48 protein-coding genes (1 of these 48 cut by a window edge) are annotated in these 57,529 nt (G+C 65.0%); 29 read left to right on the top strand and 19 right to left on the bottom strand.

Going from position 1 to position 57,529, the window contains the following annotated elements:
* Positions 1 to 151: 151 nt before the first annotated feature.
* The 6 genes from H582_RS31625 to H582_RS26225 all read right to left on the bottom strand — a co-directional run bounded on the left by H582_RS31625 (position 152) and on the right by H582_RS26225 (position 7,059).
* A complete protein-coding gene (locus H582_RS31625; protein WP_043110998.1) occupies positions 152 to 1,045 on the bottom strand; it encodes an ABC transporter permease in 894 nt (297 codons plus the stop codon).
* 11 nt (positions 1,046 to 1,056) lie between these two features.
* Positions 1,057 to 2,061 carry an ABC transporter permease gene (locus tag H582_RS31630; RefSeq protein ID WP_028597848.1) on the bottom strand — a complete coding sequence of 335 codons (1,005 nt, stop codon included), beginning with the start codon at positions 2,059 to 2,061 and terminating at the stop codon, positions 1,057 to 1,059.
* Between the two features lie 6 nt (positions 2,062 to 2,067).
* Positions 2,068 to 3,708, bottom strand: a complete 1,641-nt coding sequence (locus H582_RS0106205) for an ABC transporter substrate-binding protein (RefSeq protein WP_052333030.1) — start codon at positions 3,706 to 3,708, stop codon at positions 2,068 to 2,070.
* Between the two features lie 126 nt (positions 3,709 to 3,834).
* Positions 3,835 to 4,836: an ABC transporter ATP-binding protein gene (locus H582_RS0106210; RefSeq protein WP_240478957.1), complete on the bottom strand. Its 1,002-nt coding sequence runs from the start codon at positions 4,834 to 4,836 to the stop codon at positions 3,835 to 3,837.
* Entirely contained in the window at positions 4,833 to 5,822 is a 990-nt protein-coding gene (locus tag H582_RS0106215; RefSeq protein ID WP_028597851.1) for an ABC transporter ATP-binding protein, read from the bottom strand. The genes H582_RS0106210 and H582_RS0106215 overlap by 4 nt, the downstream gene beginning before the upstream one ends.
* A 586-nt stretch (positions 5,823 to 6,408) precedes the next feature.
* Complete coding sequence (locus H582_RS26225; RefSeq protein ID WP_043110999.1) at positions 6,409 to 7,059, bottom strand: DUF2306 domain-containing protein; 651 nt, start codon at positions 7,057 to 7,059, stop codon at positions 6,409 to 6,411.
* A 133-nt stretch (positions 7,060 to 7,192) separates the two neighbouring features.
* Between H582_RS26225 and H582_RS26230 the strand changes: the two genes are divergently transcribed.
* The 7 genes from H582_RS26230 to H582_RS0106255 all read left to right on the top strand — a co-directional run bounded on the left by H582_RS26230 (position 7,193) and on the right by H582_RS0106255 (position 14,729).
* The gene (locus H582_RS26230; protein ID WP_052333011.1) at positions 7,193 to 7,702 is read left to right on the top strand and encodes a MarR family winged helix-turn-helix transcriptional regulator; all 510 of its coding nucleotides are present in this window, start codon (positions 7,193 to 7,195) and stop codon (positions 7,700 to 7,702) included.
* Entirely contained in the window at positions 7,692 to 8,942 is a 1,251-nt protein-coding gene (locus tag H582_RS26235; protein WP_043111000.1) for an MFS transporter, read from the top strand. The genes H582_RS26230 and H582_RS26235 overlap by 11 nt, the downstream gene beginning before the upstream one ends.
* Before the next feature lie 834 nt (positions 8,943 to 9,776).
* Positions 9,777 to 10,505 carry a (Fe-S)-binding protein gene (locus tag H582_RS0106235; protein WP_028597852.1) on the top strand — a complete coding sequence of 243 codons (729 nt, stop codon included), beginning with the start codon at positions 9,777 to 9,779 and terminating at the stop codon, positions 10,503 to 10,505.
* Positions 10,502 to 12,028, top strand: coding sequence for a LutB/LldF family L-lactate oxidation iron-sulfur protein (locus H582_RS0106240; protein WP_052333012.1), 1,527 nt, complete (start codon positions 10,502 to 10,504; stop codon positions 12,026 to 12,028). The genes H582_RS0106235 and H582_RS0106240 overlap by 4 nt, the downstream gene beginning before the upstream one ends.
* A gap of 223 nt (positions 12,029 to 12,251) precedes the next feature.
* Positions 12,252 to 12,965, top strand: coding sequence for a LutC/YkgG family protein (locus H582_RS0106245; RefSeq protein ID WP_028597854.1), 714 nt, complete (start codon positions 12,252 to 12,254; stop codon positions 12,963 to 12,965).
* Between the two features lie 27 nt (positions 12,966 to 12,992).
* Positions 12,993 to 13,703, top strand: coding sequence for a FadR/GntR family transcriptional regulator (locus tag H582_RS0106250; protein WP_028597855.1), 711 nt, complete (start codon positions 12,993 to 12,995; stop codon positions 13,701 to 13,703).
* A gap of 45 nt (positions 13,704 to 13,748) precedes the next feature.
* A complete protein-coding gene (locus tag H582_RS0106255) occupies positions 13,749 to 14,729 on the top strand; it encodes a Gfo/Idh/MocA family protein (RefSeq protein ID WP_028597856.1) in 981 nt (326 codons plus the stop codon).
* Between the two features lie 127 nt (positions 14,730 to 14,856).
* Here the strand turns inward: H582_RS0106255 and H582_RS0106260 are convergent, their stop codons facing one another.
* The 3 genes from H582_RS0106260 to acnA all read right to left on the bottom strand — a co-directional run bounded on the left by H582_RS0106260 (position 14,857) and on the right by acnA (position 20,861).
* Positions 14,857 to 15,804, bottom strand: coding sequence for a catalase (locus H582_RS0106260; RefSeq protein ID WP_084136725.1), 948 nt, complete (start codon positions 15,802 to 15,804; stop codon positions 14,857 to 14,859).
* Between the two features lie 172 nt (positions 15,805 to 15,976).
* Positions 15,977 to 17,563, bottom strand: coding sequence for a M4 family metallopeptidase (locus H582_RS0106265; RefSeq protein ID WP_028597858.1), 1,587 nt, complete (start codon positions 17,561 to 17,563; stop codon positions 15,977 to 15,979).
* A 583-nt stretch (positions 17,564 to 18,146) separates the two neighbouring features.
* The gene (gene acnA / locus H582_RS0106275) at positions 18,147 to 20,861 is read right to left on the bottom strand and encodes an aconitate hydratase AcnA (RefSeq protein ID WP_028597860.1); all 2,715 of its coding nucleotides are present in this window, start codon (positions 20,859 to 20,861) and stop codon (positions 18,147 to 18,149) included.
* Between the two features lie 369 nt (positions 20,862 to 21,230).
* Here acnA and H582_RS26240 point away from each other — a divergent pair, with 369 nt between their 5' ends.
* Complete coding sequence (locus H582_RS26240; protein ID WP_280522977.1) at positions 21,231 to 22,433, top strand: AI-2E family transporter; 1,203 nt, start codon at positions 21,231 to 21,233, stop codon at positions 22,431 to 22,433.
* A gap of 77 nt (positions 22,434 to 22,510) precedes the next feature.
* Here H582_RS26240 and H582_RS0106285 read toward each other — a convergent pair whose 3' ends face one another.
* The gene (locus H582_RS0106285) at positions 22,511 to 22,858 is read right to left on the bottom strand and encodes a hypothetical protein (protein ID WP_028597861.1); all 348 of its coding nucleotides are present in this window, start codon (positions 22,856 to 22,858) and stop codon (positions 22,511 to 22,513) included.
* A gap of 171 nt (positions 22,859 to 23,029) precedes the next feature.
* On the opposite strand from H582_RS0106285, the gene H582_RS29845 reads away from it, so the two are divergent.
* Positions 23,030 to 24,706: an ATP-binding protein gene (locus tag H582_RS29845; protein ID WP_052333013.1), complete on the top strand. Its 1,677-nt coding sequence runs from the start codon at positions 23,030 to 23,032 to the stop codon at positions 24,704 to 24,706.
* Between the two features lie 91 nt (positions 24,707 to 24,797).
* Here H582_RS29845 and H582_RS0106295 read toward each other — a convergent pair whose 3' ends face one another.
* Positions 24,798 to 25,655 (bottom strand): sugar phosphate isomerase/epimerase family protein, encoded by an 858-nt coding sequence (locus tag H582_RS0106295; RefSeq protein WP_028597862.1) that lies wholly within the window; start codon positions 25,653 to 25,655, stop codon positions 24,798 to 24,800.
* Positions 25,652 to 26,710, bottom strand: coding sequence for a Gfo/Idh/MocA family protein (locus H582_RS0106300; protein ID WP_028597863.1), 1,059 nt, complete (start codon positions 26,708 to 26,710; stop codon positions 25,652 to 25,654). Before H582_RS0106300 ends, H582_RS0106295 begins: the two co-directional genes overlap by 4 nt.
* 146 nt (positions 26,711 to 26,856) lie before the next feature.
* Between H582_RS0106300 and H582_RS26250 the strand changes: the two genes are divergently transcribed.
* Complete coding sequence (locus tag H582_RS26250; protein WP_052333014.1) at positions 26,857 to 27,765, top strand: AraC family transcriptional regulator; 909 nt, start codon at positions 26,857 to 26,859, stop codon at positions 27,763 to 27,765.
* Positions 27,766 to 27,827: 62 nt separating this feature from the next.
* Here the strand turns inward: H582_RS26250 and H582_RS0106310 are convergent, their stop codons facing one another.
* Complete coding sequence (locus H582_RS0106310; RefSeq protein ID WP_028597864.1) at positions 27,828 to 28,517, bottom strand: AIM24 family protein; 690 nt, start codon at positions 28,515 to 28,517, stop codon at positions 27,828 to 27,830.
* Complete coding sequence (locus H582_RS0106315; RefSeq protein WP_028597865.1) at positions 28,514 to 29,017, bottom strand: SH3 domain-containing protein; 504 nt, start codon at positions 29,015 to 29,017, stop codon at positions 28,514 to 28,516. Before H582_RS0106315 ends, H582_RS0106310 begins: the two co-directional genes overlap by 4 nt.
* Positions 29,018 to 29,281: 264 nt before the next feature.
* On the opposite strand from H582_RS0106315, the gene H582_RS0106320 reads away from it, so the two are divergent.
* Together H582_RS0106320 and H582_RS0106325 are read left to right on the top strand one after the other, a co-directional pair.
* Complete coding sequence (locus tag H582_RS0106320; protein ID WP_043111001.1) at positions 29,282 to 30,355, top strand: lactonase family protein; 1,074 nt, start codon at positions 29,282 to 29,284, stop codon at positions 30,353 to 30,355.
* Between the two features lie 39 nt (positions 30,356 to 30,394).
* The gene (locus tag H582_RS0106325) at positions 30,395 to 31,630 is read left to right on the top strand and encodes an MFS transporter (RefSeq protein ID WP_028597867.1); all 1,236 of its coding nucleotides are present in this window, start codon (positions 30,395 to 30,397) and stop codon (positions 31,628 to 31,630) included.
* A 121-nt stretch (positions 31,631 to 31,751) separates the two neighbouring features.
* On the opposite strand, the gene H582_RS0106330 is transcribed toward H582_RS0106325, so the two are convergent.
* A complete protein-coding gene (locus tag H582_RS0106330) occupies positions 31,752 to 32,981 on the bottom strand; it encodes an MFS transporter (RefSeq protein ID WP_028597868.1) in 1,230 nt (409 codons plus the stop codon).
* Positions 32,982 to 33,157: 176 nt separating this feature from the next.
* Positions 33,158 to 33,775 (bottom strand): NUDIX hydrolase, encoded by a 618-nt coding sequence (locus H582_RS0106335; RefSeq protein ID WP_028597869.1) that lies wholly within the window; start codon positions 33,773 to 33,775, stop codon positions 33,158 to 33,160.
* Between the two features lie 251 nt (positions 33,776 to 34,026).
* Here H582_RS0106335 and H582_RS0106340 point away from each other — a divergent pair, with 251 nt between their 5' ends.
* The 3 genes from H582_RS0106340 (at position 34,027) to H582_RS0106350 (ending at position 39,167) form a co-directional block, all read left to right on the top strand.
* A complete protein-coding gene (locus tag H582_RS0106340; protein ID WP_043111002.1) occupies positions 34,027 to 36,246 on the top strand; it encodes an alpha-galactosidase in 2,220 nt (739 codons plus the stop codon).
* 409 nt (positions 36,247 to 36,655) lie between these two features.
* Positions 36,656 to 37,432 (top strand): ThuA domain-containing protein, encoded by a 777-nt coding sequence (locus H582_RS0106345; RefSeq protein WP_084136731.1) that lies wholly within the window; start codon positions 36,656 to 36,658, stop codon positions 37,430 to 37,432.
* 175 nt (positions 37,433 to 37,607) lie between these two features.
* Positions 37,608 to 39,167 carry a methyl-accepting chemotaxis protein gene (locus H582_RS0106350; protein WP_028597872.1) on the top strand — a complete coding sequence of 520 codons (1,560 nt, stop codon included), beginning with the start codon at positions 37,608 to 37,610 and terminating at the stop codon, positions 39,165 to 39,167.
* Between the two features lie 524 nt (positions 39,168 to 39,691).
* On the opposite strand, the gene H582_RS0106355 is transcribed toward H582_RS0106350, so the two are convergent.
* Positions 39,692 to 41,281, bottom strand: coding sequence for a catalase (locus H582_RS0106355; RefSeq protein WP_028597873.1), 1,590 nt, complete (start codon positions 41,279 to 41,281; stop codon positions 39,692 to 39,694).
* Positions 41,282 to 41,451: 170 nt separating this feature from the next.
* Between H582_RS0106355 and H582_RS0106360 the strand changes: the two genes are divergently transcribed.
* The gene (locus H582_RS0106360; RefSeq protein WP_052333015.1) at positions 41,452 to 42,813 is read left to right on the top strand and encodes a sodium-dependent transporter; all 1,362 of its coding nucleotides are present in this window, start codon (positions 41,452 to 41,454) and stop codon (positions 42,811 to 42,813) included.
* 123 nt (positions 42,814 to 42,936) lie between these two features.
* Here the strand turns inward: H582_RS0106360 and H582_RS0106365 are convergent, their stop codons facing one another.
* Positions 42,937 to 44,106, bottom strand: a complete 1,170-nt coding sequence (locus H582_RS0106365; protein WP_028597875.1) for an ROK family transcriptional regulator — start codon at positions 44,104 to 44,106, stop codon at positions 42,937 to 42,939.
* 195 nt (positions 44,107 to 44,301) lie between these two features.
* Here H582_RS0106365 and xylA point away from each other — a divergent pair, with 195 nt between their 5' ends.
* The 3 genes from xylA (at position 44,302) to H582_RS29850 (ending at position 48,359) form a co-directional block, all read left to right on the top strand.
* The gene (gene xylA / locus H582_RS0106370) at positions 44,302 to 45,615 is read left to right on the top strand and encodes a xylose isomerase (RefSeq protein ID WP_028597876.1); all 1,314 of its coding nucleotides are present in this window, start codon (positions 44,302 to 44,304) and stop codon (positions 45,613 to 45,615) included.
* Positions 45,608 to 47,122, top strand: a complete 1,515-nt coding sequence (xylB, locus tag H582_RS0106375) for a xylulokinase (RefSeq protein WP_028597877.1) — start codon at positions 45,608 to 45,610, stop codon at positions 47,120 to 47,122. Before xylA ends, xylB begins: the two co-directional genes overlap by 8 nt.
* An 829-nt stretch (positions 47,123 to 47,951) precedes the next feature.
* Positions 47,952 to 48,359 (top strand): hypothetical protein, encoded by a 408-nt coding sequence (locus H582_RS29850; RefSeq protein ID WP_052333016.1) that lies wholly within the window; start codon positions 47,952 to 47,954, stop codon positions 48,357 to 48,359.
* A gap of 85 nt (positions 48,360 to 48,444) precedes the next feature.
* On the opposite strand, the gene H582_RS0106390 is transcribed toward H582_RS29850, so the two are convergent.
* Positions 48,445 to 49,755 carry a BaiN/RdsA family NAD(P)/FAD-dependent oxidoreductase gene (locus H582_RS0106390; protein ID WP_028597878.1) on the bottom strand — a complete coding sequence of 437 codons (1,311 nt, stop codon included), beginning with the start codon at positions 49,753 to 49,755 and terminating at the stop codon, positions 48,445 to 48,447.
* Between the two features lie 83 nt (positions 49,756 to 49,838).
* Between H582_RS0106390 and H582_RS26260 the strand changes: the two genes are divergently transcribed.
* From H582_RS26260 to trpB, 10 genes are all read left to right on the top strand, one after another.
* Positions 49,839 to 50,876, top strand: a complete 1,038-nt coding sequence (locus tag H582_RS26260) for an alpha/beta hydrolase (RefSeq protein WP_052333017.1) — start codon at positions 49,839 to 49,841, stop codon at positions 50,874 to 50,876.
* A gap of 75 nt (positions 50,877 to 50,951) precedes the next feature.
* Positions 50,952 to 52,649 (top strand): two-component system sensor histidine kinase NtrB, encoded by a 1,698-nt coding sequence (locus tag H582_RS26265; RefSeq protein WP_052333018.1) that lies wholly within the window; start codon positions 50,952 to 50,954, stop codon positions 52,647 to 52,649.
* 99 nt (positions 52,650 to 52,748) lie between these two features.
* Positions 52,749 to 52,877: a hypothetical protein gene (locus tag H582_RS33100; RefSeq protein ID WP_255309712.1), complete on the top strand. Its 129-nt coding sequence runs from the start codon at positions 52,749 to 52,751 to the stop codon at positions 52,875 to 52,877.
* Positions 52,877 to 53,212 carry a DUF3905 domain-containing protein gene (locus H582_RS26270; protein ID WP_043111004.1) on the top strand — a complete coding sequence of 112 codons (336 nt, stop codon included), beginning with the start codon at positions 52,877 to 52,879 and terminating at the stop codon, positions 53,210 to 53,212. The genes H582_RS33100 and H582_RS26270 overlap by 1 nt, the downstream gene beginning before the upstream one ends.
* Before the next feature lie 166 nt (positions 53,213 to 53,378).
* Positions 53,379 to 53,813, top strand: coding sequence for a BrxA/BrxB family bacilliredoxin (locus H582_RS0106415; RefSeq protein WP_028597879.1), 435 nt, complete (start codon positions 53,379 to 53,381; stop codon positions 53,811 to 53,813).
* A 34-nt stretch (positions 53,814 to 53,847) separates the two neighbouring features.
* Positions 53,848 to 54,657: an ammonia-dependent NAD(+) synthetase gene (nadE, locus tag H582_RS0106420; RefSeq protein WP_028597880.1), complete on the top strand. Its 810-nt coding sequence runs from the start codon at positions 53,848 to 53,850 to the stop codon at positions 54,655 to 54,657.
* Between the two features lie 10 nt (positions 54,658 to 54,667).
* Complete coding sequence (gene acpS / locus H582_RS0106425; RefSeq protein WP_028597881.1) at positions 54,668 to 55,054, top strand: holo-ACP synthase; 387 nt, start codon at positions 54,668 to 54,670, stop codon at positions 55,052 to 55,054.
* Positions 55,055 to 55,259: 205 nt separating this feature from the next.
* Positions 55,260 to 56,051: a helix-turn-helix transcriptional regulator gene (locus H582_RS0106435; RefSeq protein WP_084136739.1), complete on the top strand. Its 792-nt coding sequence runs from the start codon at positions 55,260 to 55,262 to the stop codon at positions 56,049 to 56,051.
* Between the two features lie 201 nt (positions 56,052 to 56,252).
* A complete protein-coding gene (gene trpC / locus H582_RS26275) occupies positions 56,253 to 57,095 on the top strand; it encodes an indole-3-glycerol phosphate synthase TrpC (RefSeq protein ID WP_084136741.1) in 843 nt (280 codons plus the stop codon).
* Positions 57,092 to 57,529: the start of a tryptophan synthase subunit beta gene (gene trpB, locus H582_RS0106445; RefSeq protein ID WP_028597883.1), read on the top strand. The gene runs 756 nt beyond the window's last position; 438 of the gene's 1,194 nt are visible here — the first part of the coding sequence; its start codon is at positions 57,092 to 57,094; its stop codon lies beyond the right edge, outside the window. The genes trpC and trpB overlap by 4 nt, the downstream gene beginning before the upstream one ends.

Consider the following 57,529-nt stretch of genomic DNA (forward strand, 5'->3'; position numbering starts at 1 on the left):
GGAAATCCAAGGCACAAATGTGCCTTGGATGGGCGGGTTAGGAGCGGCGGATGTATGGAGCGCAAAGGTCGCCGCGCGTCCCGCGCCCGGCTACCCGCGCAAGCTCCGCGCGCCTGCACGCCCGCGCTCAGCTAATCGCCCCGAACCCAGCTCAGCGCTTCATGCGCGGGTCGAGCACGTCGCGCAGGCCGTCGCCGATCAGGTTGAAGCCGAGCACGGTGAGCATGATCGCGAGGCCGGGGAAGAGCACCGTCCACGGCGCCTTTTGGATGAGCTGGCGCGAGTCGGACAGCATCTTGCCCCACTCCGGATCCGGCGGCTGCGCGCCGAGGCCGAGGAAGCCGAGCGCCGCGGCCTCGATGATCGCGGTCGCGATGCCGAGCGTGCCCTGCACGATGATCGGCCCGAGGCTGTTGGGCAGGATATGCTGCAGCAGGATGCGCGAGCTCTTCATGCCGAGCGAGCGCGCGGCGACGATGTACTCTTCCTCGCGCAGGCTGAGCACCTTCGCCCGCACGAGCCGGCCGAACACCGGCACGTTGACGATGGCGATCGCGAGCAGCGCGTTCTGCAGCGACGGCCCGAGCGCGGCGACGATGGCGATCGCCAGCAGGATGCCGGGGAACGCGAGCAGGATGTCGAACAGGCGCGAGATGATCGCGTCCCACCAGCGGCCGTAGTAGCCGGCAAGGATGCCGAGCATCGTGCCGGCGACGATCGAGCCGACCACCGACGAGACGCCGACCCACAGGGAGATGCGCGCGCCGTGGATGAGCCGGGAGAGGATGTCCCGCCCCAGGTCGTCGGTGCCGAGCCAGTGCTCCCCGCCCGGAGGCTGGAGCCGGTTCATCAGCTCCTGCTCCTTGTAGTCGTAGGGGGCGATCACCGGAGCGAGCGCGGCCACGAGGATGAAAAAGACAATGATGCCGAGCCCCGCCATCGCCATGCGATTGCGGCGGAAGCTGCGCCAGGCGTCCCGCCACGGGGACGACGCCTCTTCCGGCTTGGGCAGCGGGACGGGCAGGCGCACAGCCGGTTGCGACACGGATACCCCTCCTACTTGTAGCTGATGCGCGGATCGACTGCCGCGTAGAGCAGGTCGACCAGCAGATTGATGAGGACGAAGAGGAACGCGATGATCAGGATGCCGGACTGGATGACCGGATAGTCGCGCGCGCTGATCGCATCGAAGATGTAGCGTCCGATGCCGGGCCAGGCGAAGATCGTCTCGGTCAGCACCGCTCCGCCGAGCAGCAGGCCGAACTGCAGGCCGATGACCGTCAGCACCGGGATGAACGCGTTGCGCAGCGCATGCTTGTAGATGACGCCGAGCTGGGACAGCCCTTTGGCCTTGGCGGTGCGGATGTAGTCCGAGCGCAGCACCTCCAGCATGCTCGAGCGCGTCATGCGCGCGATGATCGCCATCGGGATCGTGCCGAGCGCGATGCCCGGCAGGACCAGATGCTTGAGCACGGTGCCGAACTGGTCGAACCGTCCGGCGACGAGCGTGTCGATCAGGTACAGGCCGGTGACGGCGTCGATCGGGTCGCGCGGATTCGCGCGGCCGATCGACGGCAGCCATTTGAGCTCGAGCGCGAAGATCCACTGCTCCATCAGGCCAAGCCAGAAGATCGGCATCGACACGCCGACGAGGGCGATCAGCATGCTGGCATAGTCGAACCAGGAGTTCTGACGCCAGGCGCTGACGATGCCGGCGTTGACGCCGACGACAATCGCGAACAGCATCGCGAACGCCGTCAGCTCCAGCGTCGCCGCCAGGTAGGGCCCGATCTCGGTGGCGATCGGCTCCTTGCTGCGAATCGACTTGCCGAGGTCGCCGCTCAGCAGCTTGCCGAGATAGTCGCCGTACTGGACGTACAGCGGCTCGTCGAGCTTCAGCTCCTGACGGAGCGCTTCCTTCGACTGCGGGCTGGCCTTTTCCCCGAGGATGACCTCAGCCGGATCGCCGGGGATGGCCCGGATGATCATGAACACGATGACCGTCATGCCGAGCAGCACGGGGACGAGCATCAGCAGGCGGCGAATCGCATAGTTCAGCATATCGGCCTACTCGAAATAGACTTCGCTGTACGGCTCCCCGCCGGTCGGCGACGGCACGTAGCCCTTGAGATTCGCCTTGCCCGCCAGCAGCGGCGTCGAGTGCACGAGCGGAATCCACGGCGCGTCCTGCTTGATCAGCACCTGCGCCTGCTTGTACAGCTCCTCGCGCTTGGCCGGATCCGTCTCGGACTGGCCTTCGCTCAGCAGCTTGTTCACTTCGTCGTTGGAGTAGAAGCTGTAGTTGTTGCTGCCGATCGTGTCCTTGTGCAGCAGCGTGAACAGGAAGTTGTCGGGGTCGCCGTTGTCGCCGTTCCAGCCGAGCATGAACAGGTCGTCCTTCTTGCCTTCCTTCGCGTCATCGAGGTAGGTCGCCCACTCCGGCGATTCGATGCGCGTCTTGACGCCGATCTTGGCGAAGTCGGCCTGGATCGCTTCGGCCACCTTCTTGCCGTCCGGCATGTACGGGCGCGCGACCGGCATGGCGTAGAACACCATCTCCTCCGGCAGGCCGTTCGGGTAGCCGGCGTCGGCGAGCAGCTGCTTCGCCTTTTCGAGATCGTACGGGTAATCCTTGATGTCCGCGTTCCAGCCGAGCGTGCTCGGCGGCATCGGGTTGACCGCCGCTTCGGCGAGGCCGGCGTAGAAGGCGCTGATGATGCCTTCCTTGTTGACGGCGTGGCTGAGTGCGACGCGCACCTTCGGATCGTCGAACGGCTTTTTCTTCAGGTTGAAGCCGACGTAGCCGACGTTGAACGATGGACGCTCGATCCTCTGCAGCTCGGCGTTGCTCTCCAGCGTGCCGAGGTCGTCCGGGTTGACGCCCTCCATCAGGTCGATCTCGCCGTTCTGCAGCGCCGTCAGGCGAGCCGAGTTGTCCGGGATGACGGTGATGATGACGCGCGCCAGCTTCGGCAGGCCGGACTGCCAGTAGTTCGGATTCTTCTCGACCGTGATCGACTCGCTGCGCTTCCACTCCTTGAAGACGAACGGCCCGGTGCCGACCGGCTCGCTCTTGAACTTGTCCTTCTTCTCCTCGACCGCCTTGGGCGACGCGATGCCGAACGACGGCATGGCGATGTTCTGCAGGAACGGCGCCTGCGGCTTGTTCAGCGTGAACTGCACGGTGGCCGGATCGATCGCCTTCACTTCCTTGATGACGCGCGACCCTTCCGGGCCGAACATCGAGTCGTAATAGTAGAACGAGTCGCCCTCGTACTTGTTCGGGCTATTCGGATCGCTCCAGCGGTTGAAGTTGAAGACGACGGCGTCGGCGTTGAAGTCGGTGCCGTCATGGAACTTGACGCCTTGGCGCAGCTTGAACGTGTAGGTGAGGCCGTCGTCCGACACCTCATAGCTCTCGGCGAGCGCAGGCTGGACCTCGGTCGTGCCCGATTTGTAGGACAGCAGCCCTTCGAAAATCTGCTCCGTCACCTTGGTCGATTCGCCGTCGGTGACGATGGCCGGATCGAGCGCGGCGGAGTCTCCGCCGCGAGCGACGATGAGCGTGTCCTGGGAGCTGGCCGCTCCATCGGACGGAGCCGTGCTCGTTGTCGGCGCCGGGCTGCCGGTCGCGCCGCCGTTTTGTGCCGCAGGCGCATTGCTGTTGCCGCTGCAGCCGGCGAAGGCGAGCGTCGCGGCGAGCAGCATCGCCGTGGTGGAAGTCCATTTGGTGCCTTTGATGATGGTCAAGATCGATTCCTCCCCTTGTCGTTGGTTGATGCCGAGTGTGGCCTATGCCTTGCTGTATGATGTTGAAATCTCTGCCTCCGAGCCTCAAGGATAGAGATGACAAGCCGTTCCATGTCCCTCGCCGTCGATCTTCAGCGGAGGCCGCTGCGAGCGGCAGACGTCCATCGCGACCGGGCAGCGCGTGTGGAACACGCAGCCCTCCGGCACGTTCGCGGGGCTGGGCACGTCGCCCTGCAGCACGATCCGCTCGGCGGCCGCGCCGGGCACCGGGCTGGGAGCCGCGGACAGCAGCGCCTTGGTATACGGATGTCGGGGCTCCCGGTATAGGCCGCGCTTGTCCGCAATCTCCACGACCCGGCCGAGGTACATGACCGCGACCCGGTCGCAAAAATGCTTCACGACGCTCAGGTCATGGGCGATGAACACGTACGTCAGCCCCATCTGCTCCCGCAGGTCCTGCATCAGGTTGAGGATCTGCGACTGGATCGACACGTCGAGCGCGGATACCGGCTCGTCGGCGACGATCAGCTTGGGCTCCAGCATGAGCGCCCGCGCGATCGCGACGCGCTGCCGCTGGCCGCCCGAGAACTGATGGGGATACCGGTCGAGCTGCCAGGCGCTGAGGCCGACCGTCTCCATCGTACGGGCGACCCGCTCGCGGCGCTCCGCCGCGCTGCCGATGCCGTGCACGATCAGCGGCTCCTCGAGGATCTTGCCGATGCGATGCCGCGGGTTGAGCGAGGCGAACGGATCCTGGAAAATCATCTGCATGTCCCGGCGCTTGCGCCGCAGCGCCTCGTCCTTCAAGGCAAGGACGTCTTCGCCGTCGAAACGGACCCGTCCGCTCGTCGGCTCCAGCAGCCGCAGCAGCGAGCGGCCGGTCGTCGACTTGCCGCAGCCGCTCTCCCCGACGATGCCGAACGATTCGCCGCGCCGGACCTGGAAGCTCACGCCGTCGACGGCCTTCACATGGCCGGATACCCGCTGGAGCAGGCCGCTGCGGATCGGGAAATGGGTGCGGAGCTCCTCGACTTCGAGCAGCGCCTCGGCCTGCGGGGGGTTTTCGATCTTCGACGCCGCGTTCAATTCGCCACCTCCTGGGCCGTGTTCAGCCAGCAGCGCGAGCGATGGGCCGGCCGGGCGCACGCGATCAGCTCCGGCAGCTGCTCGCCGCAGATCGGCATCGCATGCTCGCAGCGCGGGGCGAAGCGGCAGCCCTGGGCGATCGCGCCGGGCCGCGGAACCTGGCCGGGGATCGAGTACAGCCGCTCGCGCTCCTCGTCCAGACGCGGGATGGAGCGGATCAGTCCTTGCGTGTACGGATGGCGCGGGTCAGTCAGAATATCGTGGACGGAGCCTTCCTCGACGATCTTGCCGGCGTACATGACGACGACCCGCTCGCACAGCTCGGCGACGACGCCGAGATCGTGGGTGATCATCATGATCGCCGTGCCCGTCTCGCGATTGAGCGTTTTCATCAGGTCGAGGATCTGGGCCTGGATCGTCACGTCGAGCGCTGTCGTCGGCTCGTCGGCAATGAGCAGCTCCGGCTCGCAGCAAAGCGCGATGGCGATCATGACGCGCTGGCGCATGCCGCCGGACAGCTGATGCGGATAAGCTTTGGCGACGCCCTCGGCGCGGGGGATGCCGACCTTGCGCAGCATCTCGACCGCCTTCGCCGCGGCATCCTTGCGCCCTACCGGACGGTGGACGCGCAGCGTCTCGCCGATCTGCTCGCCGATCGTCAGCAGCGGGTTGAGCGAGGTCATCGGCTCCTGGAAAATCATCGAGATTTCGTTGCCGCGCACCTGCTTCATGCGCTTTTCCTTGGCGCGGAGCAGATCCTCGCCCTTGAAGCGGATCGATCCGCCCGCATAGCGGGCAAGCGGCTCGGGCAGCAGCCGCATGATCGACAGGGAGGTGACGCTTTTGCCGCAGCCGGATTCTCCGACGATGCCGACAATCTCGCCGGAGCGGATCGTCAGGTCGATCCCGTCCACGGCCGGCAGCTCTCCGCGATCGGTGGCGAAGTGCGTATGCAGGTCTGTCAATTCCAGCAGGCTCGGTGCCATGCCATCTCTCCCTCATGACGTTTTGGATGTTATTTACTTTAATGCGTTGATGCATCAGGAAAGCAATGCGTTGATTTAATTTCTTTTTTTTGAGAAATAAAGGAGGACAACGGCAAAGCTGCAAGAAAATACGTCATATTTCGTGACACTGATTGTAAATCAAAAGCTGTGTGTTCGTAAACAGTGAATAAATACTCATTATCACAGATATTTATTTGTTTTAATTGATATGGAAGCGCTTTATTTAAGCAAGAGGAAGAGGCTTTAGTCCCATTTATGGATGCCAATGCTAGATGGAGTTAGGTTTATTGACGTAGTTTAAAAGGGTAAAATATTCAAACTATTCAGTCGGATTTATGGATGAAAGATCGAGTTTACGTTAAAAAGGTTATTTTCTTATGCAAAATGAATCCTATTTTCGATGCAAAAGAGGTTGGCCGATCCTGGACTACCGGTTGAAACGGGAATAAGCTTCAGCTTTCGCTGAAGCTGAAGCGGATTCGGAGCGGGGCGGCCAAGTTCCAATTCTATTCCCGGTCGTCATTTCCCGGTCCGAAAAAGGGCCGCGCTTGCGGCTTCCTTTTTCTCAAGCGCCGCCTCCTTCGTCTCGGGGCACCCGCAGCATTCGGATAGCGAGCTCGCCTGCGAGCAGCAGGAAGGCGATGTTGGCGTAAAGCGCGGCCGCATAGCCGGCGGCATAGGGCAGTTCAAGCAAGCCCGTAAACAAGCCGGTGAACAGATGCAGCGTCATGTTGTTGAAGCAAAAGGCATAGCTGCGGATCATCAGCCGCTTGTGGGCGGCCAGCCGCCGCTTGCGGGCGCGAAGGATGGCGAGCAGCGTGATCGCCGGCCACAGCATGTTGAGCAGGTTGAACGGGACGCTGGCCCATTTGCCTCCGGTCGCATACGGCGCCATGTAGCCTGAAGTCAAGCAGACGAGGAAGACGCAGATGAAATAGAGATAGCCGTTCCAGCGGTGAAACGGCAAGCGTCGCGGCGTGCGGCGGCCGGCCGGAGCGAAGCCGAGCAGGCCGCAAGCGGTCGCCGCGCAGGCGGCGGCGATGTGGAGCTGCAGCACGGCCAGCCATGAGCCGAGCTTGTCCGGCCCTTGTCCGGGCGGCTTGAGCGCCAGAAAGCCGGCCGCCTGCGGGTCGGCCAGATAGGATTTGTAGAGCACATAGGCGACGGCGGCGGCAGCGGCTGCAGCCAGCCACCGGAGGGCGGCTTTCGAGGACATGGAAGGACTCGCTTTCTTGTCGTTATGATGGCCATTGTATCATGGCGCCATGCCCGCAGGTTGACCCTTTTCGTTCAAAGGCGTATAGTTGTTGTGACAACTAATGAACAGGACAGAAAGAAGGAAGGCCATCATGCATGAATCAGAAGACTTGACTCATCCTCGATCTGGTCCGGCGTCCGGCGCCGGTCTGGACGATTCGATCGGATTTTTGCTCGGAGCGGCTTACCGAAAGGTGAGCCTGACGCTGCTGCAGCAGCTGCGCGACTGGGATATTACGCCGGAACAGTGGTCGATGCTCGCACGGATCTGCGAGCGCGGAGGCCGGATCCAGAGGGAGCTTGGCGAGCTGACCGGAAAAGACAAGCCGACGACGACGCGCATTCTGGAGCTGCTTGAGGCAAAGGGACTGATCGTCAAGCAGCCCGATCCGAAGGACCGGCGCTCGCAGCGGATCCATGCGACGGCTCAGGGCGAGCGATTGCTGGCCGAGACCAGGCCGGTCGAGCGCAAGGCGCTCGACATCGGCCTCCGCGCGCTGACGGAGGAAGATCGGGCGCAGCTGCGGCAGCTACTGCAGCGCATCGTGCAGCCGCCGGCATCGTCCTTGGCTGAGGCGCAGGAGGAAGCCGATGAGCGCTGAGCCGCTGACGCTGCGCAAGGAGCCGTTATGGACACGCTCGTTCATCGTGCTGACGATCGGAGCGTTCCTCATGTTCCTTTGCCTGCAAATGCTCATGTCGCCGCTGCCCTCGTATGTCGAAGAGCGCTTCGCGCCGGGACCGTTCGTCATCAGCCTCGTGACGAGCCTGTTCGCGCTCGCGGCGATCGCCGCCCGCTTCGCGACGGCGTGGATGCTCGGCCGCATCTCGCGCAACATCGTGCTGTTCGCGGGATTGGCTGTATCCGCGCTGGCGACGCTCGGCTTTTCGGCCGTGTCGGGCATCGGAGCGCTATTGGCGCTGCGCGTGCTGTTCGGCATCGGCTTCGGCATGGCCAGCACCGTGCTGCCGACGCTGGTGACCGGCATCATTCCGCCGCGGCGGATGGGGGAGGGGGTCGGCTACTTCGGCCTTTCCAGCAGCATGGCCATGTCGCTCGGTCCGATGATCGGCCTGTCGATCATGGACGGCCTCGGCTTCCGCGCGCTGTCGCTGGCGGGAGCGGCGTCCTCGCTCGTCATCATTCCGCTGCTGCTCGTTTTTCGAGCTATCCCGCCGGTCCGGGTCAGAGTGCCTGCTGCGGCAATCGGAGGCACGGCCGCGGAGAGGGCGAGCGTCGGCTCGGCAGCGGCAGGAGCGCGCGAGGAGCTCGGGCGCAGCGAGGCGGGGCCAGCTTGGCTGCCCGCGCTGCTGAATACGCTGATGGCGGTTACCTATGGCGGCCTGCTGAGCTACCTGGTGCTGTTCGGACGGGAAATGGGCTTGCCGAACATCGGCCTTTTCTTTCTGCTGAACGCCGTCGCCATCCTGCTCGTGCGGCCGATCGCCGGCCGGCTGTTCGACCGCTTCGGGCATCTCGCGGTGCTGCCAGCGGCCTCGCTGCTGCTGATGGGCGGCCTGCTGCTGCTCAGCTGGTCCGATACGACCGGGCTGCTGCTGCTCTCGGCGCTGCTGTACGGACTCGGCTTCGGCTCGATTCAGCCGACCGCGCAGGCATGGATGCTGCGCAGCATGCCGGCTGCCCGCCAGGCGTCGGCGAACAGCCTGTTCTACAACTCGACCGACCTCGGCGTCGCGGCCGGCTCGATGCTGCTCGGCGCCGTCGCGGCCGCGACCGGTTATGCGGTCATGTACCGCTGGGCGGCGCTGTCGATGGCGCTGCTCCTCGCCGTTTATGGCGCGGGGCTGGCCTTGGGCCGCCGCCGGGCGCGCCGCGCTTAGCAGGAGGAGCCGGCGGAAGGCGGGGCTGGGTGAGCCGACGGAGGTACGCGGCAGGCGGAGCCGGATGAGCCGGTCGCAGGCACGGATCCTGAGTAGGCGATGCTAGGAGATGCGCTGCTCCGCTGGGTGTGCCACTGAGTGGCGGCTCAGCGTGGTGTTCTAGAAGGGAAGGGATGAGCTGAGCTATGCTCGGCTTCGTCCCTTTTTTGTTTTCCTGCAAGTTGCGCGGAAAAAACGAGCAACTGGGCTCGAACAGAGTGACCGGACGTGGGAGTAACGCGGAAAAACCGAGTAACTGGGCTTGAAGAGGGTGCGGAGCAGGGGAGTTGCGCGGAAAGACCGAGTAACTAGGCTCGAAGAGAGTGCGGAGCGGGGGAATAACGCGGAAAAACCGAGTAACTGGGCTCGAAGAGGGTGCGGAGCAGGGGAGTTGCGCGGAAAGACCGAGTAACTGGGCTCCGAAGTGAGCGATCAGTGGGCAATAATTCGAAAAAATCGGGTTACTGGGCACCGAGGTGAGCGTTCCGTCGGCGATAGCCCGAATAAATCGGGTTGCAGTCGCCCGAGAGAGCGAATCTAAGGCTGCAACCCGAAAAAGTCGGGTTCCAGGCGTGCGAGAGGGCGAATCTAAGGCTGCAACCCGAAAAAAATCGGGTTGCAGTCGCCCGAAGGAAGCTCGATCCGCAGCGCCGCCAGCGAGAGCGGACGAGGACGAGGGCTCTCCCGAAGCAGCCCCTCGGCGCAATTCGCTCTAGCGCGGCGAAGCAGGCTGGCGTATAATGGCATCAACTCAACTTGTCTGACAACCTGACCAATTGACGGAGAGGTGCACTCATGAAAGTTTCCCTGTTCATCACCTGCCTGAGCGATGCGATCTATCCCCGGGTCGGCGAAGCGATGGCGCGCATTCTGGCGCGGCAAGGCGTCAAGCTGGACTTTCCCAAAGTCCAGACCTGCTGCGGACAGCCGGCGTACAACAGCGGCTATTGGGACGAGGCGCGCAAGACCGCCCGCACGATCCTCGCCGCATTCCGGGACAGCGACTTCGTCGTCTCGCCGTCCGGCTCCTGCACGTACATGGTCCATCACTACGAGGAGCTGTTCAAGGACGAGCCGGAGGCGCTGCGCGAGGCGCGGGAGCTCCGCTCCAAAACATACGAGTTCACTCAGTTCCTCGTGCAGGTGCTCGGCGTGACCGACATCGGGGCGCGCTTCCCGCATAAGGTGACCTACCATCCGTCCTGCCACGGCAGCCGTCTGCTCGGCGTCAAGGAGGAGCCGCTCGAGCTGCTGCGCGGCGTCGATGGGCTGCAGCTCGTGCCGCTGCCTTTCGCCGAGGATTGCTGCGGGTTCGGCGGCACGTTCGCGGTCAAGATGGCGGATATCTCCGGCGCGATGGTGACGGAAAAGGCCGACCATGTGAAAGAGACGGAAGCCGAGGTGCTCGTCGGCCTCGACATGGCCTGCCTGATGAACATCGCCGGCAACCTGCGCCGCCGGGGCGAGCCGGTTCGCGTGCTGCATCTGGCGGAGCTGCTGGAGGAAGGAGCGAGAGTCGGATGATCAAGGAGCAGGCCAAGCCAGCGCAGCCGGACACGGTGCGCGAGCGGGCTGGACTGGCGCTGAACGACGAGTTCCTCCGCCAGGCGGTCAAGTTCACGACCGAGCGGCTGCGCTCGGGCAAAAAGGCGGCGTCCGAGGCGCATGGCCATTGGGACGAATGGCGCGAGCAAGGGCGGCAGATCCGGCTGCATACGATCGCGCATCTGGACTATTACTTGAACCTGTTCGCGGACAACGCGCGGGCGAACGGAGTCCAGGTGCATTTCGCGTCGACCGCCGAGGAGGCGGTGTCGCTGTCGCTCGCGATCGCGGAGTCGGCCGGAGCGCGCTCGGTCGTCAAGTCCAAGTCGATGGTCACCGAGGAGCTCCATCTCAACCATGCGCTGGAGTCGATCGGCGTCGAGGCGGTGGAGACGGACCTCGGCGAGTACATCATCCAGCTGGCGGGCGAGACGCCGTCGCATATCATCATCCCGGCGATCCACAAGAACCGCTACCAGATCGCCGAGCTGCTGTCGGCCGAGGCGGGCGAGACGCTGCCGCCGGATACGACGATCCTCGCGGGCTTCGTGCGGCGCAAGCTGCGCGAGAAGTTCCTCGAGGCGGACATCGGCATGACCGGCTGCAACTTCGCGATCGCGGAGACGGGGTCGATGGTGCTTTTTGAAAATGAAGGCAACGCCCGCATGGTGTCGACCGTGCCGAAAACGCAGATCACCCTCATGGGCATGGAGCGGATCATCCCCTCCTGGGAGGATCTCGAAACGATGGCGACGCTGCTGCCGCGCTCGGCCACCGGCCAGCGGCTGACCGTCTACATGTCGGGCATCACGGGGCCGAAGCGCGCGGACGACGCCGACGGTCCGGAGGAGATGCACCTCATCATCCTCGACAACGGGCGCTCCAACCAGCTCGGCGACCCGGAATTCCAGGAGCTGCTCAACTGCATCCGCTGCGGGGCTTGCCTGAACGCTTGCCCGGTGTACCGCCACATCGGCGGCCATGCCTACGGCGGCACGTACAGCGGACCGATCGGAGCGGTGCTGACGCCGGCGCTCAAGAGCAACGTCGCCGAGTGGGACGACATCGCGAGCGCATCGAGCCTGTGCGGCGCCTGCTATGAGGCGTGTCCGGTCAAGATCCCGCTGCATGACATGCTCGTGTCGCTGCGGCGGCGCAAGGTCGAGGCCGGCCGCGCCGATGCGCTTGAGACGCTGGGCATGAAAGGCTTCGGAGCGGTCGCCGGCCGCGCCGGCCTCATGGGCGCGGCGCTCGGAGCGGGACGGCTCGGCCAGCGGCTCGTCGCCCGCGGCGGGGAGATCCGGCTGCGGCTCGGGCCGCTGAAGGGCTGGAACAAGTATCGCGTGACGCCGACGCTGGCGAAGCAGCCTTTCCGCAAGCGGTGGAGCACGCTGGAGCAGGAGCTGACGGGGGAGCTGCGGGAGATGGACCCGGCGGTGAAAAACCGGCTGGAGGAGCTCGCGCGCCGGGGCGGGCGCAAAGGAGGAGACTCGCATGGGTGAGGACATGAAGCGGCAGCAAGCTAGCGCCGCAGGCGGCGAGGGCGTCGGAGCCGGCCGGGCGGTGGATTCGGCCGCTCAATCGACTGCGTCGACTCGCGAAAGCGCGGCGCCGCCGGAAGCGGCAACTCAAGCGGCCGCATCGGCTGGCCAGAGCGAGTCGGCGCAAGCCGAGCCGCCCGGCGGCACGGCGCCGCCGGAGTCGGCCGCGAGTCGGCGCGAATGGCTGAGCGAGCTGGAGGAGCAGTCCAAGCGGCGCCAGCAGGCGTTCATGGACGGCATCGCGGCCAAGCTCGGCCGGCCGCGGCAGCTGGAGCGGCCGGTGCAGCCGCGGCGCGGCGCGCCTGCGTTCTGGCGCGAGTTCCAGTGGAGCCCGGAGGAGCGGGCGGCCAAGCTGCGCGAGCATTTCGAGGCGGCGGGAGGCAAGCTCGCGGAGCTGCCGGACCTGGAGGCGGCGGGCCGCTTCATCGCCGAGCAGGCGCGGGAGATGAAGGCGCGGCGCATCCTGCGGCAGGACGAGGCGGAGCTCGCGCGGCTCGGCCTGGAGCCCGCGCTCGAGCCCGAAGGCTGCGAGGTGCGCGTCTGGAACGAGGACGGCGCAGGCCGCGAGAGCTGGCTGCCGCGGGCGGCGGAAGCCGACTTCGGCGTCGTGCTCGCCGACGGAGCGGCGGCGTACACCGGCTCGGTGTGCGTCCGCTCCGCTCCCCACAAGGGGCGCAGCGTCAGCCTGCTGCCGACGGCGCTGTTCGTCGTGCTGCCGCGCGAGCGGCTCGCCACCCGGCTCGGCGAGCTGCTGCTGCCGCTCGACGAGGCGGGACGGGAGGCGATGCCGGCGGGCGTGCATTTCATCTCCGGACCGAGCCGCTCGGCCGACATCGAGAACGACCTGACGATCGGCGTGCACGGCCCCGGCATTGTCACGATCCTGCTCATCGGGTAGCATGGAGGGCAAAGGGGGACGGCAGCCGTGGAGGTAAAGCCGCTGAACAAGCAAAATCACTATGAAGCGATCGCCGGGCAGCTGCGCCGGCTGATCGACGACGGCAGCGTCAAGCCGGGCGACAAGCTGCCCTCGGCCCGCGAGCTGTCGGAGCGCTTCGGCGTCGGGCGGTCGACGATGCGGGAGGCGCTGAGCGCGCTCAAGGCGATGGGCTACATCGACATCCGCCAGGGCGGCGGCAGCGTCGTGCGTCCGCCGGAAGAGCGGGCGGGCGGCCTGCCGCCGCTGCTCGCGGCCGCCGGCGCGACGCGCGAGGAGCTGCTGGAGCTGCTGGAGGCGAGGCGCTCGCTGGAGCTGGCGAACGTCGCGCTCGCGGCCCGCAAGCGCAGCGCGGACGACGTCGCCCGGCTGCGCGAGCTGGCCGAGGGCATGAGCGGCACGCTCGGCGACGACCTCGAGGGCGAGCGCTACGACATGGAGTTCCATCTGGCGCTGGCCCATGCGACCGGCAACCGCATGATGGCGCGGCTGTACGAGTCGCTGATGGCGCCGATCGAGCGGGCGATCCGCGCCGTGCGCCGGACGGAGCTGTATGCGAGCCGCGAGGTCGCAGGAAGGCTCGCCGACGCGCATGAGCGCATCCTGCTGGCGGTGGAGGCGGGCGACGAAGCGCTCGCCGCCGCCGAGATGCAGGCCCATCTGGAGCATGTGGAGCGGATCGTGATGAAGCATCTTTGATTTCGGGTAAGGAAAGGCAATCACTATCCGACAGGAGCTGAGCGCATGGAAGGCAAAAAGACGATCCGCTGGGGCATCATGGGGCCGGGCGGCATATCGGAAGGCTTCGCCAAGGACCTGGCGCACGCGCAAGGAGCGGAGCTCGCGGCCGTAGCCGGACGCGATCCGGACAAGACGGCGGCGTTCGCCGGCAAGTTCGGCATCGCAAAGACGCACGGCAGCATCGAGGAGCTGGCTGCCGATCCCGAGGTCGACATCGTCTACATCGGCACGGTCCATCCCGTGCACAAGGAGCATGCGCTCGCCGCTCTGGCGGCGGGCAAGCCGGTGCTGTGCGAGAAGCCGCTGGCGATGAACGCGGCCGAGGCGCGGGAGATCGCCGGCCTGGCCGAGTCCAAGGGCGTGTTCGTGATGGAGGCGATGTGGACGCGCTTCCTGCCGGCGATCCGCCAGGCGCGGCGTTGGCTGGACGAGGGAGCGATCGGCGAGGTGCGGCTGCTCAAGGCCGAGTTCGGCTTCGACGCCGGATGGAATCCGGACGGGCGGCTGCTGAACAAGGACCTCGGCGGCGGCACGCTGCTCGATGCCGGCATCTATCCCGTGTCGTTCGCCTCGTTCGTCTTCGGCGCGCAGCCAGAGCGGATCGAGAGCGTCGCGCGCATCGGCGAGACGGGCGTCGACGAGCAGTTCTCGCTGCTGCTCGGCTACGGCGACGGCCGCGCGGCCTCGCTGCACGGCTCGATCCGGCTGGAGATGGAGAACGACGCCTGGATCTACGGCACCAAGGGCCGCATCCGCATCCCCGGCTTCCTCTGGAGCCGCGGGGCGGAGCTGCGCGTGAAGGGCGAGGAGCCGGTCGTGTTCGAGGACGGCCGCGTCTGCAACGGCTATGCGTTCGAGGCGGAGGAGGCGATGGACGCCCTGCGCGAGGGCCGGACGTCCAGCGAGATCATGCCGATCGCCGAGAGCGTCCGCATCCTGGAGACGATGGATCGGATCCGCGCCCAGTGGGGACTGACCTACTAACGGCAGAGGAGCGGGTTTCGGACGCCGAGAGCAGCTTTTGCCATTCATTCCAAAATATCGGCATGCCAAAACCAAACAGCCTGCGGACCGATCGGTCCGCAGGCTGTTTTTTTGACATTTGCGCCGGCTAAATGCCCTTCATGCGGCGCTCATAGCTGACCGCGTACGCCTCGCGGCGGAAGCTCAGAATCGGATCGGGGGTAATCTCGATCCCTTGCCCGGTCGCGGTCGGGTCCATGAGCAGCCCTGCCGGCTCGTCCGTCAGCTCCGCAATCGACAGATGGCCGATATCGAGCGTCGGCCGATCGGCCGGCCAGCGCGCGCTGGAGTCGTCCACCGGATCCCACGGCTCGCCAAGCGCGATCCGCAGCGTGAAGCCGGCCGGCAGCTTCTCCAGCCGCTCGCGCAGCTCGTCCTCCAGGTAGTCCTTGCTTGCTGCCGCCGTCTTCAGCAGAGGCAGATAGGCCACCTCGGCATCCGGGATCCACTCGTACTTGACCGGCTGCTTGCGCCCCTCGCCGTCGACGAGGTAGAACGCATGGATCGAATGGTACGGCACGGAGGCGAAGCTCGCGGGCGGCTTCAGCTCGGAGAGGATCGTCAGCGCCTCGCCGGCATGGGGAAAGCTTCCGAGCAGCGACTTCAGCCGCTCCTTGACGGACAAGCCGTCGCGGGCCAGATCGCGAGCGGCGAGCATCATCTCGAGGAACGACTCCGGCGTACGGGCGACGAACACGGACGCGGTCACCGCCACGATGACCGGCTTTACGCCGGCGGAGTCGGGGCGCTGGAACTGCACGGCCATTCCTTTGGCGGGAGAGAGCAGGTCCCTCGTCGACGGGTCGGAGGCGCTATTGGAAAAGCGCACTACGACGTCGCTCGGCTCCCGCTGCAGATGCGCGGCGCCGGTCAGGCGGGCGGCCTCGCCGCTTGGCGTGAACACGCCGCGGGCGCAGATGCCGCGGGCATGCGCGCGGCGCTGGCCGGGGTGGCTCCCGGCCAGCTCCTCGATGGCGTCGACCGAGCGGGCCGGCAGCTCGGCGGGAGAGGGCATCGGTTCTTTCGGTGCGGTCATGGCGATTCTCCTTTGCGGACGGGATGGTCGGATCTTCTCCTTCTACCCGCTTCGCCGCAGCGTCCAATCGCCTCGCCGGTTTCTACAGGCCGACGGCGCGGAACGCTGCCGTCAACCCGTAGCGGAGCTAAAGGCCGACGGCGCGGAACGCTGCCGTCAATCCGTAGCGGAGCTAAAGGCCGACGGCGCGGAACGCATTAGTCACAGACGTCACATACGGAGAGCTCGTGCCGTACAGGTCCTTCGCCGCCTGGATGGAGGCGTTTTTGGCGGAAGCGAACGTCGACGTGGACGTCAGGTAGTAGGCGACCGTGTTGTAGAAGATGTTCACGGCGGCGTCGCGGCCGATGCCGGCGACGGTCACGCCGTTATGGGTGCCGCCTTGGGCGAGCAGGTAGAACGCTTTGTTCGTGATGCCGCTGTTCGTATGGACGCCGCCGTTGTCGGCCGTGCCGGTGTAGCGGTTGGCGTAATGGTCCGGCTGGCCGTACAGCGTCGGGTTGGACATCGAGCGCAGCGCGTCGCCGGCGACTCCAGGCGTGTAGATGTCGTCGCCGATCAGCCAGTTTTTCGCCTGGATGGAATTGCCGAGCACGTCCGCATAGGATTCGTTGAGGGCGCCGGATTCATTCAGGTAGCGCAGGTTCGACGTGTATTCGATGACGCCGTGGGACAGCTCGTGGCCGATGACGTCCAGGTCCCCGGACAGATAGGTGAATGTCGTTCCGTCGCCGTCGCCGAATACGATCTGCGAGCCGTTCCAGAAAGCGTTGTTGTACCTCGAGCTGTAGTGGACCGTAGAGCGGATCGCGAAGCCGTTGCCGTCGAGGCTGTTGCGGCCGAACTTGTTCTTGAAGAAGTCGTACACCTGGCCGGCGTACGCATGCGCGTCGACCGCCGCGCGGTCCGACCAGACGTTGTCGCTGTCGGTCAGCAGCGTGCCCGGCAAGGAGGTGCGGTTCGAAGCCGTATACGTCGAGATGCCGTTGCCGCGCGTCGTGTCCTTGAGCTGATACGTGCTTCCGGACAGCGTCGTCTGGAACGTCTTCGTATCGCCAGCGACGCCGGTGCCGGTGCCGGTCGCATGCTGCAGCAGGTCGTATTGCAGCACGATATGGCCGTCGACGGCATCGATCAGATAGCGGGTGCGGAGCGCTTCAGGCTCCAGCACGTTCACTTCCGTCTCGTACACCAGATTGTTCGCTCCGTTTTCGGCGTAGACGAACAGCTGAGCGGAAGGCGCCTTTTCCGAGGCTCCGAGGCTGCCGATCCGCGAGGCGGCTTCCGCGGTCGCGACGGCGATGGCGTCGGTCGGGCTGAGCTGCGGCTGGAGCGCCTTCGCGGCGAACTGCTCCTGCTTTTTGGAAGGAATGACGGCGCCGAGGAAGGAGGTCACTTTTCCGGTTTTGTTGTCGACATGGATCGTCTGATCGGCGCCGTAGACCGGGACGCCGTTCACGACCTGCTGGAGGCGGAAATGCTCGATGCCGGACCCCGCGTCCAGCTGCTTGTCCTTGATTTGGAAGGCGGTCTTGAGATCGGACGTCGTCAGGCCGAGCTTCGTCTGCTGGCTGCGCAGGAAAGCCCATACCTTATCCTCGGATGTGCCGCCAGCGGCAGCCGCATTCGTATCGCCGCCGATGAATTGAGGCGCGAGCGAATCCTCGGGAATGACGCTCATCGAAGGGGCGGCGTTAACCAAAGAAACGGAAGAAAGCAGCAAAATGCTTCCCAGCAGGGCCGAGACGGATCTTTTCATGAAATTAATTCACTCCAATTCGTTTTTTTAGTAAGTGCAGATTAAACAAAGCTAAACCGCATGAAAAGAGATTATTTATGCACCCCCATTAATTTATTCGGCAATAACCGATCTGATATTTCCAGATTGCAGCCGTGTGAATAAATCTATCACGGGAGAAATCGTTCGTAAATACAGAAAATTCTAAAAAGTAACAATTGATTCTTTAGAAGTGAAAGCTCAAGGAAAGCTCACGGCATCTCATCATTAAGTCCCGGGGAGGATGTGCCGGAGTAGGACTTCAGGTAGAATTAGGAAGGAATTGCTTTTTTCGGTTGAAGCGCTAAATCTGCTTCTTTGGATGCTTGCCAAGCGTTTTATGAAGTCGAATGCTGTCGAATGAAAGCAGGATATGTAGAGCTGAGAAGGGGTGAAGTTCAATGGGAGCAGAGGAAATTCGATCGAAGGAGGATGTCTTGGCGATGTTGGACGCTCTGCTGCAGGAGCGCTCGTCGTTCAGCTGGGACCATTTCTACTCGGATCGGGAGCGGAATACAAAAAAAGCGCCGGAAGCGGATGCTTCCGGCGCGGAAAGGGAAAAATCTTACTTCTGCTCGCTCAGCATCTGGCGCAGAACGGTCTGCAGGATGCCGCCGTTGCGGTAGTAGTCGACCTCCACGAGGGAGTCCAGACGTACCGTAACCTGGAACTGGAAGCTGCTGCCGTCTTCGCGGGTCGCGGTGACGGTCACTTGGTCGCCAGGCTTCACGTCGTTCGTGAGGCCTTCGATGTCGAAGGTCTCGCGGCCGGTGATGCCGAGCGTCTTCCAGCCTTGGCCTTCTTGGAAGCAGAGCGGCAGGACGCCCATGCCGACGAGGTTCGCGCGGTGGATCCGCTCGAAGCTCTCGGTGATGACGGCCTTCACGCCGAGCAGGAACGTGCCCTTGGCGGCCCAGTCGCGGGAGCTGCCGGTGCCGTATTCCTTGCCGCCGATGACGATCAGGTTCGTCTTGTCGGCCTGGTACTTCATCGAGGCTTCGTAGACGGACGTCACTTCGTCGGTCGGCAGGTAGGTCGTGAAGCTGCCCTCGGTGCCCGGAGCGACCTGGTTGCGGATGCGGATGTTCGCGAACGTACCGCGCACCATGACCTCATGATGGCCGCGACGGGAGCCGTAGGAGTTGAAGTCCTTCTTCTCGACGCCGTGCTCCAGGAGGTACTTGCCGCCCGGATAGTCGGCGCGGATGCTGCCGGCCGGGGAGATGTGGTCCGTCGTGACGGAATCGCCCATCAGGAGCAGCGTCTTGGCATGCTTGATGTCCGCGACGTCGCGGATGCCGTCCGCCAGGTTCTCGAAGAACGGCGGGTTGGCAATGTAGGTGGAGTCCTCATCCCACTCGTACAGCTCGCCTTCCGGCACCGGAATCTGGTTCCAGCGCTCGTTATGCGTGTAGACGTTGTCGTACTTGTCGCGGAACATCTGAGGCGTGATCGCCGAGCTGGCGGCATTGGCGATCTCCTCGGAGGAAGGCCAGATGTCGCGCAGGTAGACCGGCTCGCCTTGCTGATCGTGGCCGATCGGCTCGTTCGCGAAGTCGATGTTGACCGTGCCGGCCAGAGCATAGGCGACGACGAGCGGCGGGGACGCCAGGTAGTTCGCCTTGATCTGGGCATGGATGCGGCCCTCGAAGTTCCGGTTGCCGGACAGGACGGCCGCGACGGTCATGTCGTTGTCGGCGATCGCCTGGCTGACATCCTCCGGCAGCGGACCGGAGTTGCCGATGCACGTCGCGCAGCCGTAGCCGGCTACATGGAATCCGAGCTGCTCGAGGTACGGCAGCAGTCCAGCCTTCACGAGGTAGTCGGTGACGACGAGCGAGCCTGGCGTCAGCGAGCTTTTTACGTACTCCGGCTTCACGAGGCCTTTCTCGACGGCCTTTTTGGCGACGAGGCCGGCGCCGAGCATGACGCTCGGGTTGGACGTGTTCGTGCAGCTCGTGATGGCGGCGAGCACGACGGCGCCCGTTCCCATCTTGCTCACTTTGCCGTTCGCATGCTTGATCTCGACGACTTCCTCGATCTTGGCGTCGGACAGGCCGTAGCCGCCCTTGTCGACCGGCGTGCGCACGGTGCTGTTCCAAGCTTCCTTCATGGCGGTCAGCTCGATGCGGTCCTGCGGACGCTTCGGACCGGCCAGGGAAGGCACGATCGTGGACAGGTCAAGCTCGATGACGTCGGTGAACGTCGGGTCCGGCGTATCGTCGGTGCGGAACATGCCTTGCGCCTTGTAGTACGCTTCGACGAGCTCGATCTGCTCCTCGGTGCGGCCCGTCTGGCGGAGGAAGTTCAGCGTGATCGCATCGACCGGGAAGAAGCCGACCGTCGCGCCGTACTCCGGAGCCATGTTGGCGACCGTCGCGCGGTCCGGCAGGCTGATGTTGGACAGGCCGGGGCCGAAGAACTCGACGAACTTGCCGACGACGCCGCGCTTGCGGAGAATCTCGGTGACGGTCAGCGCCAGGTCGGTCGCGGTCGCGCCCTCGGCGAGCATGCCTGTCAGCTTGAAGCCGATGACTTCAGGCGCGACGAAGTAGAGCGGCTGGCCGAGCATGCCGGCTTCCGCCTCGATGCCGCCGACGCCCCAGCCGACGACGCCAAGGCCGTTGATCATCGTCGTGTGGGAGTCGGTGCCGACGAGGGAGTCCGGGAAGACGACGGTCTCGCCGTCAATGACCTTGGTCGCGGCTACAGAGGCGAGATACTCCAGGTTGACCTGGTGGACGATGCCCGTATCCGGCGGCACGGCCCGGAAGTTGTCGAACGCGGTCTGCGCCCAGCGGAAGAACTTGTAGCGCTCGGCGTTGCGCTCGAACTCGATGCGCTGGTTGATCTCAAGCGCGTCCGGCGAGCCGAACGCGTCGACCATGACGGAGTGGTCGATGACGAGGTCGACCGGCACGAGCGGATTGATCTTTTTCGGATCTCCGCCGTTTTTCTTGACGGTCTCGCGCATGGCGGCCAGGTCGACGACGACCGGCACGCCGGTCAGATCCTGCAGCACGATGCGGGCGGGGATGAACGGGATTTCCTTGTCCTCGCGCTTCTGAGCCCAGTTCATGAGCTGCGAGACGTGGTCGGCGGTAATGCCGCGTCCGTCGAACTGGCGGATGGCGCCCTCGAGCAGGACTTTAATGGAGACAGGCAGCTTGGAGATGGATCCGTGTCCCTTCTCTTCCAGGCCTTCCAGGCGGTAGTACGTGTACGACTTGCCGCCGACTTCCAGCGTGGAACGGACAGAATACTGGTTCTGCAATGGCATCAGGCTTATGCTCCCCTCAGGCGGATTTGCAATTGATGAAACGAAAGTGTGGCTGCGGGAGCGTCGGGTGGGCGACTCCAGGCAGGCGTGAAACGCGGCCGGCCGGACATGACGAAGCGCCGGGGGGCGGAACTTCCGGCAAACAGGCATCGGTCAGGCATGGTTTCACACAGTAAAACTTCATTTCAAAAACCGCTTTAACCTTATTATAAACGGAACGGTGCGGATTCGTAAAGGGATGAAAGCTGAATCCAGAAGGCTTTCCCACCCGTATAAGAGCGTCATGGCCCGCTTAGTATTTGCAGTCGCAGGGCCGGATGATTATGATGTGGGGAACAGCAATACTTGGCATAATTGGAGGGAAGCCTTTTGGACCAAATCCAGCAGGAGCGCCAGGAAGAAGCGCGCTTCAACCGATTCCGCACCTTTTTCATCAACAACAAGTTCGTCCTGTTTCTGCTCGTCCTGCTTCTGGTCAGCATCAACGTCTACGTCCTGGCGCATATCACGTTCATCTTCGCTCCGCTGATCGTCCTGGTGAAGACGGTGCTGCTGCCGCTCCTGCTGGCCGGAGTCGCCTATTATCTGCTCAATCCGCTCGTCGACTGGATGGAAAAGAGAGGCATGAAGCGAGGCTGGATCATCGCGGCGCTCTACGTCATCATCCTCGGCCTGCTGACGCTGCTCGTCACGATCGTCGTTCCCGTCGTCCGGGAGCAGATCCAAGGACTGATCGACAACGTGCCTGCCTATACGAAGTACGTGCAGGACACGTTCGCGCGCTATCTCGGCAACGATACCGTGACGGAGCTTCAACGGGAGTTCAACTTCGATCCGCAGCAGCTCGCCCGGGAGGTGTCCCAGCGCGCCGGCTCGATCGTGCAGACGACGCTGACCAACATCGGCGGCTTCCTTGGCACCGTGACGGAGTTCGTGCTCGCGCTCGTGACGCTGCCGTTCATCCTGTTCTACATGCTGAGGGACGGCCGCAGGCTGCCGGAGTTCATCCTCAAGCTGCTGCCGACGGGGCTGCGTCCGGAAACGCGCCGCGTGCTGAGCGAGTCCAATGACCAGATCAGCTCGTACATCCGCGGCCAGATCATCGTCAGCATCTGCATCGGCTGCCTGCTGTACGTCGGCTATCTCGTCATCGGGCTCGAGTACTCGCTCATCCTCGCCATCGTCGCCGCGTGCACGGCGGTCGTGCCGTACATCGGGCCGGCGATCGCGATCACGCCTGCGCTCGTCGTAGCGGCGTTCACCTCGCCGATCATGCTGCTCAAGATGATCGCCGTCTGGACGATCGTGCAGCTGATCGAGGGCAAGTTCATCTCGCCGCAGGTGATGGGCAAGTCGCTCAAGATCCATCCGATCACGATCATCTTCGTCATCCTGACGTCGGGCAAGCTGTTCGGCTTCCTCGGCATCATCCTGGCCGTGCCCGGCTATGCCGTGCTCAAGGTGTTCGTCACGCATCTGTTCCGCTGGTTCATGGTCAACTCCAAGCTGTACGGACCCGAGCCGGAGTACAAGATTCTAGGCGTCAAGCGCGATAGCGACCTGCTGCCGTGACGGCATGAAAAAAGACGCTCCGCCTGAATAGGCGGAACGTCTTTTTCTCATTCGCGCGGCCAGCGGCGGCGAGGCCGCTATTGCGCGGTAGGGCTATGCAGGCGGCTCAAATGGCTGCGCAGCAGGTAGGCTTTCCAGCGCGAGATCGGCACCCGCTTCGCCTCAGGGCCCTTGCTGCCGAAGTAGATCGTGTTGTCGACGATGTCGCTGATGAGGGAGGTATTGACGTAGCAGTCAGAGCTGAGCGGGTAAAAGGAGCCGCTCCGAAGGCGGCCGATCTGGTCGGCAGACAGTTTCTTTTTTATGTTGTAGTTGCTGCCGTGGAAGCTGACGAGGCCCGAGCTGCCGAGCCTGTAGTACAGAATGTCCGTTTCGACATCAAAGTCCTCGTAAACGTTGCGGTCCTTTAATGGCACGTTTTCCATTCCGTTTCCCCCTTGCAAATGCTGATTTATTGATAACGCTTACATATCATAGCACAGCGCGGCTTTTTTGGGAAGCGGGAGAACGGCTCCTTTCGCGTCCGCCGTAGGATTTCGCGCCCGGCTCTGGTATAATGGACTAATCCTTAACGTTATAAAGAAAGCCGGTGAAGAATGAGCAGAGAGCATCTAGCGATCGAGACGTTCAATGAGGCCGCCGATCACATTCTCGATCTGCTGTCACGGCTTCTTCAGCTGAATACGCTGTTTATCGCCGTCAACGACGGCAGCACGAACCATATTATCCGGGCGTTCAACCGCGGCGAGCGGCTCGTCGAGGCCGGCACCCTGCTGCCGCTCCCCGAAGCCTACTGCAGCCTCGTTCCCAACCGCCGCGGCGGACTCGTCGTCATCCCGAGCACGCGCAGCCATGCGTCCGCCTCCGCGATGGCGGTCACGGACGCGCTCGGCGACCGCTCGTTCGTCGGCGTGCCGATCCGGCTCGCCGACGGCACGCTCTACGGAACCCTCTGCGCGATGGACGAACCGGGCTACCCGGTCAGCAGCTGGGAGCTTCGCACGCTGAATTCGATGTCCGTCTTTTTATCCTATACGATCGATCTCGAGCGCGAGCATGAGCGCGAGCGGCGTCGCGGCGAGCGGCAGAAGCTGCGCAGGCAGCAGGCGGAGCTGCGGCTCAAGCGGCTGAGGGAGCGGCATCGCACCGCCCAGGCCAAGCTGGCTCAGAGCTCCGATCTGCTGGCCATGCTCAGCCACGAGATCCGCAATTCGCTCAACGGCACGATCGGCATGACCGATCTCATGCAGCAGAGCGGCACGACCGAGGAGCAGGACGTCTACCTCCGCTTCATGGAGGACAGCAACCGCAATCTGCTGCAGCTTCTCGACAACATCCTCGACTACAGCAAGCTGAACGAAGGCGAGGTGAGCCTGGAGGCGTTTCCGATCGATCTGCTGTCGGTCGTCGAGGACAGCGTCTTCCTGTTCGCTTCCCAGGCGCTCGCGAAGCGGCTCGAGCTGCTGATCGACGCGGAGGAGGAGCTGCCTCTCCTGTACGGAGACGCGGGCAAGATCCGCCAGGTGCTCCTCAATCTGCTCAGCAACGCGGTCAAGTTCACGGAGACGGGCAGCATCACGGTCCAGATCCGGTCGCAGCGCCTTCCTCAGCAGCCGGGCCGGCTGCGCGTAAGCCTGTCCGTCTCGGACACGGGCAGCGGCATGACGGAGGAGGAGCTGGAGCAGCTGTTCCACAAGTACAGCCGTCCGCATGAGGGCAAGCGGAAGCAGGAGGTCGGCACCGGGCTCGGCCTGTACATCTCCCGGCAGCTTGCGGAGCGGATGGAGGGCAGCCTGCGCGCGTCGAGCGTACCGGGCCGAGGCAGCGTCTTCACGTTCGAGATGATGCTCCGCGCGGAGCCGACGCCGCTCGTCCAGCTGAACCATGCGCCTGTCGCAGGGAAGAGGGCGCTGCTGCTCGACGGCAGCGAGGAGCTGCGGAGAATCGTCGGCAAGCAGCTGGAGCAATGGGGCGTAGCCGTAACCGGCTGCGCCGAGCCGGAGGAAGCGATGCGGGCGCTGGCCGCGGAGGGACGCTTCGACGTGCTGCTGGCTGACGAGAGCTTCGCCTCGTCGCAGGCGATGACGAGCCTCGTGGAGCGGGCCTCGGATTGCGGCCTTCCGCTCGTGCTGATGGCGCCGCTCGGCGGAGCGAGGCCGGCGGCGTCGGGACTGGAGCCGCGCACGATGCTGGTCAAGCCGATCCGGCGCTTCTTTCTGATCCATGCGCTTACGACTGCCTTCGAAGAAGGCGCCGCTGCGCGCTCGACCTGATTTTTCCTCCAAAAAAGGCTTTCCCGCATCCGGCGTCTCCAGCCGGATTGGGGAAAGCCTTTTTGACGATCGGACGGGCGGCCTCGCTGCTTCAGCAGGCGTCCCAGAGCCGGCGCACGTTCGCCATGCCGACCCGGGAGCCGAAGCGGCAGTCCTCCAGCCCTTCGAACTCGACGGAGATGTAGCCGTCGAAGCCGGAGGCCTTGATGGCGCGGATCGCCTCGGGCATGTCGATGTCGCCCTGGCCGACGATCGCGCCGCGCAGGAAATTGCCGGAGGCGGTCGGGAACCAGCCCTCGCCCGGAGGACGATGGGAAGGACGAAGATAGAAATCCTTCACATGCACGACCGAGGCGATCGGCAGGTTTTTCAGGACGGCCGAGACGGAATCCTCGTCGGCGCACATGAAGTTGCCGACATCGAGCGTCGTGCGGAAGTTCGGCCGGTCCACCGCAGAGACGAGCGCCTGCACGCGGTCGCTCGCCTGGATGAAGTAGCCGTGGTTCTCGACGCTCGTCGTGATGCCGGCGGCCGCAGCGTAGTCGGCGATCTCGCGGCAGGCGTCCGCCAGGCGCGGCAGCGAGCGGTTGAAGTTCTGGATCGAGCGGTCGTCGTCGCTCGCCACGTCATGCCGCATGAAGCGCGCGCCGAGCGCATGGGCGATGTCGACCTCGCGCTTGACGCGGTCGATCTCGGCGCGCAGCGCCTCGTCGGCCAGCCCCTGGAAGTTCGCGCCGACCGCATAGTTGGATATGTCGAGCCCGCGCGCTGCCGCATGCCGGGCGATCTGCCGGACGAGCTCCGGGCTGCCGACCAGATCGTAGCCGAGCGGCACGATCTCGACATGCTCGCCGCCGTTATCGGCGATGAAGTCGATCGCGTCCAGCACGGTCATCTCGCCCTTTTGCAAGGCGCCGTACAGGCTGTAGGTGCTGAGGCCGAGCTTCATGGGAACGTCACCTCGGCTCCCTTGGCGGCGGACTCGTAGATCGCGTCCAGAATCTTCATGACCTCGACGCCGTCCTCGATCGGACTGATCGGAGCCCGGCCGGTCATGACGCTGTCGACGAAGTGGTCGATCTCGCTCTGGAACGCGAGGTTCATCTGCATGCCCTTGCTGTCGGTCTGCGGATAGGCGTTGAGGATCGTATCATGCTTCTCGGTCACCATCACGACCTCGGGATCGATCTCGAAGCCGCCTTTCGTGCCGAACAGCTTGACGATGCCCTCGTCCTTGGAGGCGTGCAGCGAGAAGCTGACATCGACAAGCAGCGAGGCGCCGTTGTCGAAGCGGATGAGCGCGTTCGCCATGTCCTCGACGTCGTTCAGCTCGGCGTTGTAGTCGGCCGCCTTGTAGCGCGACAAATATTTGACGCTGTCGCGGTTGCCGAGCTTGCTGTAGGCATTGGCGCTGACGGAGCGCACCTTGGGGCGTCCCATCATGTACCAGCACAGGTCGATGACATGCACGCCGATGTCGATGACGGGCCCGCCGCCGGAGCGGGAGCGGTCGGAGAACCATCCGCCCGGGTTGCCCATGCGGCGGATGTAGGACGCCTTGGCGAAGTACAGCTCGCCGAACTCGCCGCCGTCGACGAACGAGCGGAGCATGAGCGCGTTCGGATCGTAGCGCCGCACGAAGCCGACCATCAGCGTCTTGCCCGACTTGCGGACGGCTTCCTGCACGGCATAGGCTTCCTCGAGCTTGCGGGAAAGCGGCTTTTCGACGAGCACATGCTTGCCGGCCTCAAGCGCCGCGATGCTGATCTCCGCATGCGTGTCGTTCCAGGTGCAGATGCTGACCGCGTCGATCTCGGGATCGGCGAGCAGCTCCTTGTAGTCGGAGAACGCTTTGGCCGCGCCGTACTTGTCCGCCGCCGCCTGGGCGCGCTCGCGGTTCAGGTCGCATACGGCGACAAGCTCGCAGCTCGGATTGGCCGCGTACGATTTGAGGTGGAACTCGGATATCGATCCCGCCCCGATGACGCCGATTCGGATGCTCATGCTTGCCTCACTCCTCGTTTGCTTGGTAACCTTGATATACGGAAAGTATAGCGGCGCGCGCGGCGGTTCGGCATGGGCGATCATGCGGACTATTTGGACAAATGTGCGGCGGCGCGGGAGCAACGGGAAGGAGCCGGTAGAAGATTATGGAACGTCCGCTGTCCCTGTTGGAGCCGATGAGCATGCCGGATCCCCGCTTTCCGGTCAAGCTCGGCAAGATGAAGGCGGCCGGGAAGGGAGCGACCTTGTTTCCGGCCCATTGGCACAACCATATCGAGGTGCTGCATTTCCTCTCCGGGCACGCGCGGGTGGAGGTCAACCATGTGCCGTTCGACGCCGGCCCCGGCGATGTGATGGTGTTCAACAGCAACGACATCCATATGGGACTGCTGAGCTCGGATGCGGTGGAGTACGACATCCTCATCGCCGATCTTGCGCTGCTGCAGAGCCAGTCCCCGGACGCCGCGGAGACGAAGTACATTACGCCGATGGCGCAGAACCGCATCCTGTTCTGCAACCGGATCAGCGGCGACGCGGGCCTGGCCGCGATTCTGGACCGGCTGGCGGAGGAGTTCCGCGAGCGCCAGCCCGGCTTCGAGCTGTCGGTCAAGTCGCAGCTGTACGCCATGCTGACGCTGCTGCTGCGGGGTTATGTGGAGCTGCGCCTGAGCGAGCAGGAGTCGTCGGCCCGGCTGCGCAATCTCGCGCGGTTCGAGCCGATCTTCGACTATATCGAGACGCACTATACAGAAGACATCACAGTGGAGGAGCTGGCTGCCAGAGCTTCGCTCAGCCGCTATCATTTCAGCCGGCTGTTCCGCCAGCTGACGGGACGGACGGTGACGGACTACGTGAACCGGATCCGCATCAACAAGTCCGAGTATCTGCTGCGCAGCAGCGAAAAGACGATCGCCGAAATCGCGATGGCCGCCGGCTACAACGACTTGAGCTACTTCAGCCGCATCTTCCGGCGCTACCGGGGCTACGCTCCGTCGGAGGCGAGAAGCCGCGGCGCGGCGGAGGCGCCGGCAGACTTGGATCCGCTGGCCCGCTAGAGCCGGGGAGGATGCGGACGAGGTGTTGAAAAGGAAAAACCCCCGTACGGGGGTTTTTCTCGTTATTTGATGTAGACGCCACCGAACGGCAGCAGCTCGCGCAGCGTGCGGCGGATGAAGCCGCCTTTGTCCAGCAGCTCGGGCAGCGCGCGGTCGAACGAGCCGGTCTGGATGAGCGCGGAGCCGGTCCCGCGCAGCTCCCACTGCACGTTCATGTGCTGCGAGGCCAGCGGATTGCCGTAGACGGAGAGCCGGATGCTCGCGGACTCGGGAAAGGCGACGAGCGCGGAGGCGTCGATGAACAGCGGCTGCTCCTCGTCAAGATCGATTCGGGCGAGGCCGCCTGCGGTCAGGATGCCGATGGAGCCGGGACCGCTGAAGCGCATGCGGGTCAGCTCCTTCGTGATCCAGGCGGTCTTGAGCTTCTGGATGCGCGGCTTCAGCGCCATGCCGTCGCTGTAGAATATCACATGCCGGAAGTCGAACAGCAGATCGCTGCCAGCCGGGATGGCGACCGTCTCCAGGCCGAATCCGGGAGGCAGGCCGAGCAGCAGCTCGCTTTGCCCGCGCAGCAGGGAGCGGATCCATTTGCGCTTGCGGTAGATGCCGCCCGCGTCCATGATGCGGTCTTCGCGGCCGCGCCCCGCTCCCCGATACGCGAGGATCGCATTTGGATGCAGCACATGCAGCGCTTCGCCGGCCTCCAGCTCGACCCGCACATAGCCTTGGGGAGGCGGCGCGGTCGTCCTCATGAAGCGGCCCCTCCGCCGCTGCGGCTCTGCGCGCGATAAGCCCGGTAGCGCCAGATGCGGACGGCCGCGATGTAGCCGAGAAACGCCGAGGAGAGGACGAGCACGGTCCAGGCGATGCCTCTCTTGATGGCGGCGCTTCGCTCCGCGGCCTGATGGAGCTCCGCCTCGAGCGCGGCATTCCGCTCCTGCAGCCGCCCGTTCTGCTCCTGGTAGGCTTCGTTCTGCCGCATCAGCTCCTGCTGGCGCTGCTCGAGCTCGGCCTGCTTCCGCGAGTAGTCCTCCTGCAGCTTCCGCTGCTGCTCCTCCAGGCGCCCGACCGATTCGCTATACTGCTTCTGCAGCTCCTCGACCTTGGCCGGAGTGTCGTAGATCTCCTTGATGTTGCTCCAGATGCCGGCGTGCGCGTGCGGCAGCGGCGCGGCCAGGACGACGATGGCGGCCGCGGCCGCCGTCAGCGCCGCGCGGCGGCATGTCCGGATGATGTCGACACGATTCCTCATGCTTCGCCTCCCCTCCTATTCCCCGGGAAATACCTGCTCTACAAGTATATCAATTGTGTACCCTTTCTGTAAGAGATTGGCGCAGCAAGTCGAATGGTCGCCTGCGGCAGAGACGCGCGCGCTGCGGGCGAGCTTGGCCGCGGATGCGGGGGGAAGCCCGGCCCTGGCCTCCGAAAACGGTCGCTGGACGAATTGTAGGAATGGGTAGATTATGGTATGGTCACAAAAAATAGACCCCGGGACGGGGGAAAAGAGGCGACTCGTTTGGCTAACAACAGCGGCATCTTTTATATCGGCGCCTATGGAGAGGCGGCGGAGCCGACCATCTACGGCTGCCGGCTCGACGAAGAGAGCGGCAGGCTGGCTGTATTCCAGCGGCTGGCCGGCGTCGAGCAGGCCTCCTTTCTGGCGGCGCATCCGAATGGAAGCATCCTGTACGCCTGCAGCGAGGTCGGCAAGACGCGCGGCAAGCCGGGCGGCTCCGTGCATGAGCTCGCGATCGACGGCGCCACCGGCGAGCTCGAGGCGCTCGGCAGCCAGCTGACGCACGGCGAGCATCCTTGCTATGTCAGCGTCTCTCCGGAGGGAGCCTCGCTCTATGCGGCCAACTACAGCGGCGGCAACGCGGCTGTGTTCCCGCTCTCGTCAGCCGGGCGGCTGGAGGAGCCGGCATCGGCCGTGATCGAGAATCCGGGCGAGCTCGGCCCGATGACGAGCCGCCAGGACAAGGCCCATGCGCACAGCATCGGACCGATTCCGGGCACGCCGTTCGTTTATGTCGCCGATCTGGGCACGGATACGGTCTACATCCACCGGCGCTCGGTCGACGGACGCTCGCTGCTGCGGACATCGGCGCTGCGCGTCGAGCCGGGCTCCGGACCGCGCCATGCGGCGGCTCGCGAAGGCTCACCCTACATGTACATCATCGGCGAGCTGGACTCCCATGTGACCGTCGCGAGGCTCGGCGAGGACGGCTCGCTGGAGCCGGTGCAGCGCCTGTCCGCCCTGCCGGAAGGCTTCGCCGGGGAAAGCTGGGCGGCGGACATCCATCTGTCGGCGGACGGCCGCTTCCTGTACGTGTCCAACCGCGGCCATGACAGCATCGCCGTGTTCGAGGCGGATGCGGCGGACGGCACGCTGCGGCTGATCCAGCATGAATCGACCGGCGGCAGCTACCCGCGGAACTTCGCGCTTTCGCCGGACGGGGGCTGGCTGCTTGCCGCCAATCAGAACAGCGGCAGCGTGAACGTGCTGCGCCGCGATCCGCAGACGGGCCTGCTGCAAGGGACGGATTCCGTTCTGAGCCTGCCGTCTCCGGTCTGCATCCGTTTTCTGTAGCTATTCATTTTCAAGTTCAACCGAAAGGAAGTCCTGTCCATGTCCGCTTCGCAAACGGCCCGGATCGGCGCGGCGCGCACCGGAACCGTCTATGCGATCCTCATCGCCATCAGCGTGGTCCATATGCTCAACGACTCGATGCAGTCGGTCATCCCCGCGCTGTTCCCGATCTTCCAGGATACGCTGCACATCAGCTACACCCAGATCGGGTGGCTGACCTTCACGCTGCAGATGACCTCCTCGGTCATGCAGCCCGTCGTCGGCCTGTTCTCGGACCGCCGGCCGTCCCCTTGGCTGCTCGTCGGCGGCATGATCATGAGCATGATCGGCATCGCCGGGCTGGCCTACGCGCCGAGCTTCGGGTGGCTCGTGTTCTTCATCCTGTTCGTCGGGCTCGGCTCGGCCGTGTTCCACCCGGAGGGCTCGCGGGTCGTCTACTTCGCGGCCGGCAGCCGCCGCGGCTTCGCCCAGTCGATCTACCAGGTCGGCGGCAACTTCGGCCAGTCGCTCGCGCCGCTCATGACGATTCTGATCTTCATCCCGCTCGGCCAGCAAGGCGCGATCTGGGGCACGCTGCTCGCCGTGGCGGGCATTCTCGTCCTGCTCAAGGTCGTGCCATGGTACAGCCGTCAGCTGGCGGAGCACGGCAAGCCGGTCAAGAAAGCCGCCGTGCCGCGCGGCGAGCTGTCGGCTGACGCGCGCAAGCGGAAAAAGCTCGTCGCGCTGGCGCTGGCGCTGCTCATTACGCTCGTTTTCGCGCGCTCGTGGTACGGGGCGGCGATCGGCACGTTTTATCAATTCTACCTCATCCACGACTACGGCCTCACCAAGCAGGCGGCGCAGGTGCCGGTGTTCCTGTTCATGATCTTCGGCGTCGTCGGCACCTTTTTCGGCGGGATTGTCTCGGATAAAATCGGAGCGAAGCGCATGATGCTGCTGTCGCTGCTAGGAGCGGCCCCGTTCGCGCTGCTGCTGCCGCATCTGCCGCTGATCGCGATGTATCCGTTCGCCGCGCTGCTCGGCCTCGTGCTGCAGTCCGGCTTTTCCGTCAGCGTCGTGTATGCGCAGGAGCTTCTGCCGGGACGCGTCGGCATGGCTTCGGGCCTGATCACGGGACTCGCCTTCGGCATGGGCGCGCTCGGCGCCGTCGTGCTCGGCCGGCTGGGCGACCTGTACGGCCTGCAGAGCATGATGTTTTGGACCAGCGTGCTGCCGCTTGCCGGCGTGCTCGCGGTGTTCATGCCCGGCGGCGGCAAGCCGCAGAAAGCGGGCTGAGCCAAGCTTCGGCCAGACGCAAAACAAAGGACGAAGCGGAACCGATCGGTTCTGCTTCGTCCTTTTGCGTTTTGCCGCTGAACGGCTGAGGAGTGGGGGGCGTGGCCGTTTGGGTTCTAGCTTAAGAGAAGGCCTTGCCGCGGCGATCCCAGGCCAGCATCACGCAGGCGAGCAGGAGGCCGAGCAGCGAGAACGCGGCTGCCGTCCACGGGAGCACGCTGTAGTCGTAGGCGCCGGAGGAGAGCTCGAAGCGGACGACGATCCAGCCGCCGAAAAAGGCGCCGAAGGCGTTGCCGAAGTTCAGCACGGCGTGGTTGGACGTAGAGGCGAGCGCCGGCGCGTCCTTGGCGAGCGTCATGATGCGCACCTGCAAGCCCGGCATCGAGGCGAACGAAGCCGCGCCCCATAGGAAGACGACGGCGAGCGTCGCCGCAGGCGTCGTGTCGACGAGGCCGAGCAGGGCGAGCAGCAGCGCTTGCGCCAGGAACGAGCCGATGACGGTCGGCATGAGCGCGCGGTCCGCCAGCTTGCCGCCGATCATGTTGCCGAGCGTCACGCCGCAGCCGAACAGCACGAGCACCCACGGGACGATGCCCTCGGACATGCCCGTCACGTCAGTGAGCAGCGGCTTGATGTAGCTGAACAGCGCGAACAGGCTGCAGCAGCCCATCGCGCCGGTGAGCAGCGCCAGTCCGAGCTTTGGCTGCAGCAGCGCGCGGATTTGGCGGGCCGGGCTTGTATCTTCTTCCTGCTTGACGGAAGGAATCAGCACGACCAGGCCGATCAGCGTGACGACGCCCATGACCGCGACGGCGACGAAGGACATCCGCCAGCCGAGCTCCTGGCCGATGAACGTGCCGAACGGCACTCCGAGGACATTGGCGATCGTCAGTCCGGCCATCATGACCGAGACCGCTCCGGCCTTGCGCTGAGCGGAGACGAGGCTGGAGGCGTAGACCGCTCCGATGCCGAAAAACGTGCCGTGCGCCAGCGAGGTGAAGATGCGGGCCGCCAGCAGGATGCCGTAGGTAGGAGCGAGCGCTGCGGCGGCGTTGCCGGCGATGAAGAGCACCATGAGCAGCGAGAGCAGCAGCTTTTTGGGAAATCGTGCCGTGGCGAGCGCCAGCACCGGCGCGCCGATGCCGACGCCGAGCGCGTAGCCCGTAATCAGGTTGCCCGCCTTCGGCACGCTGACGCCGAGATCGGCCGCGACTTCGGGCAGCAGGCCCATGATGACGAATTCCGTCATGCCGATGGCGAAGGCCCCGGCCGTGAGGGAGTAGAGGGAGAGCGGGAACCGTTCCTTGCCGCCGCGAGGCAGCGAAGCATCGGCTGACTGGACATGTTGCATGGATGTGCGTCCTTCTTTCTGGATGAGTGTGGAAGCCGGATGAAGCTTGCTTTTTGATATCAGCTTCCGACAGTATAGCAGATTCCGATGCGCTGAAAAGGCCCGATCGGCCGCCGCGAAAAAAGCAAGCGCTTGCTTGGACGATCGGCGGCGGTCAGACTAAAAGCCGGGCTCATCTAATCGAGGAGCGCCGGCTTTTGAGGATTGCGCAGGAAGTCGAACATGAGCGCGAGCTGGACGGGCGTATTGCGTCCGAGCGACAGCGGAGGAAGCTCGCTCTCGCCGAAAAAGGCGGCCTCGCTCGTCTCCACGCCTCCGCCCGCCTCGCCGCCGATAATTTCGCAAAGAATGAACAGCTTATAGATATGGCGGGCATCCGGAGGATGGTCCTGCTTGAGCCGGTCCAGCACGGCGAGCAGGCGGACCGCCCGCGTCTCGAAGCCGCTCTCCTCGCGGATTTCCTTGACGACGTTCTCCTTCGGGGACAGGCCGATCTCGGCCCAGCCGCCCGGCAGGCACCAGCGGCCGTCGGACTTCTCGCGGACGAGCAGCAGCTTGCCTTCTCGGAACACGACGCCGCGCACGTCGACCTTCGGCGTCGCGTGCCCCTCCTCGGAGGCGAAGCTCAGCTCGATGTCCGCCTCGCCCGCGCCGGTATGCTCGCTCATAATCCTTACGCTCAGCGCCCGCAGCTGCTCGAAGCGCTCCACATCGTAGACATCCCTGCCATAGGCAAGGCCGGTTTGCGCGATCGCCTGCATCTCTCTTGCCCAGGACAGCCATTTCGGCTCCATTGGCGGCCGCCTCCTTTTCACGGACCGGCGCATCGCCGGGCCCTACTCTCCCGGTTTATTCCAGCCGCAGAGGACAATTCCTGCCTCGTTCGACGACCCGGCGTACGAAACGACAAATGTCCATATGCGAAAGCGTTTTGCTCATGGACGAAGCAGCTCGGAAAGACCGATAATGAGAAGGCTGAGGGCAGCTCTTCTCTTTTGACCGAAGATGGACTTGCCCGGAATTTATCGAGGAAGGAAGATGTCCGATGAAGGCCGCGATCCATTACGACGCCGACCGCCGTTTGTTCCATCTGCAGGGGGGCGCGGTCAGCTATGTCGTTGAACTCATAGAAGGCAGCTATCCCGCTCATGTCTACTGGGGGCCGAGGCTCGCAGCCGCGTCCCCGCAGCTCGGAACGGCGTTCCGGGAACGTCCCTCGTTCTCCCCGACCTTGCTGCAGGCGCGTCCCGTGCTGACGCTCGATACGCTGCCGCAGGAATACCCGGCGCATGGCGCGGGCGACTTCCGCGCGCCGGCCTATGAGGCGCGGCTCGCCGACGGCACCTCCGTGACGGAAGCCGTCTACGAGAGCCACCGCATCCTCGGCGGCAAGCCCGCGCTGGCGGGACTGCCGGCCGTTTACGCCGAGTCGGAGGACGAGGCGCTCACGCTCGAGCTGACGCTGCGCGATGCGTACAGCGGGCTCGCCGTCATCCTTTCCTACACCGTGTTCGCGGAGCATGCCGCGGTCGCCAGGTCGGTCCGCTTCGCGAACGGCGGCAGCGAGCCGCTGGAGCTGGAGGCGGCGCTGAGCGCCAGCGTCGACTTCAAGACGTCGGACTACGACTTCCTGCATCTGGACGGACGCTGGGCGATGGAGCGGGGCATCAGCCGCTCTCCGCTGCAGCCGGGCACCCAGTCGATCGGCAGCCGCCGGGGCTCGAGCAGCCACAACCACAATCCGTTCTTCGCGCTGCTCGGCCGTCGGGCCGACGAGGAGCAGGGCGACGCGTACGGCTTCAGCCTCGTCTACAGCGGCAGCTTCCTCGGCCGCGTCGAGACGGAGCAGTACGGCATGTCGCGCGCTCAGATCGGCATCCATCCGGACGGCTTCTCCTGGCGGCTCGAGCCGGGAGCGGAGTTCCAGGCGCCGGAATGCGTGCTCGTCTACTCCGCCGAAGGACTCGGCGGCATGTCGCGGACGTATCATCGGCTGTACCGCTCCCGTCTGTGCCGGGGCGAGTTCCGGGACCGCGAGCGTCCGGTGCTCGTCAACAACTGGGAGGCGACGTATTTCAACTTCACGGCCGACAAGATCGCCGCGATCGCCCGCGAGGGCGGCAAGCTCGGCATCGAGCTGTTCGTCCTCGACGACGGCTGGTTCGGCCGGCGCGACCGGGACGACAGCTCGCTCGGCGATTGGAAGGTCGACCTGAACAAGCTGCCGGAAGGGCTCGGAGATCTCGCGGAGCGCGTGCGCGCGGAAGGGCTGCAGTTCGGCCTGTGGTTCGAGCCGGAGATGGTCTCGCCCGACAGCGACCTGTACCGCCAGCATCCGGACTGGTGCCTGCATGTTCCGGGCCGCCGCCGCAGCGAAGGACGCCGGCAGCTGATCCTCGACTTCTCCCGCGAGGAAGTCGCCGATGCGATCGCCGAGCAGATCGAGAGCGTGCTGGCAAGCGCGCCGATCACCTACGTCAAATGGGACATGAACCGCAACATGACGGAGATCGGCTCCGCCGCGCTGCCGCCGGAGCGTCAGCGCGAGACGGCGCATCGCTACATGCTCGGCCTGTACCGCGTGCTGGACCGGATTACGGCCAAGTTCCCGCATGTGCTGTTCGAAAGCTGCTCCGGCGGCGGCGGCCGCTTCGATCCCGGCATGCTCTACTACATGCCGCAGACGTGGACGAGCGACAATACCGATGCCGTCAGCCGCTTGCGCATCCAGTACGGCACGAGCGTCGTCTACCCGATCAGCTCGATGGGCGCTCATATTTCCGCCGTGCCGAACCACCAGGTCGGCCGCGTGACGAGCCTCAAGATGCGCGGAGACGTGGCGATGAGCGGCAATTTCGGCTATGAGCTGGACCTGACCAAGTTCAGCGAGGAAGAAGCCGCGCTCGCGGCGGCCCAGGTCGCCTTCTACAAGGATATCCGGAGCCTGGTGCAGTTCGGCGATCTGTACCGCCTGCTGAGTCCTTTCGAAGGAGAGGACGCCGCCTGGATGATCGTCTCGCCGGACCGCCGCGAAGCGATCGCGTTCCATTTCCGCGTGCTGGCCCAGCCTAACCCGCCGATCGGCTGGCTGAAGCTGCGCGGGCTCGACCCTGCGCTCGAGTACGAGGCGGTCGAGATCGACCTGGCCAGCCCCGGCGCAGGCGAGTCCTTCCGCGTCGGCGGCGATGTCCTGATGCATGCCGGTCTCGCGCTTGCGGACCGCCCGGGCGACTTCCAAAGCCTCGTCTGGCGGCTGCGCGCATAGGGCAGGCTCCGAGGTCCCGACTCCGGACTCGCGGCTTCCGACGCCCAAGCTCCCGGCGTCTCGTCTCTCAGAGTCCAGGCTCCTGCCACCCGAGCCCCCGACTCCCCCGACACCTATTCTGACCGTCCCGTTTCACCGCTCCGCGCTTCGGGTAATGACCCGTATACATGGCGCGGAGGAGCGGACTTCTCCGAACCGGCAGCATGCCGGGCAAGCAGCCTTCAACCGCTGCCTGCCCCGCGGCTGTCGGTTTGTTTTTGGATGCGGCGACGGAAGGAAACAGAGGATGGACGTGGAATTATAATCCAGAACAGTTATTGATTTGTCGATTTTTGTTATGCCTAATGTCGATTGATACTGACAGACGGCGAAACGAGTCGAAACCAATCGTTCGGGAGGGGAATCGGAAATGGTCATCCAAGTGGGAAGAGGAGGCTCGGCTCATGTGCCGGATGCGGAGGCCGGAGCTCTGGCGGGGCTCGTCGCGGATCGAATGACGCGGGAGGCGCTGCCGTTCGGGCCGGCGAGGCCGGCGGCTCGGTCGCTGGCGGGCTCGGGAGGACTGCTGCTCGGCGACCGCGAGGCGGAGAGCCATCCGCTGGCGTCGCTGCAGGAGGCGCTTTGCCGGCTGCTCGGCGAAGACTTCGACATGCAGGCGAGCGACAGCTACGGCCTGCTCGAAGACGACATGCCGGCCGACCAGTCGCTGATCGTCGCCTGCAGCGATCGCTGGGAGCGGCCGCTGTCCGATCGGCAGGCAGCCGGCCTCGTCCGGTTCGTCGAGCACGGGGGCGGGCTCGTGCTGCTCCATTGCGGAATTTCGCTCGCCTCTCATCCGCTGCTGGAGCATCTCGCGGGCGCGCGCTGCGAGGAGCATCCAGAAGGGCGCTTGCTCAGCTTCGATCCAGTCGTCGGCAAGGCGGGGGTGCATCCGGCCGTCCAGGACCTCGAGCCGTTCGAGCTGACCGACGAGCCGTACCGGTACTCGTTCCGGCCGTCGATGGACCGCGAGGTCATCCTCGAGTACGTGCTGGGCGGAGTGCGCCGTCCTGCCGCCTGGGCGCATCGGGTCGGCCGGGGCCGCGTCGTATCCATCATGCCGGGCCATAGCTCCGACTCGCTGCGGCATCCGCAGCTGCAGCGGCTGATCCGCCGCAGCTCGCTGTGGGCGGCTGGGCGGATCTGATTCGCCGGAATCGTCCGCGAAGTTCGCAAACATTGCTCCAGCGGCTTCTCCAGCCGCTGGAGCTAATTTTTTTCAGCGCCCTTCGATTTCTCTATCACGATAAGAAAGTTCGGTGTCGATACCTATACTACTGCACGAAAGTGCAATCGACTATCGACAAAAGCGAGGGCTCATCATGGCTTCAACACCATCCGGCATCAACCGTCAAAACCAGTCTCCCTTAATCGGCAAGCTGTTCCAGCGAGGAGCGGGGCAAGCGGCCGGCGAGGCCGACCACGCCTACCTGGAGCTGCGCAAGCGAAACCAGACGGTGCTGGCCATCGTCAGCTCGAACGTCCTGCTGCTGGGCGCAATGATGATCGCCTTCAGCTCGACCTTGGAGTTCACCCTCAAGATGCTGCTGCCTACGGCCGTCGGCATGGCGCTGCTCTGGGGGGCGCATGCGCTGCGCGTGCTGGAGAGGGCGATCCCGATCGCCGTGCTCATGCTGGTCGGCTACTTGGCGGCGACGGGCATCCAGGACAGTCCCGACGATCCGCTGAACGCGCTGAGCGCCTTCTACCTGATGGCCATCGGCATCATGTACAACAGCCGGCTGTCGCTCGCCTACGGCACGCTGAGCGGGATATTCATCATTTTGTACAAATATCTGGCTTTCCCCGCGGCTGATTCGGCTGGCGAGTCCCATCTGGTCTACTTCCTGTTCTACTTCGTGCTGGCGGCGGTCACGATGATCGCCCAGTCGGAGATCGGCCGCTCGATCTTCCGGCGCGCGCTCGGCCTCCAGGAAGCGGCCCAGCAGCAGCTGCTCAAGGAGCAGGAGCGCGAGCGGATGACGCTTGAGACGGTCAAGACGTTGTCGGACAGCATGGGCCGCATCCGCGAGAACGGCCGCGAGAACGACGCCTCCTTCCAGGAAATGAACACCGCGTTCCAGGAGCTGACGTCCGGCGTCACGACCCAGGCCGAGACGATGGGAGAAATCTCCTCGCGGGTGAGCGAGTCGATGCACCAGATGGAGCGGATGATGGGCACGCTCGGCTCGATGGTCGGCCAGATCGAGGTGACGGGCGGCTCGTCCGCCGAGGGCGCGCGCATCGTCGGCGAGCTTAGCCGCACGATCGGCGAGTTCCGGGCAAGCATGGAGGAGCTGCAGGAGAGGTTCGACGGGCTGAACGAGACGATCCGGGGCATCCTGCCGTTCACGGCCTCGATCCAGGACATCGCCCGCCAAACGAACCTGCTGTCGCTCAACGCCAGCATCGAGGCGGCGCGCGCCGGCGAGCATGGAGCGGGCTTCGGCGTCGTGGCGGCCGAGATCCGCAAGCTGGCGATGACGGCCGGCGATACGGCCGACCGGATGACCGGCAGCCTCGAGGAGGCCGCCGTCCGTACGGAGCAGTCTCGCGAGGCGATGCGCGAGAACGTGCTGCGCATGGAGGAGAGCCTCGGCCATGTGGAGGCGACCAGCGCCGCGTTCGACGGCATCCGCCAGTCCGTCGAGTCGCTGCAGTCGGATGCGGCGCGGATCGGCGTGGAGATGGACGCGGTCAGCGCCTCGAGCGGAGATGTCGAGGAGCGGGTGAGCGACTTCGCCGCGGTCGTGCAGCAGTCGTCGGCGACGCTCGAGGAGCTGCTGGCTACGGTCGAGACGCTCGTCCGCCAAAACACGCAGCTGCAGTCGAGGATCGAAGAGTCCGAGGCGGCGCTTCGCCAGCTGTCGGCAGCAGGCTGACGCCTGGTGCCGTCCGCTGCCGGGCATGTCGAGCCGGCAGCGTCGATTCCATGAACGCGACAGAGGGTGTCCCGAAAGCCTTGGCTTAGGGACACCCTCTTTATAAATGGGTTAAACACAAAAAAATCTTCCTCTGGCAAGATGCAGGCATCACCCCGTCATCGGCCAAAGAGGAAGATTTTTTGTGCATCCAATCGGCCGGCGCGGGCCATCCAAGGTCCAAATGTGCCTTGGATCCGGCCCGCCGGCCGGGAACCGGACCAACCAAGGCAGAAATATGCCTTGGATCCGGCCCGCCGGCCGGGAACCGGGCCAACCAAGGCAGAAATATGCCTTGGATCCGGCCCGCCGGCCGGGAACCGGACCAACCAAGGCAGAAATGTGCCTTGGATCCGGCCCGCCGGCCGGGAACCGGACCAACCAAGGCAGAAATGTGCCTTGGATTCGGCCCGCCGGCCGGGAACCGGACTTTTTTTGCGATCGGGATGGGAATCTGCGGCTCTCCCGGCTCCCCGGCTAAACAATCAATAGCCGTCGGTGCGGTGGCCGGAACGGTCGGCCAGCTCCTGGCCCTGGCGCATCGACTCGTTGCCGAGATGCTCCGGCGCCGCCGCTTCGGCGCGGGCGAGCGCCTCGGCGACGCGCTTGCCGTAGTCGGCGTCGGCTTCCTTGAAGTAGCCGATCATCTTGTCGCGGACGACCGGACGGCACATCTTGAGCGCATCGACGAGGTTTTTGACCAGCTCGTCCCGCTCCCACGGCTCGAACTTGCGATACGTATCCCCCGCCTGGCCGAAATCGTTCGTCCGTCCGATCTTCTCGCGCACGAGCCTCGCATCGTACGCCGGCTCGTGCTCGGCGCCGGACGGACGGGCTTCCGTCAGCCCGCCCAGGCTGGACGGCTCGTAGTTGACATGCGGGTTCTGCCCGGGCGCGAGGTCGACTTTGTATTCCATTTGGCCGTCGCGCTGGTTCGTGGCGACCGGAGCCTTCGGCGCGTTGATCGGCAGCTGCAGGTAGTTCGTGCCGACGCGGTAGCGCTGCGTGTCCGAGTAGGAGAAGGTGCGGCCCTGCAGCAGCTTGTCGTCGGAGAAGTCCAGGCCGTCGACGAGCACGCCGGTGCCGAACGCCGCCTGCTCAACCTCGGCGAAGTAGTTTTCCGGATTGCGGTTCAGCGTCATCTTGCCGACCGGCAGGAACGGGAACTTTTCCTGCGGCCACAGCTTCGTCGGGTCGAGCGGATCGAAGTCGAGCTCGGGATGCTCGTCGTCCTCGAGAATCTGCACGTTCAGCTCCCACTCCGGATAGTCGCCGCGGTCGATCGCCTCGTACAGGTCCTGCGTCGCATGGCTCGTATTTTTCGCCTGGATCGCCTCGGCCTCGTCCTGCGTCAGGTTTTTGATCCCCTGCTTCAGCGGCTCCCAGTGGTACTTCACGAGATGGCCGACGCCATCCTGGTTGACCCACTTGTACGTATTCACGCCCGAGCCCTGCATCTGCCGGTAGTTGGCCGGGATGCCCCAGGGGGAGAACAGGAACGTCACCATATGCGTCGCTTCCGGCGAGTTGGAGAGGAAGTCGAACATGCGCTCCGGATCGTTCAGGTTCGTCACCGGATCGGGCTTGAACGAATGCACCATGTCGGGGAACTTGAGCGGGTCGCGAATGAAAAAGATCTTGAGGTTGTTGCCGACGAGATCCCAGTTGCCGTCCTCGGTGTAGAACTTGACGGCAAAGCCGCGCGGATCGCGCAGCGTCTCCGGCGAATGTCCGCCGTGCACGACCGTGGAGAAGCGGACGAATACCGGCGTCTGCTTGCCTTTTTCCTGGAACAGCTTGGCCCGCGTGTACTTGGAGACCGGCTCGCTGCCGACAGTGCCGTAGGCCTCGAAGACGCCGTAGGCGCCTGCTCCGCGCGCATGCACGACGCGCTCCGGCACGCGCTCGCGGTCGAAATGCGAGATCTTTTCGATGAAATGGTAGTTCTCCAAGGTCGACGGACCGCGGTCTCCGACCGTGCGGATGTTCTGGTTGTCCGTAATCGGGTGGCCCTGCCGGTTCGTCAGCGTCCGATCGGCTTCGCTGCCCTGCTTGTTCGGGTCCAAATGGCCCACATCCTTTCTTTGCCTGTTTGCTCCCGGTTTATTTTGGCAAAGAAAGGTTAATTTATGCGAGCGGGATCAAAATGGCGGCTGGCTCGATTTGGTGTGGACATGCCATGCGTTTTTCGATAAATTTGTATTCTGTATTTTGTATTTTACTTAGCGAACGGTCGGAGGACATCATGATGGACAAACAACCAAAGGAAACCGCTTTGGGACAAAGCAAAAAAGCCGAGCGCTTCACGTCGTCCGGCTTCATCCTGGCGGCGATCGGTAGCTCGGTCGGGCTCGGAAACATGTGGAAATTCCCGTATATTACAGGCTTGTATGGGGGAGCGGCGTTTTTCCTGCTGTTCATCGTCTGCCTGATCCTCGTCGGGCTGCCGGTGCTGCTCGCCGAGATGACGATCGGCCGGGGCGGACGCGGCAACGCCGCCAGCTCCTTTTACAACCTGACCGGCAACAAGCAGTGGAAATGGTTCGGCTTCATGTCCGTCGTGACGGCGTTCCTGATCATCTCCTACTATGGCGTCGTCGCCGGCTGGACGCTCCAGTACACGGTCGACTCCGTCATCGGCTCGCTCGGCAAGGGCACGAACTTCGACCAGCACTTCATCGACTTCGCGGCAGGCGGCTGGCCTGTGTTCTGGCAGCTCGTCGTCATGATCGTCTGCGGCATCATCGTTGGCAAGGGCATCTCGGGCGGGATCGAGAAGTTCAACAAGATCCTCATCCCCGGCTTCCTGATCATCCTGCTCGTGCTGATGGTCCGCGCGCTGACGCTGCCGGGAGCGGCGGAGGGCGTCGACTTCTTCCTGAAGCCCGACTTCTCCGTGCTGACCGGCGAGTCGGCGCTGATCGCGCTCGGCCATGCGTTCTTCTCGCTGTCGCTCGGCATGGGCTGCATGCTCACCTACGGCTCCTACGTGCAAAAGGAGCAGTCGCTCGGCAAGGCGACCGTCGCGATCGGCGTCGGCGACCTCGGCTACGCGCTGATCGCGGGCCTGATCATCTTCCCGACGATCTTCTCCTACGGCATCGAGCCGCAGAAAGGCGTAGGCTTGGCCTTCATGGCGCTGCCCGCCTCGTTCTCGCAGATGCCGCTCGGCTCGTTGTTCGGCGGCCTGTTCTTCCTGCTGCTGGCGATCGCGGCGCTCACCTCGGCCGTCTCGATCCTCGAGGTGCCGGTCGCCTATGCGATGCACTATTGGAAATGGTCGCGCCGCAAGGCGGCGGCGATCATCGCCGCGGTCAGCTTCCTGCTCGGCGTTCCCGCCGGGCTGTCCGTCGCCGGTCCGCTCAGCGGCTGGACGCCCTTCGGCAAGTCGATCTTCGACTGGTTCGACTTCACGACCGCCTATGTGCTCATGCCGCTCGGCGGACTCGCCGTGACGCTGTTCACCGGCTACGCATGGAAGCGCGCCGGCGAAGAAGCCGGCCTGACCGGCTTCTGGTACCGGGCCTGGATGTTCTGCCTGCGTTATGTCGCGCCGCTGCTCATCCTGGCGGTGCTCCTGTATTCGATCTTCGTCAAGCCGGTCTGAGCCGGTTCAAATGCCAAAAAGCGGCTTCGCTCCTGTCCGGTCCGGACAGGCGGCGAAGCCGCTTTATTTTCGGCTGCGGAGCGAAGAGGCGCCGCGGGCGGTGCCGCCGCTCGGGGAGCGCGTTTACGCCTCGCCGGCCTTGACGCGGGCGAGGAAGCCTTCCGCGGCTTGCCAGGCCGCTCCGCGCACGGCCGAGCCGTCGCCGAGCTCGGCGAAACGGACCCGCGCCTGGCGGCGGTGGAACGGCAGCGCGCGCGCCTGCACCTCGCGCTGCACGGCCGGCTCCAGCCAGCGGGCCGCCATGCTGAGGCGGCTGCCGATGAGCACGGCCTCGGGATTGAACACGTTGATGATCGTGGCGATGCCGATGCCGAGGTACGAGCCGATCTCGTCCCAGATGCGCAGCGCCTCGGAATGTCCCTGCTCGGCAAGCTGCACGAGCTCCTCGAGGCTGCCGCAGCCGATCGCGGCGGCGGACTCGAGCGCCGCCTGCTCGGAGGCGAAGCGCTCCCAGCAGCCGCGGTTGCCGCAGCGGCAGGCGGGACCGTCGAACTGGATGGACAGATGCCCGAGCTCGCCGGAGAAGCCGGACGCGCCGCGGTACAGCTGGCCGTCCAGCACGAGGCCGGTGCCGATGCCCATGCCCGCGCTCACATAGACGAGATGGCGGATGCCGGCGGCGGCTCCGAAGATGCGCTCGCCTTGGGCGCCGAAGTTGGCCTCGTTGTCGGCATGCACCGGCACGCCGAACCGCTCCTCCAGCCGGCGCGCGACCTCAGTCGGCTCCCAGTCCATATGCGGCGCGAGCAGCAGCGAGCCGGCGCCGTCGACGATGCCCGGCAGGCCGATGCCGATGCCGACGACGCCGTACGGCTGCGGAGGCTGCTTCGGCAGCAGCTCCTCGATGAAGCCGATCAGCTGCTCCATGACGCTGCGGCCGCCGGCGGCCTCCATCGGCCGCCGCAGCTCGGCCAGCACTTCGCCGCGCAGGTCGGCGCGCACGCCCATCAGATAGGTGGCGCCGACGTCGATGCCGATCGCGCAGCCGGCCGAGGCGCGGAACTCCAGCATGACGGGCTTGCGGCCGCCGCTTGAGGCGCCTTGGCCCGTCTCGGTCAGCAAGCCGCGGTCGAGCAGGTCCTGCACGAGCGACGATACGGTCGCCTTGTTGAGGCCGGTGCCGGCCGAGATCGCGGCGCGCGAGAGCGGCTCGCCCTTCAGCACGGCGTCGAGCGCGATGCCGGTATTGATGCGGCGGATGAGGGCGGGATCGCCGGTCGTCGTTGATTTCATTGCGGTCTCCTTCGGGTCGAAGCGGCTGCAGCCGCTTTTCGTTCTGCACACTACGATACCATGTCCTCGAAAGCATAACATAAAAAACTTGGTTTGTTTAGTAGACAAACGAAGTTAAGGGATGGTACTCTACGGATAGAACTCAGCATAACAGCGTTTACATTCTATCCACTTATTTTAGGGAGGCTATCATTCATGGCTTACTTCAACGGCATCAACCGCATTCAGTTCGAGGGCCGCGACACCGACAATCCGCTCGCGTTCCGCCACTACGATCCGAAGCAGGTCGTGCTCGGCAAGACGATGGAGGAGCATCTGCGCTTCGCCGCCGCTTACTGGCATACGTTCACGGCCGACGGCTCCGACCCGTTCGGCAAGGGCACGGCGGTGCGTCCGTGGGACCGCTTCAGCGGCATGGATCTGGCCAAGGCCCGTGTCGAGGCGAACTTCGAGTTCCTCGAGAAGCTCGATCTGCCGTTCTTCTGCTTCCATGACCGCGACATCGCTCCGGAAGGCGACACGCTGCAGGAAACGAACCGCAACCTCGACGAGATCGTCGCCCTGCTCAAGGACGGCATGAAGACGAGCGGCCGCCGCCTGCTGTGGAATACGGCCAACATGTTCTCGAACCCGCGCTTCACGCACGGAGCCGGAACCGCTCCGAGCGCGGACGTGTTCGCCTACGCCGCCGCCCAGGTCAAGAAAGGGCTCGAGGTCGGCAAGGAGCTCGGCGCCGAGAACTATGTGTTCTGGGGCGGCCGCGAGGGCTACGAGACGCTGCTGAACACCGACATGGGCTTCGAGCTCGACAACCTGGCCCGCCTGTACAAGATGGCGATCGACTATGCCCGCGAGATCGGCTTCGACGCGCAGTTCCTGATCGAGCCGAAGCCGAAGGAGCCGTCCAAGCATCAGTATGACTTCGATGCGGCGACGACGCTGGCATTCCTGCAAAAATACGGCCTGCAGGACCACTTCAAGCTGAACCTCGAAGCGAACCATGCGACGCTCGCCGGCCATACGTTCGAGCATGAGATCCGCGTCGCCGCGATCAACGGCGCGCTCGGCTCGCTGGACGCCAACCAGGGGGACCTGCTGCTCGGCTGGGATACCGACGAGTTCCCGACCGACCTGTATGCGACGACGCTTACGATGTACGAGGTGCTCAAGGCCGGCGGCCTCGGCCGCGGCGGCGTCAACTTCGACGCCAAGGTGCGCCGCGGCTCCTACGAGCTGGATGACCTGTTCCTCGGCCATATCGCCGGCATGGACAGCTTCGCCTGGGGCCTGAAGGCGGCCGCCAAGCTGATCGAGGACCGCGTCATCGACGGCATCGTCGAGGAGCGCTACGCCACGTTCAAGCAAGGCATCGGCGCCGACATCGTCAGCGGCAAGGCGACGCTCGCCTCGCTGGAGCAGTACGCGCTGCAGAACAATCCGATGAACAACCGCTCGGGCCGCCTGGAGCAGATCAAGGCGAAGCTCAACGAAGTGATCTACCGTGTCTGAGTTCGTCGTCGGCATCGACCTCGGCACGAGCGCGGTCAAGGCGCTGCTGGTCGGCAAGGACGGCCGCATCGCCGCCGAGGCTTCGCGCGAGTATCCGCTCTCGAGCCCGCGACCGGGCTGGAGCGAGCAGCGTCCGGAGGATTGGGTCGAGGCGACGCTGTCCGCTCTCGGCGAGCTGTCCGCCGCTCCCGGCCTGCCGCAGGGCTGGACGGTCGAGGGGATCAGCTTTTCCGGGCAGATGCACGGGCTCGTGCTGCTCGGCGACGAGCTGCAGCCGCTGCGTCCGGCGATTCTCTGGAACGATACCCGCACGACGGCCGAGTGCCGCGAGATCGAGCGCGCGCTCGGAACGCGGCTGCTCGACATCACCCGCAATCCGGCGCTCGAGGGCTTCACGCTGCCGAAGCTGCTGTGGGTGCGCAAGCATGAGCCGGAGACGTTCGCTCAGGGGCGCGTCTTCGTCCTGCCCAAGGACTATGTGCGGCTGCGCTTGACCGGCGAGCTGCATATGGATCTGTCCGACGCTGCCGGCACGCTGCTGCTCGACGTGCCGAACCAGCGCTGGAGCCCGGAAGTGCTCGCGGCGCTGGATCTCGGCGCGGAGCTGTGCCCGCCGCTCGTCGAGTCGACCGCGCAGACCGGCACGCTGCTGCCGGAGCTGGCGGAGCGCACGGGCCTCGCCGGTCCGCTGCGCGTCTATGCCGGCGGGGCGGACAATGCCTGCGGCGCGATCGGCGCCGGCATCCTGCAGGAGGGCGAGGCGCTGTGCAGCATCGGCACCTCGGGCGTGCTGCTCTCCTATGAGGGCGAGCAGGACCGCGATTATGGCGGCCGCGTCCATTTCTTCAACCACGGCGTGCCGGGCGCGTTCTACTCGATGGGCGTCACGCTTGGCGCAGGCTACTCGATGAGCTGGTTCAAGCGGCTCATGGGCGGCCTGGACTACGCCGAGCTGCTTGCTGGGACGGGCGATCTGCCGCCCGGCTCCGGCGGGCTGCTGTTCGCGCCGTATCTGGCGGGCGAGCGCACGCCGTATGCGGACGCCGACATCCGCGGCAGCTTCATCGGGCTCGACGGCGGCCATCGCCGCGAGCATCTGGCGCGGGCCGTCATGGAGGGCATCACGTTCTCGCTGAACGACACGCTGACGATCTACCGCGAGGCGGGACGCGACATCCGCTCGATCGTCTCGATCGGCGGAGGCGCGAAAAATCCCGACTGGCTGCAGATCCAGGCGGATCTGTTCGGCCTGCCGGTGACGGCGCTCGAGAACGAGCAAGGCCCCGGCCTCGGGGCGGCGATGCTGGCTGCGGCCGGCTGCGGCTGGTTCCCGGACCTGGCGTCCTGCGCGGCGGCATTCGTGCGGCGCGGCCGCACGTACGAGCCGCAGCCGGAGGCGGCGGCCGCGTACCGCGAGCTTTATCCGCTGTACCGGCAGGTGTACGAGGCGACGCGCTCGCTCAGCGCCGGCCTCGGCCGGTTCCGCGAGGGTCTGGCGCAGGGCTAGATCGTTGTCGGCGGCGGCTGGCCGCGGCTGGTGGATCTGCGGGCTGGCCGGGGCTGGCCGGCGGAGCTGCGCGATGGCCGCAGTTGGCCGGCGGAGCGTCGTATGCTGGCGCAGCGGCGTGCTGCTGCCTCGGTCGATTTGGATGAATGAACAAGCGGGAAGAAGACGGAAACCCTCCGTCTTCTTCCCGCTTTTTTGATGTCAGGGGGCGGCGGTCGGCAGCGGATCGAGGACCGAAATTGCCGCTCGTTCGGCGAATGATCGGTCAGCGGGCGGATCGAGGACCGGCAAGTCGGCGTCCGTGAAGGCTGCACCGGCGTGCGGTTCCGGACCGGGATAGGCTAACGATACAGAGGAGCGCTATTTTGCCTATAATCGTGCTTTCCTGCGGCTAACGATACGGAGAAACGCTATTTACTCAGTGAAGGAGCCAATACGCCTCATTTTGCGTCCATAGCGCTCGTGAGTATCGTTACATTTTCAAAATGCTCGGTTTTGGCCAGATAGCGTCGCGCAGTATCGTTAGTTCTCCAGCCATCCTCAACCGGGGCGAGTCAATGCCTGATGCCGCACCGACAGGTCAGGCGCTCGATGTCGGCGGCGGCGAAACAGCACCCAGCATCCTCGGCGCTACGCTGTTCCGCCGCTCCTCCGATCCGCTGCCCCTCGATTTGCCGCTCTTCTGACCTGCCGGTTCCATCGTTCCGCCGCTCCACCATTCAGCCGCTCCACCATTCAGCCGCTCATAAACTGGCGCGGGGATGGTTACCGTATGGAAGAACGGCCAAAAGCCGGTTCGATTCCGCTTCGAGCAGAGGAGACTAAAGCCATGACTGACCGCCGCTTGCTGTTCCGATTCCACGATGCGGAGTCCGCCTCCGTCGCGGCCGCTACGCTGCTGGAGCTCGGGTATGACGCCGCTGCGCAAGGCGCGCAGGAGGTCGGGCTGTCGCTGCGCGGCAGCGACCTGACGTCGGCGCTGGAGATCGCTTTCGCCCACGGGGGCGAGCTGGACGTGCAGGAGCAGGACGTCATTCCGATCCCGGCCCATCTCGTCAACGAGGATCTTGTCGCTTGGGAGGAGGGCTTCGGCTATGACGGCGCTTCGACCGGCATCTCGACCGGCGCCTCGGACGGAAGCGATCTGCGCAACCGCGACGAAGCGACCGAGGGAGAGTCGGCCTTCCCGGAGCAGGAAGGCTCGCTCAGCTATTTCTCGGGCGACGTGCACGGCTGAAGCGAAGCAAGCCATCGCCGCTAGCAAAAACGGGTCGAGGGCGCATCTGCGCCGCTCGACCCGTTCGTTTTTTAGCGGAGCGGAATCATTCCGATCGGCTCCGCTGCGCCTCGGCGCGGTCCTCCAACGCCTGGAGGGCGGCGCTCAGGCCGGCATGGCGGCCGGTCGTGAACGCAGACGTGATGTTGTAGCCTCCGGTGAAGCCGTGCAGGTCCAGCACCTCCCCGCAGAAATAAAGGCCGTGCACGAGCTTGGAGCCCATCGTTTTCGGATGGATCTCCTTCAGGTTGACGCCGCCGCCCGTGACGAACGCTTCCTCGATGGACAGCGTGCCGTTCACGAGGATGGGCAGCGCTTTGAGCAGCCGCGCGTAGTCCTGCAGCAGCGAGCGGTTCAGGTTGTCGTACGTGACGGCCGGGTCGATCCCGGAGCGCTCCAGCGAAAACTCCGCCATCCGCTCCTGCATGAGCGGCGGCAGCACGTTCTTGAACGCCTTGCGCGGCTCGGCCGCGGCGAGCGCCAGCAGCTCGCCGTACAGCTCGTCCGCCGAGCGGTCGGGGAACAGGTCGGCGGTGATCCGGACTTCCGGAGCGCCGCTTTTTTTGCGCTCCTTGACGACGAATTGGCTGCATCGCAGCGCGGCCGGGCCGGACAGGCCGAAGTGGGTGAAGATCATGTCGCCCTCCTGCTCGGTGAGGCGCTTGTCCTTGGCGCTCCACACCGTCAGGACGACGCCGCGGAGCGACAGCCCCTGCAGCCGGCGATCGCGGATGAAAGGCTCGGCCGACGTCAGCGGCACCTCGGTCGGATACAGCTCCGTCACCGAATGGCCAGCGGCCTCCGCCCAAGGGTAGGCGTCTCCGGTCGAGCCGGTGTGGGGCACCGACTTGCCGCCGGTCGCCACGACGACCGCCGCGGAGCGCAGCTCCTGTCCGTCGCTCAGCCGGACGCCGCGGATGCGTCCATCCGCGATGAGCAGCCCGGCGGCCTTTTCGTTCAATCGCGTCTCGACGCCGCTCGATCGCACGGAGGCGACGAGCGCGTCGACGACGGTCTTGGCCTTGTCCGACACGGGAAACATGCGCCCGCGGTCCTCTTCCTTGAGCCGGATGCCGAGCGCCTCGAAAAAGCCGATGATCTCGCGGCTGCCGAACTCCGACAGCGCGCTGTGCAGGAACTTGCCGTTGCCCGGGATGTACCGGATCAGCTCTTGCGGCTCCTTGTTGTTGGTGACGTTGCAGCGTCCGCCTCCGGATATGGCCAGCTTGCGTCCGAGCTTGCTGCCCTTGTCGAGCAGCAGCACGCGCGCTCCCTCGCGGCCTGCGGCCGCGGCGGCCATCAGGCCGGACGGCCCTCCTCCGATGATGATGACGTCGAATCTATCCTTGCTTGCCATTCTTGATGCTTCTCTCCTTTTGAGACAATAGGCTACAATCAGTGTATCAAATGCGGAAGCAAAGCGAAAAGGAGCGGATGGCGATGCGGGAGCTGGCGCTTGAGGCGGAGGATGGGGCGAGGCTGCATGGATGGAGCCTGGAGCCGCAGGCGGAGGATGAGGCGAAGCGGAGTGGATGGAGCCAGGAGCCGCAGGCGGAGGAGGAGAGCCGGCCGCCGGAGCGGCAGGAGACGGACAGGCGGGCGGCATCGCCCGGTCGCCAGGAGCCTTCGGACGGCTCCAGGGGAACCGGAAAAAATCCAAGCCGCGCCGAGCGGCCGGAGCCGTTTCTCGCAGCGCCGAAGGCATCGCCCAGCCGCGTCAAGCCGCGGGCGGCGGTCTGCCTCGTACACGGCATGGGCGAGCATAGCGGCCGCTACGCCGAGCTCGCGCAGGCTCTGGCGGAGGCGGGCATCGCCGTGCTCGCCTACGACCAGCGCGGCCATGGACGCTCTCCGGGACCGCGCGGGCACGCGGACAGCATGGAGCGGCTGACGGCCGACGCGGCGCGGGCGGTGGCCGAGGCGGCGCGCCTGTGGCCGGATGCGCCGCTGTTCCTGTACGGGCACAGCATGGGCGGAGCGGTCGCGCTCGCGGCCGCTCTCGAGCGCGAGCTGCCGCTCGCGGGCCTCATTTTGACGAGCCCCTGGCTCCGCCTCGCCTCGCCGCCATCGCGCGTCTCCGAAGCGGCGGCGTCCTGGATCGGCCGCTTCCGGCCGACCTTTGCCCTGCCGACCGGCATCAAGCAGCGGGACCTGTATCGCCCTGGAGTCCATACGGTGGCGGGCAGCGTCATGGATCGGCTCTGCCATACCCGGATCAGTGTCTCGATGTACCGGGCGGTGACGGCCGCCGGAAAGCGCGCGCTCTCCGACGCCGGCAGGCTGGCCGTGCCGGCGCTGCTGCTGCACGGCACCGAGGATCGGGTGACATCGCTGCGGGCGAGCGAGGAGCTGGCGGACGCGCTCGGTCCGCGCTGTACCTTCCGGCGCTGGGAGAGGGGCTACCACGAGCTGCATCATGACGAGCGCCGGGAGGAAGTGATCGAGACGGTCAAGATGTGGATTTATGCAAACTCTTGATTGTCAAAATTCCCCTCCTGTGCTTTAATCGGAGTTATGCAAGACGGCTCGCAAAGGGGGGAACCTTCTGCGTCAATGTGGGAAAAATTGATACTGCAGGCCTTCGTCTCCTTGTTGCCCGTATTCCTCTATCAGCTATGGATGTATCGGCTGAACCAGGGCCGCAGCTCGATTCCTTTCTTCACCATCGCTTACGGAGCCTCGCTCGCGGCTTGCGTCCTGCTCACCGAGACGACCCGCTTCGGCTTCGACTTGAACCTGTGGTACATTCCTTTCCTCATGGGCTCCCTGTACGGCGGGGTGCCGGGACTGGCGACGATGTCCACGATCTATGCGGCGCTGCGGCTGCCGCAGCTCGACGACGGCGGGGAGACGCTCGGCTTCGTCCTGTTCCTGCTGATCGCCGTGCCGGTGCTGCTGCTGACGATCCGGCCGTTCCAGCTCGCGCGGCTCAAGGAAAAGTACAAGATCCTGCTCTTGCTGCTGACGGTCGGGGGAGCTTATCACGCGTTTCTTTATGCCGGCTATATCCGGCAGTTCGAGCCGGATCGCCTCGCCTCGGCCGCAGGCGATATCGCCGTCATCGCGTTCATCAGCTACATCGCCGTATCGCTGACGCTGTATACGATCCACCAGGTCATCCAGCATTACCAGCTGCAGCATCAGCTGCGGCGGATGTCTTCCAATTATATGAACGAGGTCCACAAGCTCCAGCAGTTCATCGACCAGATGGCGATGGGCACGATGGGGACGGTGCTCGTGGACGCGGACGGCAGGATCTCGCATCTCAACGACGCGGCGATCCGCCTCAGCGGCCAGGCGCTGAAGGGCCGCAGCAAGCTGGAGTTCGCCGGCATGCCGTACGAACGGTTCTTCCGCAGCCAGGAGCCGTTCAAGCAGCTGTTCGACGAAGCGATGAAGGGCAGCATGTCTCCGTCGACGATACTCGTCGAGGGCGAGCGCTCCTACCTGACGACGGCGTTCCCGATCCGCAACCTGCAGGCCGGCATCGTGACGGGAGCGGCGATGGTCGTGCAGGACGTCACCGAGCTGACCCAGCTCAGGGACGAGCTCGGACGGATGGAAAGGCTGAGCCTTGTCGGCCAGATGGCCGCCAGCATCACGCATGAGATCCGCAATCCGATGGCCGTCATCCGCGGCTTCGTGCAGCTGATGCGCGAGCGCAGCCCGGACAGCCAGCAGGAGTATTTCCGCATCGTCATCGACGAGCTGGACCGGGCGAACGCCATCATCAACGACTTCCTCTCGCTGGCGCAGAACCGCGTTATCTCCAAGGAGCAGGGCTCTCTCCACGACATCGTCCAGGAGCTGCTGCCGCTGCTGTGGGCCGACGCCAACCTGCGCGGACAGTCGATCGAGCTGAGCCTCGCCGACGAGATTCCGACGCTTGAGCTCAACGGCAAGGAAATCAAGCAGCTCGTCCTCAATCTGGCCCGCAACGGCATGGAGGCGATGGGGGAAAAAGGCGTGCTGCGGATCGCGACCCGCTTCAGCGGCTCGGCCGTGGAGCTGTCGGTGGAGGATGACGGAGAAGGCATCCCGCCGGACAAGCTCGCCCGCCTGTTCGAGCCGTTCTATACGACCAAGGCGCGCGGAACGGGCCTCGGCCTGCCGCTTTGCCTGAGCATCGCGGAGCGCCACAACGGCCGCATCGACGTCGATTCGGAGCCGGGCCGGGGCACCGTGTTCAAGGTCGTCTTCGACAGTCCCGTCCGGGACGGGCTCCGCCTGCGCGGGCCGGACGCCGGCTAGCTCCGCTCCGGGGCATAGTCCGCTGCCGCGAACGGCATACTAGCCCCATAGCGGCAGCAAGCGGCCGCGTCTATAACCGACAGGAGCTGAACGCATACGATGGCCAATCCGAGCAACGACTCCAAGGAGCAGCAAAAGCAGGAGCAGCAGGCGGGGCGCAAAACAGCCGCGCCGGGATCGCCCGGCTACGACAAGAAGCTGGACGGACCGAACCGTCCCTCGATCTGATGGCGGACGATCCCCGTCTGGATCCGTTCGAGATCGACTTCCTGCCCCGCTTCCGCAGCGGCAGAGGGCCGCGGGAGCCGTTTGTGAACCGGTACGGGGTGAAGATCGGCGACCACGAATACGCCTCGCCGCAGTCGCCGCTCGAGCAGTGGTCGGAGGAGACCGATCCGGCTGTCATGGCCGGCGACGAGTGGGTGCATCCGTACAAGGACATCGGCTTCCAGACCGCGCAGAACCGCGCCTTGTTCGAGCAGGGCGAGGCGCCGGAGCCCGGTCCGCTCCAGCATCCCGAGCATTCGGCCGAAAGCGGCGTCAAGCCGCCGCAGGAGCCTTGAGCTTCGCCGCGCCGCCCGTTCCCGCGCAGGAATGAGGCGGCTTTTTTGGCGGCCGGCCGGACTGGCCGCCGCCGGCCGGCGCGGGCGGCGTTTCCCTGGCGCCGGCAATCGGGTATAATAGCGGGGATAATGCCAATTCCATTTCCCCGAAAGGTGTGGGTTTCAAATGTCGATGTCTTTTGAGCGATACATGTTTGATATGGTGCAGCCGATGAGGGACGAGCTGACGCGCCTCGGCATCCAAGAGCTGCGCACTCCGGAGGAGGTCGAGGAGAAGCTGCCGACGGCCAAGGGCACGGCGCTCGTCGTCGTCAACTCCGTCTGCGGCTGCGCCGCGGGACAATGCCGTCCAGGCGTCGCCGACGCGCTGGGCCATGACATCACGCCGGATCATCTGTACACGGTGTTCGCCGGCCAGGACAAGGAAGCGACGGCCAAAGCCCGCGAATACTTCGCGCCGTACCCGCCGTCCTCTCCTTCCATCGCGCTGATGAAGGACGGCGAGCTCGTGCACTTCATCGAGCGCCATCAGATCGAGAACCGCTCCGCGGCGGACATCTCGGCCGAGCTGACGAGCGCGTTCGACCGCTACTGCCGCTGATCGTCCCGCCGATTTTCGAAGGAGGAACAAAGCCATGAGCATGCAGCAGGAAATCATAGCCGCGCTCGGCGTCAAGCCGAGCATCGATCCGGAGCAGGAAATCCGCCGCAGGGTGGACTTCCTCAAGGAGTATGTCGTCGGCGCCGGCGCTTCGGGCCTGCTGATCGCGATCAGCGGCGGCATCGACAGCGCCGTGGCCGCCGGCCTGTGCAAGCGCGCGACGGACGAGCTGACGCAGGAGAAGGGCCGCGAGTACATGACGCTTGGCGTATTCCAGCCTTACGGCGAGCAGTCGGACATCGCGCACAGCTATGAGGTCGCCGAGGCGTTCGAGCTCAAGCACCGCGTCGAGACGAACATCGCCGAGGCGGTGGACGAGATCGCGCTCGAGGTCGAGCACGCCCTCAAGTCGATCGGCTTGTCCCGCCATGTGAACCGGGGCGTCAAGGGCAACATCAAGGCGCGCACGCGCATGGTGACCCAGTATGCGCTGGCCGGCGAGCTCAATCTGCTCGTCGTCGGCACGGACCACGCGTCCGAGGCGGTCACCGGCTTCTACACCAAATGGGGCGATGGAGCGGTCGACATCACTCCGCTCAGCACGCTCAACAAGCATCAGGTGCGCCAGCTGGCCGCCGCGCTCGGCGTGCCGCGGAGCGTCCAGGACAAGGCTCCGACGGCCGGCCTCTGGGAAGGCCAGACCGACGAGGGCGAGCTCGGCATCAAGTACGACGACAACAGCGCCTATCTGGAAGGCCGCGAGATTCCGGATGCCGCGCGCGAGCTGCTGGAGAAGCAGTACGTCAAGACGATGCACAAGCGCGCCCCGATCCCGGGCATCTGAGGCACGTCCGATGATCGCCGGCATCGGCCATGATCTATGCGACATCGGCCGCGTGGAGCGGATGCTCGCAGGCGAGGCCGGAGCGAAATTCCTCCGCCGCATTCTGACCGACGAGGAGCTGGAGCTTGCCGCCGGCCTTGCGGGGCGCAGGCTGGCGGAGTTCGCCGCCGGCCGCTTCGCCGCCAAGGAAGCGGCCGTCAAGGCGCTCGGCTGCGGCATCGGAGCGAGCGCCGGCTTCCGCGACGTCTCGATCCTGCGCGCGCCGTCGGGCAAGCCGGTCTGCCGGCTCTCCGCCCGCTCCGCGGCCGCCCTCGGGCTCGGCCCTTCGGCGGCGCTGCATGTCAGCATCACGCATGAGCGGCAGCTCGCTTCGGCTGTTGTCGTTCTGGAGACCTAATGAATACCTTCGATCCCTTGACCCTGGACGCTTCGGCGCCCAGGGTTTTTTCGTATCATTTGAACCAATTTAAGGCAATTAAATTAAAATTTATGGGATTCGACAGTTTTTTCATCGCCAACTTGCTAGGATTCATTTAATCCGATGCGAAAAAGGGGGAACTCTGCAGCACGGGGAAGATCTGACACCGACAGAGGAGGCAGCGATGAGGAGAAGGGAAGCAGGAATACGCGCGATACGCAAGCCGCTCAAGCCCTGGTGCACCGTCGACGACTTCGACAGGAACCCGGCGGACAAGCAGGAACGGGAGAGGCCCGGAGAACAGAAGGAAAAGACGGATTTGGGCCCGCATGCCAAGCATGCGGAGGCAATCCGGAAGCTGGCCGGAGAGATCGAGAAGCTGACGCTCGTCAAGCCGCATCTGTTCCTCTATGCGGATGAAGCGGGCGTCGTGCGCCATATCCAAGGCGAAAGCCGGCTGACGTCCCGGCTGGGGGAGGCCGGACTGCGCGCCGGGGCCAGCCTGGCGCGGGAGCAGGCGGGCCGCAATGCGGTAGCGCTGGCTATGGCGACCGGCCGGCTGTCCGTCGTCGAAGGGCTGGAGCATGACAAGCGGGCCTTCGGGGCGTTGTCCTGGATCTGCTCGCCGCTGCGGCGGGAGGCTCGGACCAGCGGATACGTGGCGCTCGGCAGCCCGCCGAGCGGCGAGCTTGCGTTCCGCGTGCCGCTGCTGCAGCAGCTGGCGCGCTCCGTAGAGGGGCGGACGGAGCGTGCGGCGTCCGATCCGGACACGGTCCAAAAGCGGCTGGAGGAGCATCGGCTGACCTTCCGCGAAATGCAGGTCGCCGGCGACTGGCTGGAGGGGCTGACCGTGGAGGAGATCGCGGATCGGCTCGGCATTGCCGAGCAGACGGTGCGGACGTTCATCAAAAAAATATATGCAAAGACCGGCGTGAACCATAAAGGGGAGTTCTTCATCCGGTTTTTGAAGCGATAGGCTCTTGCCCCGCCTGGAAGCGCGGGCAATCGGCTCCTACAATACCCAATTTAGGGCATATGACGATGCGGCCGTTTTGACTATGATGGACGCAGTTTCCCCATCCTTTTACATCAGCAGGCAAGAGCCGCGCCCAAACGCGCGCGCAATCGGCCGAAATCGGCGGACTTCCGCCTATCGGGAAGGAGCTGAAGGCTAGGCATGTTCATGCTGGACGAAATCGTAGCCCACAAGCGTGTAGAGCTGGAGCGCAAAAAAAGAGAGGCGAGCGCCGCGCGGCTGCGGGACAAGCTGGCTGCGGCGAGAGCGCCGCGGGATTTCCGAGGGGCGCTGAAGGCGCCGGGCATCTCGCTGATCGCCGAGATCAAGCGCAAGTCGCCGTCGAAGGGGGAATTCCGCGCGAAGTTCGAGCCGGAGCAGCTGGCGAGGGCGTATGAGGCGGGCGGAGCCAGCGCGATCTCGGTGCTGGCGGACGAGGCGTTTTTCGGCAACGGAGCGTCTGTCGTGGAGCAGGTGGCCAATCTCGGCGGGCTGTCGCTGCCGGTGATGTACAAGGACTTCATCGTGGACGAGTACCAGATCCTCGAGGCCCGCGCGGTCGGCGCGGACGCGGCGCTCGTCATCGTGCGCTCGGTGCCGGACGACCGGCAGCTGGCCGAGCTGCTCGCGCTGGCGGGAGAGCTGGGCATGGGCGTCATCGCGGAATGCTTCACGCCGGCCGACGCGGAGCGGGCGCTTGGCGCCGGAGCGAAAATCGTCGGCATCAACAACCGCGACCTGCAGACGTTCGAGGTGGACATCCGGCGGGCGGGCCAAATCCGGGCGCTGCTCGGGGAGGACATCGTCACCGTAAGCGAGAGCGGCATGCATTCTCGCTCTGATGCGTTGCAGGCGCAAAGCGACGGGTTCGACGCGATGCTCGTCGGCGAGGCGATTCTGAGCGCCGCCGATCCGGGCGAGGCGGTGCGCCGCTTCGTCGGACGAGAGGCGGAAGGCGGAGCGGCCGAAGAGGCTGCGGCAGGAAAGGAAGGAGTGGCGGGATGAACGAGTTCTACGGCCCGTTCGGCGGGGCATTCGTCGCGGAGACGCTGATTCGCAATCTGGAGGAGCTGAAGCGGGAGTATGCGGCCGTCCGCGAGGACGGGACGTTCCTTGCGCAGATCGACCGGCTGCTGCGGGAGTTCGTCGGCCGGCCGACGCCGATCACGCCGCTGGAGCGGCTGAGCGGAGAGCGGGGCGGAGCGCGCGTGTACCTCAAGCGGGAGGACTTGACCCATACCGGCGCGCACAAGATCAACAACGCGCTGGCGCAGGCGCTGCTGGCAAAGCGCATGGGCAAGAAGCGCATCGTCGCGGAGACCGGAGCGGGCCAGCACGGCGTCGCGGTCGCGACCGCCTGCTGCAAGCTGGGCCTCGAATGCGTCGTCTACATGGGCGCGGTCGATGCGGCCCGCCAGGCACCGAACGTGCAGCGCATG

Origin of the sequence: Paenibacillus pasadenensis DSM 19293 (genome assembly GCF_000422485.1) — a bacterium.
Taxonomy (GTDB): domain Bacteria; phylum Bacillota; class Bacilli; order Paenibacillales; family Paenibacillaceae; genus Paenibacillus_O; species Paenibacillus_O pasadenensis.

Bases quoted from the DNA above. Each gene is read 5' to 3' on its own strand.
- H582_RS31630 (WP_028597848.1), bottom strand. From the start codon at position 2,061: ATGCTGAACTATGCGATTCGCCGCCTGCTGATGCTCGTCCCCGTGCTG.
- H582_RS0106205 (WP_052333030.1), bottom strand. From the start codon at position 3,708: ATGCTGCTCGCCGCGACGCTCGCCTTCGCCGGCTGCAGCGGCAACAGC.
- H582_RS0106215 (WP_028597851.1), bottom strand. From the start codon at position 5,822: ATGGCACCGAGCCTGCTGGAATTGACAGACCTGCATACGCACTTCGCC.
- H582_RS26225 (WP_043110999.1), bottom strand. From the start codon at position 7,059: ATGTCCTCGAAAGCCGCCCTCCGGTGGCTGGCTGCAGCCGCTGCCGCC.
- H582_RS26230 (WP_052333011.1), top strand. From the start codon at position 7,193: ATGCATGAATCAGAAGACTTGACTCATCCTCGATCTGGTCCGGCGTCC.
- H582_RS26235 (WP_043111000.1), top strand. From the start codon at position 7,692: ATGAGCGCTGAGCCGCTGACGCTGCGCAAGGAGCCGTTATGGACACGC.
- H582_RS0106235 (WP_028597852.1), top strand. From the start codon at position 9,777: ATGAAAGTTTCCCTGTTCATCACCTGCCTGAGCGATGCGATCTATCCC.
- H582_RS0106240 (WP_052333012.1), top strand. From the start codon at position 10,502: ATGATCAAGGAGCAGGCCAAGCCAGCGCAGCCGGACACGGTGCGCGAG.
- H582_RS0106255 (WP_028597856.1), top strand. From the start codon at position 13,749: ATGGAAGGCAAAAAGACGATCCGCTGGGGCATCATGGGGCCGGGCGGC.
- H582_RS0106260 (WP_084136725.1), bottom strand. From the start codon at position 15,804: ATGACCGCACCGAAAGAACCGATGCCCTCTCCCGCCGAGCTGCCGGCC.
- H582_RS0106265 (WP_028597858.1), bottom strand. From the start codon at position 17,563: ATGAAAAGATCCGTCTCGGCCCTGCTGGGAAGCATTTTGCTGCTTTCT.
- acnA (WP_028597860.1), bottom strand. From the start codon at position 20,861: ATGCCATTGCAGAACCAGTATTCTGTCCGTTCCACGCTGGAAGTCGGC.
- H582_RS0106285 (WP_028597861.1), bottom strand. From the start codon at position 22,858: ATGGAAAACGTGCCATTAAAGGACCGCAACGTTTACGAGGACTTTGAT.
- H582_RS29845 (WP_052333013.1), top strand. From the start codon at position 23,030: ATGAGCAGAGAGCATCTAGCGATCGAGACGTTCAATGAGGCCGCCGAT.
- H582_RS0106295 (WP_028597862.1), bottom strand. From the start codon at position 25,655: ATGAAGCTCGGCCTCAGCACCTACAGCCTGTACGGCGCCTTGCAAAAG.
- H582_RS0106300 (WP_028597863.1), bottom strand. From the start codon at position 26,710: ATGAGCATCCGAATCGGCGTCATCGGGGCGGGATCGATATCCGAGTTC.
- H582_RS26250 (WP_052333014.1), top strand. From the start codon at position 26,857: ATGGAACGTCCGCTGTCCCTGTTGGAGCCGATGAGCATGCCGGATCCC.
- H582_RS0106310 (WP_028597864.1), bottom strand. From the start codon at position 28,517: ATGAGGACGACCGCGCCGCCTCCCCAAGGCTATGTGCGGGTCGAGCTG.
- H582_RS0106315 (WP_028597865.1), bottom strand. From the start codon at position 29,017: ATGAGGAATCGTGTCGACATCATCCGGACATGCCGCCGCGCGGCGCTG.
- H582_RS0106325 (WP_028597867.1), top strand. From the start codon at position 30,395: ATGTCCGCTTCGCAAACGGCCCGGATCGGCGCGGCGCGCACCGGAACC.
- H582_RS0106330 (WP_028597868.1), bottom strand. From the start codon at position 32,981: ATGCAACATGTCCAGTCAGCCGATGCTTCGCTGCCTCGCGGCGGCAAG.
- H582_RS0106335 (WP_028597869.1), bottom strand. From the start codon at position 33,775: ATGGAGCCGAAATGGCTGTCCTGGGCAAGAGAGATGCAGGCGATCGCG.
- H582_RS0106340 (WP_043111002.1), top strand. From the start codon at position 34,027: ATGAAGGCCGCGATCCATTACGACGCCGACCGCCGTTTGTTCCATCTG.
- H582_RS0106345 (WP_084136731.1), top strand. From the start codon at position 36,656: ATGGTCATCCAAGTGGGAAGAGGAGGCTCGGCTCATGTGCCGGATGCG.
- H582_RS0106350 (WP_028597872.1), top strand. From the start codon at position 37,608: ATGGCTTCAACACCATCCGGCATCAACCGTCAAAACCAGTCTCCCTTA.
- H582_RS0106360 (WP_052333015.1), top strand. From the start codon at position 41,452: ATGATGGACAAACAACCAAAGGAAACCGCTTTGGGACAAAGCAAAAAA.
- H582_RS0106365 (WP_028597875.1), bottom strand. From the start codon at position 44,106: ATGAAATCAACGACGACCGGCGATCCCGCCCTCATCCGCCGCATCAAT.
- xylA (WP_028597876.1), top strand. From the start codon at position 44,302: ATGGCTTACTTCAACGGCATCAACCGCATTCAGTTCGAGGGCCGCGAC.
- H582_RS29850 (WP_052333016.1), top strand. From the start codon at position 47,952: ATGACTGACCGCCGCTTGCTGTTCCGATTCCACGATGCGGAGTCCGCC.
- H582_RS0106390 (WP_028597878.1), bottom strand. From the start codon at position 49,755: ATGGCAAGCAAGGATAGATTCGACGTCATCATCATCGGAGGAGGGCCG.
- H582_RS26260 (WP_052333017.1), top strand. From the start codon at position 49,839: ATGCGGGAGCTGGCGCTTGAGGCGGAGGATGGGGCGAGGCTGCATGGA.
- H582_RS26265 (WP_052333018.1), top strand. From the start codon at position 50,952: ATGTGGGAAAAATTGATACTGCAGGCCTTCGTCTCCTTGTTGCCCGTA.
- H582_RS33100 (WP_255309712.1), top strand. From the start codon at position 52,749: ATGGCCAATCCGAGCAACGACTCCAAGGAGCAGCAAAAGCAGGAGCAG.
- H582_RS26270 (WP_043111004.1), top strand. From the start codon at position 52,877: ATGGCGGACGATCCCCGTCTGGATCCGTTCGAGATCGACTTCCTGCCC.
- H582_RS0106415 (WP_028597879.1), top strand. From the start codon at position 53,379: ATGTCGATGTCTTTTGAGCGATACATGTTTGATATGGTGCAGCCGATG.
- nadE (WP_028597880.1), top strand. From the start codon at position 53,848: ATGAGCATGCAGCAGGAAATCATAGCCGCGCTCGGCGTCAAGCCGAGC.
- acpS (WP_028597881.1), top strand. From the start codon at position 54,668: ATGATCGCCGGCATCGGCCATGATCTATGCGACATCGGCCGCGTGGAG.
- H582_RS0106435 (WP_084136739.1), top strand. From the start codon at position 55,260: ATGAGGAGAAGGGAAGCAGGAATACGCGCGATACGCAAGCCGCTCAAG.
- trpC (WP_084136741.1), top strand. From the start codon at position 56,253: ATGTTCATGCTGGACGAAATCGTAGCCCACAAGCGTGTAGAGCTGGAG.